Origin of the sequence: Micromonospora sp. CCTCC AA 2012012 (assembly GCF_040499845.1) — a bacterium.
Lineage (GTDB): Bacteria > Actinomycetota > Actinomycetes > Mycobacteriales > Micromonosporaceae > Micromonospora > Micromonospora mangrovi.
In genome coordinates, this window is sequence record NZ_CP159342.1 from 734287 (window position 1) to 790392 (window position 56106).

Consider the following 56106-nt stretch of genomic DNA (forward strand, 5'->3'; position numbering starts at 1 on the left):
CCCTGGGTGACCCGCACGCTCTGGATCCGGGCGTACGGCACGATCGACAACTGCCGGGTGAGCAGGCCGGAGCGGGCCGCGAAGACCCGGTCGTCGAGCCCGGCCCCGATCGCCGCCCGGCTCAGCGGGCGCAGCCAGCGGGCCCGGGGCGGTGGGGGAGTCAGCGGCAGCGCGCCCAGCCACACCCCCGGCAGCACCTCCGCGACGATCCGTTCGCCGGTCGACAGGTCACCGACCGGCAGCAGCCGGTCCGGCCGGTTCCGGTCGTCCGGTTCGCCGCCCGAATAGCCGGCCACCTCCAGCCGCAGCCGCAGCCAGCCCTTCATCCGCCACAGCAGCGGCCAGGTCACGCCCACCGTCTGCACCCGGTCCAGCGGCACGGTCTGCGCCCGGGTCTCCAGCAGCCCGTTGCGGACCCGGAGGATGTCGGCGTCCCGGTCGAGGCGGAACCCCCAGTCGTCGAGGACCCGGCGGACCGGTTGCAGCACGACCCCGGCCATCGCGGTCACCGTGCTGGCGACGGCGATGAACGACCAGGAGCCCTCGGAGAGGAACTGCGCCACCACGAACGCCACGCCGAACGGCAGCAGGAACGCCTGCGGGGTGAGCAGCTGGCTGACCAGCAGGTCGACGTTGCGTACGGTGTGCAGCCGGTGGCCGGTCGGCGGCGGCGCGGGCGGTTGGTCCGCGGTCGGCGGGGCGGCCTCCGGGGTGCCCGAGGTGCGACCGGCGACGACGAGCAGCCGCTCCCGCAGCGCGGTCGCCTCGGCCACCCCCAGGTACGCCAGCGGCGCCTCGGTACGACCCCCGCCGACCACCTCCAGCCGCAGCTCGGCCAGGCCGGTGAGCTGGGCGAGCAGCGGTCGTACCACCTCGACCGCCTGGAGCCGTTCCAGCGGGATCGCCCGGGTACGCCGCCAGAGCAGCCCCTCGTGCACCCGCAGCTCCCGGCCCACCACGTGGTAGCCGGTGTTGTACCAGCTGATCACCGCGAGCACGGTCGCGCCGAGGGCGAGCACCCCCACCAGGACGGCGAACCAGCCGAAGCCGACCCGGGACAGCGTCGACCAGGACAGGCCGGCGACCACCACGGCGAGGGACTTCGCGCCGTGCAGCGCGGGGCTCAACGGGTGCAGCCGCTGCCGGGGCTCCTCGACCGGCGGTGGGCCGGGCAGCCCCGGCCAACCCGTCGGGTGCCAGGCCGCCGGACCGGTGGCATCGGGCGGCCCCGGCCGACCGGTCGGGTGCCAGGGCGGCGCCGGACCGGTGGCACCGGGCGGAACGGGCCAGGCCGCTCCGGGCGGCGCCGGCCAGGCCGGAGGTGGGTGCGGGCCGGTGGCACCGGGCGGGACCGGCCAGGGCGCTTCCGGTGTCGCCGGCCACGGCGCCGGTGCGGGCTGGTCCGGCGGTGGGCCGGTGGGGCCGTCGCTCACAGGCCCTCCGCCCGGTCCTCACCGAGGGCGGTGAGGCGGTCCCGCAGCCGGGACGCCTCCGCCGGGCGCAGACCGGGCACCCGCGCGTCGCTGGCCGCCGCGGCCGTGTGCAGCTGCACGGTGGCCAGGTCGAAGGCGCGCTCCAGCGGCCCCGCGCTGACGTCGACGAACTGCATCCGGGAGTACGGGACGATGGAGAGCCGCCGCACCAGCAGCCCCTGCCGGACCAGCAGGTCGTCCTCGCGCTCGGCGTAGCCCCAGGCGTGGACCGCGCGGATGATGGTGACCGCCCGCCAGCCGGCCAGCAGCAGGACCAGTCCGAGCGCGGCACCGAAGCCCCACATTCCGCTGACCGCCCAGCCGACCGCGAGCCCGAGCAGGACGACGGCGAGCAGCACGCCCAGCCGGATCAGCTCCACCCAGATCAGGTCGGTGGAGATGCGCTGCCAGTGGACGGTGTCCGGCCACGGTTCCAGCGGGTGGGCGGGCGGCGGCCCGGGGTGGTCCTCGGCGGGCACCGGTCCGCTGCGCTCGTTCACCCTTCGAGGTTAGGCGATCCGGGCAGCGGTGCCACCTCGCGCAGGAAGCCGCGTGCGCCGAGGAAGTCGCCGAGGGATTCCCGGTGGTCGGGACAGGCCAGCCAGGTCTTGCGCCGGTCGGCGTCGTGCAGGCGGGGATTGTTCCAGCGCAGTGCCCAGACGGCGGGCGCGCGGCACCCGCGCGCCGAACAGATCGGCGCCTCGTCGGCAGGGGTGGAGGAGGTCATCCGGGCGAGTCTAGGCCGCGGAGAGAGGAGTTTGAGCGCCGGGCGACCACGGGGGGAGCCGCCCGGCGACGGGGTGAATCGTACACACGCCGGCCCCCTTCCTGTCCACCCGTGTTCTCCGCTTTTCTGCGCGGCGACGCGGCGTGTCCTGCGCGCGGCGACGCGCGGCGACCCGGCGTGGCGAAAATCGGCTTCTCACCACCTCGGCACTCAGCCGGGCATGACAGTCTTGACACGCACCACACCGCGACGATCGATCATGCTGTGGAGGACCGGTGGCCCAGCCGACCACGCCCGACGCCCCGACCCCGACCGAGGCCCCGCCGCCCGCCGTGACCACCCCCGCCGAGGACGCCACCCTGCTGGAGCGGGCGTTGTTCGAGATCAAACGGGTGATCGTCGGGCAGGACCGGATGGTCGAGCGGATGTTCGTGGCGCTGCTCGCCCGCGGGCACTGCCTGCTGGAGGGGGTGCCCGGCGTGGCGAAGACGCTCGCCGTGGAGACCCTCGCACGGGTGGTCGGTGGGTCCTTCGCCCGGGTGCAGTTCACCCCCGACCTGGTGCCCGCCGACATCATGGGCACCCGCATCTACCGGCAGTCGAGCGAGAAGTTCGACGTGGAGCTGGGCCCGGTCTTCGTCAATTTCCTGCTCGCCGACGAGATCAACCGCGCGCCGGCCAAGGTGCAGTCGGCGCTGCTGGAGGTGATGAGCGAGCGTCAGGTGTCGATCGGTGGGGAGACCCACCGGGTGCCGGACCCGTTCCTGGTGATGGCGACGCAGAACCCGATCGAGCAGGAGGGCGTCTATCCGCTGCCGGAGGCGCAGCGGGACCGCTTCCTGATGAAGATCGTGGTGGGCTACCCGACCGACGCCGAGGAGCGGGAGATCGTCTACCGGATGGGCGTCGCCGCGCCCGAGCCGGCGCCGGTGTTCAGCACCCCCGACCTGATCGCCCTCCAGCGCAAGGCCGACCAGGTCTTCGTGCACAACGCGCTGGTCGACTACGCGGTCCGGCTGGTGCTGGCCACCCGGGCCCCGGCCGAGCACGGCATGCCGGACGTCGCGCAGCTCATCCAGTACGGCGCGAGCCCGCGCGCCTCGCTCGGCCTGGTCCGGGCCACCCGGGCGTTGGCGCTGCTGCGCGGCCGGGACTACGCCCTGCCGCAGGACGTGCAGGACATCGCCCCGGACATCCTGCGTCACCGGCTGGTGCTCAGCTATGACGCGCTCGCCGACGACGTGCCGGCCGACCACATCGTGCACCGGGTGATGTCCACCATCCCGCTGCCCGCCGTCGCGCCCCGGCAGCAGGCCAGCCCCGTCCCGGCCGTACCCCCGGGCGGCGGTTGGCCCGGGCAGCGGCCGTGAGCCCACCGACCCGCCTGCCGGCCGCCGGTGAACGCTCCGGCGCCGCCCTGTCCCGGTTGCAGCTGCTGGTGACCCGCAAGCTCGACGGCCTGCTCCAGGGCGACTACGCCGGGCTGCTGCCCGGACCGGGCAGCGAGGCGGGGGAGTCCCGCGAGTACCGCCCCGGCGACGACGTCCGCCGGATGGACTGGCCGGTCACCGCCCGGACCACGATGCCGCACGTGCGGCGTACGGTGGCCGACCGGGAGCTGGAGACCTGGCTCGCGGTGGACCTCTCGGCCAGCCTCGACTTCGGCACCGGGCGGTGGCTCAAGCGGGACGTGGTGGTCGCCGCGGCGGCCGCCCTGACCCACCTGACCGTGCGCGGCGGCAACCGGATCGGCGCCGTCGTCGGCACCGGCCCTCCGGCGCCGGTACGCACCGGCCGGTGGCGCGCCGCCGCCCCGCCGCCCGGACCGGGCACCCTGCTGCGGCTGCCCGCCCGCTCCGGTCGCAAGGAGGCCCAGGGGCTGCTCCGGGCGATCGCCGAGGCGCAGATCCAGCCCGGGCGCAGCGACCTCGGCGCCCTGGTCGACCTGCTGAACCGGCCGCCGCGCCGACGGGGCGTGGCGGTGGTGATCTCCGACTTCCTCGCGCCGCCGCAGCAGTGGGGCCGGCCGCTGCGTAAGCTGCGGGTCCGGCACGACGTGCTGGCGATCGAGGTGGTCGACCCGCGTGAGCTGGAACTGCCCGACGTGGGGGTGCTGCCGGTGGTCGACCCGGAGACGGGGGAGCTGCACGAGGTGCAGACCGCCGACCCGCGGCTGCGCCGCCGGTACGCGGACGCGGCCGCCGCCCAGCGCGCCGCGATCTCCGCCGAGCTGCGCGCCGCCGGCGCCGGGCACCTGAGGCTGCGTACCGACCGAGACTGGCTGCTGGACATGGTGCGTTTCGTGGCCGCGCAGCGGCACGCCCGCACCCGAGGGACGACACGATGATCCGTTTTCTGCAACCGTGGTGGCTGCTGGCCGTGCTGCCGGTGCTCGCCCTCGCCGCCGCGTACGTCTGGCGGCAGCTGCACCGCCGGGCGTACGCCGTCCGGTTCAGCAACGTGGACCTGCTGCGGACCGTCGCGCCGAAGGGGTTGGGCTGGCGGCGGCACGCGGCGGCCACCGCCTTCCTGCTCTGCCTGCTGGTGCTCGCCACGGCGATGGCCCGCCCGGCGGTGGACACCAAGGAGCCGCTGGAGCGGGCCACCGTCATGCTCGCCATCGACGTGTCGCTCTCCATGCAGGCCGACGACGTGGCGCCGAACCGGCTGGAGGCGGCCCAGGAGGCGGCGAAGCAGTTCGTCGGTGAGCTGCCGGAGAGCTACAACCTGGGGCTGGTGTCGTTCGCGAAGTCGGCGAACGTGCTGGTGTCGCCGACCAAGGACCGGTCCGCGGTGACCACCGCGATCGACGGCCTGGTGCTGGCCGAGGCGACCGCCACCGGTGAGGCGGTCTTCACCTGCCTGGAGGCGATCCGGTCGGTGCCGGCGGACGGCGCGGCCGGCATCCCGCCGGCCCGGATCGTGCTGCTCTCCGACGGGTACCGCACGGCGGGGCGGTCGGTGGAGGAGGCGGCGGCGGCGGCCCAGGCGGCGAACGTGCCGGTTTCCACGATCGCGTTCGGCACCGACGCCGGGCAGGTGGACATCGGCGGCCAGCTCCAGCGGGTGCCGGTGGACCGGCTGGCGCTGGCGCAGCTCGCCGAGACCACCGAGGGGTTCTTCTACGAGGCGGCGTCGGTGAGCGAGCTGAAGCAGGTCTACCAGGACATGGGCAGCTCGATCGGGTTCCGCACCCAGCCGCGGGAGGTCACCCAGTGGTACGCGGGCATCGCGTTGCTGCTGGCGCTCTGCGCGGGCGGGCTGAGCCTGCTCTGGTCGTCCCGGCTGCTCTAGCGGCGGGGCGGGCCGGCGGTGTTCAGTGACCGCCGCCGGCCAGGACGAAGAGGACGGCCACCCAGACGGCGGCGAGGGTGAAGCCCAGCGGGGCGACGTAACGGCTCATGGGACAGGCTCCGGTGGCGGCGGGGACGGTCCACGTCGGCGTACGGGGACCGGGGGGTGGATCAGGACGCGCACACACGAAGTCGTGACCGGGATGCTCCCCGGCCGCCCGGTGTCGGGCGGCGCAGCACGGTCACCCCGGACTGGAGCCGAGGGTGCCACGGTGGGGGGAGCGGAGCTGGGTCAGCTCACCTGCTGAGTCGTGGCTCAGCGGGGCTGACGATCGGCCCGGCCACGACTGGGAGGATCGCTATCTCGCACAGCGATCACCTCCAGCGGTCGGCGGGGCCCGGAGCGCGGGCGAACTGCGGCCCGGCAAACGCGGATCATCGTACACCGGGGGTGCGGCGACGGCGCACTCGGCCGGTCGGCCCGGTCGGACCCCACCTGGCGGCTGATCATGCCCGCCCGGCGGCGGTCCGACGGCATGCCGGCGTTAGCGCTTACCTACCGGTAACGCCTAGGCTCGCCACCGACCGAGAGATCAGCTGAGCAGAGGGGGAACCCGTGGCCCGTACCGTGCTGGTGACCGGTGGCAACCGGGGGATCGGCCTGGCCGTCGCCCAGGCCTTCGCCAAGCAGGGCGACCGGGTGGCGGTCACCCACCGCAGCGGCGAGCCGCCCGCGGGACTCTTCGGCGTGAAGTGCGACGTCACCGACGCGGCCTCCGTCGATGCCGCCTTCAGCGCCGTCGAGGCCGAGCTGGGCCCGGTCGAGGTGCTGGTCGCCAACGCCGGCATCACCAACGACACGCTGCTGATGCGGATGTCCGAGGAGCAGTTCACCTCGGTGCTGGACACCAACCTGACCGGCGCGTTCCGCTGCGCCAAGCGCGCCTCCACCAAGATGCTCCGCGCCCGCTGGGGCCGCATGATCTTCATCTCCTCGGTGGTCGGCCTCTACGGCGGCGTCGGCCAGGTCAACTACGCGGCCAGCAAGGCCGGCCTGGTCGGCGTGGCCCGGTCGATCACCCGGGAGCTGGGTGGCCGCAACATCACCGCGAACGTGGTCGCCCCCGGCTTCATCGACACCGACATGACGGCCGAGCTGCCCGAGGAGCGCCGCGCCGAATACCGCAAGGCCATCCCGGCGGGCCGGTTCGCCGAGCCGGACGAGGTCGCGGCGGTGGTCACCTGGCTCGCCTCGGACGCGTCCGGATACATCACCGGCGCCGTCATCCCGGTCGACGGCGGCCTGGGCATGGGTCACTGAGAAAGACGGAGGTTCTGCAAATGTCCGGACTGCTCGCCGGTAAGCGGCTGCTGGTCACCGGCGTCATCACCGACGCCTCGATCGCCTTCTCGGTGGCGAAGCTCGCCCAGGAGAACGGCGCGCAGGTCGTGCTCACCGGCTACGGCCGGCTCTCCCTGGTCGAGCGGATCGCCAAGCGGCTGCCCGAGGCGGCCCCGGTGATCGAGCTCGACGTGACGAACCCGGAGCACCTCGCCGGCCTCGCCGACAAGGTGCGCGAGCACGTCGACGGCCTCGACGGGGTGGTCCACTCGATCGGCTTCGCCCCGCAGAGCTGCCTCGGCGGCGGGTTCCTCGACGCCCCCTGGGAGGACGTGGCGACCGCCGTCCAGGTCTCCACGTACTCCTACAAGTCCCTCGCGATGGCCGCGCTGCCGCTGATGTCCGCCGGCGGCGCGGTGGTCGGCCTGACCTTCGACGCCACCAAGGCCTGGCCGGTCTACGACTGGATGGGCGTGGCCAAGGCCGGGCTGGAGTCCGCCTCCCGCTACCTGGCGCTGCACCTGGGCAAGCAGGGCATCCGGAGCAACCTGGTCGCCGCCGGGCCGCTGCGCACCATCGCCGCGAAGTCGATCCCCGGCTTCGACCAGTTCGAGGACGCCTGGACCGAGCGGGCCCCGTTGGGCTGGAGCCTCACCGACCAGGAGCCGGCCGCCCGCGCCTGCCTGGCGTTGCTCTCCGACTGGTTCCCGGCCACCACCGGCGAGATCGTCCACGTCGACGGCGGCTACCACGCCATCGGCGCCTGAGCAGTCGAGCGGGGCCCCGGCGCAGCGCCGGGACCCCGCTCGCCGCACCGCACCCCGGGGGCGTCGCGCGCCCGTGATCCGCGGCGGGGAAGAATAGGCCCATGGCGTACGACGCGTTGGTGCTGGTCTCCTTCGGTGGTCCGGAACGGCCCGAAGATGTGATGCCCTTCCTCCAGAACGTGACCCGGGGGCGGGGCGTCCCGCCCGAGCGGCTGGCCGAGGTCGCCGAGCACTACCTGCACTTCGGCGGGGTCTCCCCGATCAACGAGCAGTGCCGGGAGCTGCTGGCCGCGATCCGGGCGGACTTCGCCGCCAACGGCGTGGACCTGCCGGTCTACTGGGGCAACCGCAACTGGGACCCGATGCTCGCCGACACCGTGGCGCAGATGCGCGACGACGGGGTGCGGCGGGCGCTCGCCTTCGTCACCAGCGCGTACGGCGGCTACTCCTCCTGCCGGCAGTACCAGGAGGACATCGCCAAGGCCCGGGCGGCGGTCGGCGCGGACGCCCCGGTGATCGAGAAGCTGCGCCAGTTCTGGGACCACCCCGGCTTCGTCGAGCCGCACGCCGACGCGGTCCGCGCGGCCCTCGCGCAGCTCGACCCGGCGCGACGGGACAGCACCCGACTGGTCTTCACCGCGCACTCCATCCCCACCTCGATGGCGGCCACCGCGGGTCCGCACGGCGGCCGGTACACCGCCCAGCTGGAGGAGACCGCCCGGTTGGTGCACGCCGCCGCCGCGCCCGACCTGCCGTACGACCTGGTCTGGCAGAGCCGCTCCGGCCCGCCGCAGGTGCCGTGGCTGGAGCCGGACATCAACGACCACCTGACCGCGCTGGCCGGGCAGGGCGTGACCGGTGTGGTGGTCAGCCCGATCGGCTTCGTCTCCGACCACCTGGAGGTGGTCTGGGACCTGGACACCGAGGCGCTGGAGACGGCCAAGCAGCTCGGCCTGGACTTCGTCCGGGCCGGCACCCCGGGCACCGATCCGCGTTTCGTGACCATGGTCCGCGAGCTGGTGACCGAGCGCACCACGCCGGACGGGGAGCGGCTGCGCCGCCGCTGCGGCGAGCTGCCGATGTGGGACACCTGCCCCACCCCGTGCTGCGTGCCGCCGGCCCGCCGGCCCTGAGCCCACCCCCGACACCCCCTGGGACCCCTGATGCGTGAACGCAAGCCGGTGCAGAGCTGGCTCACCGACATGGACGGCGTGCTGGTGCACGAGGGCCAGCCGGTGCCCGGCGCGCCGGAGTTCGTCAAGCGACTCCGCGCGTCCGGCAAGCCGTTCCTGGTGCTGACCAACAACTCGATCTACACCCCGCGCGACCTCCAGGCCCGGCTGGTCCGGATGGGGCTGGACGTGCCGGAGGAGGCGATCTGGTCGTCCGCGCTGGCCACCGCCAAGTTCCTCGACGACCAGCGGCCGGGCGGCACCGCGTACGTGATCGGGGAGGCCGGCCTGACCACCGCCCTGCACGCGGTGGGGTACGTGCTGACCGACTTCGACCCCGACTACGTGGTGCTGGGGGAGACCCGCACCTACAGCTTCGAGGCGATCACCAAGGCGGTCCGGCTGATCAACGACGGGGCCCGGTTCATCTGCACCAACCCCGACGTGACCGGCCCCTCGGTCGAGGGCGCGCTGCCGGCCGCCGGCTCGGTCGCCGCGATGATCTCCAAGGCGACCGGGGTGGAGCCGTACTTCGTCGGCAAGCCCAACCCGATGATGATGCGGTCGGCGTTGAACACCATCAACGCGCACTCGGAGACTACCGCCATGATCGGCGACCGGATGGACACCGACATCCTCTGCGGGCTGGAGGCCGGGTTGGAGACCATCCTGGTGCTGACCGGGATCAGCAGCCGCACCGAGGCGGAGCGCTACCCGTACCGGCCGTCGCGCATCGTCGACTCGGTGGCCGACCTGATCGACGAGGTCTGATCCGGGGCCGGGCCGGCACCCGCCGGCCCGGCCCGCTCAGGGGCGCAGCGGGGCGTTGCAGGCGGCGACCAGGGCCTGCCGGCAGGCGGTGGTCAGCGGCCGGAGCGCGGCGTCGCGCTGCTGCGCCTCGTAGTTGTTGATCGCGCCGCCGGGTGCGCTCTCCCCGGCGAGGGCGAGCACCCGGTCGAGCACGGCCGCGCGGGCGAAGAGCCGCCGGGCCCGGGGGTCGAAGCCCGGGGGCAGGTCGGTGGTGCCGTCCGGGCGGCGCAGCGCGGCGAGGGCGCCGGCCAGCTCCGGCCGCCACTGGGCCACGTCGAGGCGGGTGAGCGCGGCGGTCGTCTCGGCGAGCGCCACCGCCAGTTCGGCCTCCGCCTCGGCCGCGCCCGGCCCGGCCAGCGACGCCTTCGGGGCGTCCGGCGGCAGCGGGTAGACCCGCCAGAGCACCGTCTCCCAGGTCATCCCCGAGCCGGAGGTGTGGCTGCGCACCTCGGGGATCAGCCCGAGGCCGCTGGCGATCACGGCCTCCCCGCTGAGCAGCGCCGCGCCGGCGAAGTCACCGGGGCCGGGCAGCCCCCGCGGGTCGCCCGGCGCGGGCAGCACCAGCCGGATCTCGTCGGGGGAGAGCTTGGCCAGGGTGGGCAGCGCGTCCCGCAGCGGGACATCGGTCCAGGTGCCGGGGGCGTCCGCGACCAGGTGCTCCTCGTCGCCGGCGATGGAGTCGGCGACCTCGTCGAAGGACACCAGGCCGGCACGCCAGGCGCGTACCCAGGCAACAAAACGGCTGGACCGGCGCGGAGCCAGCGTGGCCGCGCCCGTTGCGGGGGAGGACATGCCGAAAGGGTACGTGCTCACCGCCGCCCCTGTCTCGACTGCCGCTCCGGTGGCGTGACCTGCCCCGAACTGCCCGCTTCGCCCCTTCCCGCCCGGCTGCTGCGGCGGCGCGTCGGCGGGCGGCGCGCCGGGTCGGCGGTTAGCGTGCTCGACATGGTGCGGCGATACGGCGATGACGTGCTGGCGGGGGACTGGCGGCGGCGGAAGGTGACTCCCGAGGTCGACGCCGAGCCGGACCTGGTCGTCGAGGACGCCGACTCGGGCTTCTGCGGCGCGGTGGTCGGCTTCGAGTCCGGCGCGGTGGTGCTGGAGGACCGGCACGGACAGCGCCGCAACTTCCCGTTGCTGCCGGCGGCGTTCCTGCTCGACGGCGAGCCGGTGACGCTGCGCCGGCCGGTGCGCTCCCCGGTGCCGGCGGCGCGTCGGCGGACCGCCTCCGGTTCGATCGCGGTCGACAACGTCACGGCGCGGGTCGCCAAGGCCAGCCGGATCTGGGTGGAGGGCATCCACGACGCCGCCCTGGTCGAACGGATCTGGGGCGACGACCTCCGCGTCGAGGGGGTGGTGGTGGAGCCGCTGGACGGCATCGACGCCCTGGACGCCGAGGTACGCGACTTCGGTCCCGGCCCGACCCGACGGCTCGGGGTGCTGGTCGACCACCTGGTGCCCGGCTCCAAGGAGAGCCGGATCGTGGCCCGGGTGACGTCGCCGTACGTGCTGGTCACCGGCCACCCGTACGTCGACGTGTGGCAGGCGGTCAAGCCGGCGGCGCTGGGCATCGCGGCGTGGCCGGTGGTGCCGCCCGGCCAGCCGTGGAAGGAGGGCGTCTGCGCGGCCCTCGGGGTGGCTGAGCCGGCGGCCATGTGGCGGCACATCCTGTCCCGGGTGGACAGCTTCGCCGACGTGGAGACGCCGCTGATCAACGCGATGGAGCGGTTGATCGACTTCGTCACCGAGCCGGCCTGACGCCGCGCACCCCGGTCAGGGCTCCTGGTCCGGGGTGCGGGTGAAGACGAACGTGGCGATGTCGAGGGCGACCGGCTGTCCCGCCTCGTCCCGCAGCACCGTGAGGGTCTCCCCGTGCTGGCTGCCGCTGCGCCCCAGCCAGCGGTCCCGGTCGACCCGGGTGAACCGGAGCACCGGCTGACCCACCGGGCCGGCCCAGAGGTCGCCGGAGGGGTCCGGGCGCAGCTCGTACTCGATGCCCATCCACCACCAGCGGCCGGTCAGCTCGGCCAGCTCGGCGGACGGGACCCCGGCCGGGACCCAGGGGCGCGGCGCGGTCGGCTCCGCCTCCAGCACCACGGTGAGGACCTGCCGGGCCAGCCCGACGATGTGGTGCCCGCCGCGCAGGCCGTACGAGTTGGCGAAGTCGACCACGGCGGTCCGGGTGGGACGGTGCACCACCAGCCCGGCGAGGTAGCCGGGCATCGAGCCGCCGTGGCCGAGGTACACCCGCTCGCCGACCCGGTAGAGCTCCACGCCGAGGCCGTGCCCGCCGGTCCAGGCGTCGACGTCGCTGATCACCACCGGCGCGCACATCTCGGTCACCGTCTCCCGGGCCAGCAGCGCCGGGGCCGGGTCGGCGAGGAAGGCCGCCCAGCGGCCGAGGTCCTCGACCGTGGACCAGAGCTGCCCGGCCGGTGCCATCGCCCCGGTGTCGGTACGCGGCTCCTCCCGCAGCGTGTCGTGCCAGGGGTGCACCACGTGGCCGCGGGCGTACGGCTCGGTGGCGTGGTACGTGGTCCGGTGCATGCCCAGCGGATCCAGCAGGCGCTCGCGGAGCAGGTCGTACCAGGGCGTGCCGGTGATCCGCTCCAGCACCCCGCCGAGCAACCCGTACGCCAGGTTGGAGTAGTGGTAGACGTGGTGCGGCGGGTAGGCGATCTTGTCCGGGGTCAGCCCGGCGAGCAGGGTGGCCAGGTCGGCGCCCTCGGTCCGCTCCCACCAGGAGCCGTCCGGTTCCCGTTGCAGGCCGCCGGCGTGGCCGAGCAGTTGGCGCAGGGTGAGCGCGCCGACCGGGGTGCCGGGCAGGTGCCGCTCCAGCGGGTCGTCGAGCGCGAGCCGCCCGGCGTCGCGCTGCTGCATCACCAGCACCGCCGTCATCGTCTTGCTGATCGAGCCGATCCGGTACTGCCGGTCGGCGTCCGGTCGGGGGTGTTCACCGGCCCCGGCGAGGTGGACCAGCTCTCCGTCCCGGACCACGCCGAGGGCGAGCGACGGGGTGCGTCCCTCGGCCTGGGCCCGGCCCACCAGCAGGTCTACCTGACGGATCGTCTCGGGCAGCAGGGGCACGGTGTTCTCCTGACGTCGGCGGGTCGGGGCGCCCGCCGAGCTTACTGATCATCGCGGGGCGGGGCGGCGTGCCACGACGTGTCACGATTGGTGCGTGGACGCCGTGCTGTGGGTCGTGTTGGGTGTCGTACTGGCCGTCGCCGAGATCTTCACGACGACGCTCTTCCTGATCATGTTCGCCGCCGGCGCCTTCGCGGCGGCGGGCGCCGCCGCGCTCGGTGCTCCCGTGCCACTTCAGGCGCTGGTCTTCACGGTGGTCTCCGCGCTCTCCGTGGCGGTGGTCCGGCCGGTGATCCGCCGGCACGGGCTCTCCGCGCTGGAGAGCGGGGAGCAGGCGTTCGGCGTCGAGGCGTTGGAGGGGGTCACCGCCCTGGTGCTGGAGCCGGTGGACACCGAGCGGGGCCTGGTCAAGATCGACGGTGAGTTGTGGAGCGCCCGCTCGTACGACGCGACGCAGAGCTTCGCGGCGGGTGAGCGGGTGCAGGTGATAAAGGTCCAGGGTGCCACTGCCCTGGTCTGGCAGGACGACATTTCCACCCCGGGCGAGCTGCCCGAAGGGACAAGGTGAACGGTATGGAGTTTGCAGCGGTCCTGTTGATCGCGATCGCGGTGATCGTGATGGTGACCCTGGTCAAGGCGGTACGGATCGTGCCGCAGCAGCGGCAGGACGTGGTGGAGCGGCTCGGCAAGTACAAGCGGACGCTGAACCCGGGCCTGAACCTGCTGGTCCCCTTCATCGACGCGGTCCGGACCAAGGTCGACATGCGAGAGCAGGTGGTCAGCTTCCCGCCGCAGCCGGTGATCACCTCGGACAACCTGGTGGTCTCGATCGACACCGTCCTCTACTTCAAGGTGGTCGACGCGGTCCGGGCCACCTACGAGATCTCGAACTTCCTCCAGGCGATCGAGCAGCTGACCGTGACCACGCTGCGGAACGTGATCGGTTCGCTCGACCTGGAGCGGGCGCTGACCAGCCGCGAGGAGATCAACCGGCACCTGTCGGGCGTGCTGGACGAGACCACCGGCCGCTGGGGCATCAAGGTCACCCGGGTGGAGATCAAGGCGATCGAGCCGCCGGCGAGCATCCGTGACTCGATGGAGAAGCAGATGCGCGCCGAGCGGGACCGCCGCGCGGCGATCCTGACCGCCGAGGGGCACAAGCAGTCGCAGATCCTCACCGCGGAGGGCGAGAAGCAGTCCGCGGTGCTGCGCGCCGACGGTGACCGGCAGGCCCGGATCCTCCAGGCCGAGGGTCAGGCCAAGGCGATCCGGACGGTCTTCGACGCGATCCACCAGGCCAACCCGAGCCAGAAGGTGCTCGCCTACCAGTACCTCCAGGCGCTGCCGCAGATCGCCAACGGCACCGCCAACAAGGTGTGGATCGTCCCGGCCGAGCTGACCAAGGCCCTGGAGGGGATGGGCGGCGCGCTGGGCGGGCTGGCCAACATGGTCGGCGACGTGCCGTCACCCGAGGCCGCGGACCACGCGAGCGCGGTCGAGCGGGAGGCCGCCGAGGCCGCCCGGGCGGCGGCGAGCGCCGCCCAGCAGATCCACGACGAGGTACGCGTCGCCGAGGCGCAGGCCACCGGGGGCACCGCCCCGCAGGGGCTGCCGGCGCCGGAGCCGGTCTCCCCGGGCAGCCTGCTCAACGACCCGGCGGACCGGCGCGAGCGGGGCTGACCCGGCCGCCGTCCGACCCCGGGCGGCAAATGCGAGAAACACTCATACGGCGTCCCGGCGCCTGCCACGATCGGTCTGAGGACGGGTGGTGAGCAGGAGTCGGGGCGCCGTACGCGTCCCGCGCCGCCCGTCGGCGGAGCGAGGTGACGCATGAAGGATCCGGCGAACCGCGTGTGGTCCAGGACCCCGGTACCCGGCGCGCACGATCCCGCCGGACCGCTCGGCACCCGGCGTACCGGGGGCGGGTTCCAGGTGCTGCCGTTCGTTGCCGATCCGGGGCCGGCCGCCCCGGCCACCAACGCCAGCTGGGCCTGGTCCGTACGCCGGTTCGCCCGCGCCGCGGTGTGGCTGCTGCCCGCGTACGCGATCCTCTACGGCGTGGTGGCGATGGCCAGCGACGGCGGGGTGGGCAACGACCCCTACCCGGCCGACGGCAGGCCGGTCTACCTGGTGGGGTGGGTGGCCGCGGTCTGGCTCGGCCTGCTCGCGCTGCTCGCCCTCACCGGCCTGCTCGCCGCGACCCGCTGTCGGCGGGTGGCCGCGGCCGGGCTGCTGGTGAGCCTCGCCGGCATGGTGCTGATGCTGCCCTTCGCCGGGCTCGCCGAGCAGACCCCGGTCTTCGGCACCACCGCGCGGAGCCTGGTCCTGGTCGGTGCCTTCTGCTACAGCGTGGGCTGGTTCCTCACCGGCTGGTCGGTCGCCCGGTCGGGGATGTTCAGCTACGGCGACGGGGTGATGCTCATGATCGCGTCCCCGCTGCTCGGCCTCGGCGGCGCGCTGATCGGCTCCCTGCAGACCTTCGGGGCGATCTTCGTGCTGATCGCCGGGATCGGCATCGGCTACCGCTCCGGCCGCCTGGTCCCGGCCACCATCGCCCGCGACGCCGCCACCGCCAGCGTCGCCGCCACACCCCCCACCCCACCCGGCCCCCTCCCCACCTGACCCCACCCCGGGCCCCCCACCCCCCCCGCCCCGCGCCCGTCAGGCCCGGTGATCATGAGGTTTGCGTCAGCCAATGGGCCGGATCTGACCAAAACGTCATGATCACCGCGGCGGGGACGCGGGGGACGCGGGGGGAGGGGTGGGGAGGGAAGGCTGGGGAGTTGCCGTGAGGTTACTGACAGTTGCCTGACGGGGTGGTCGGTTGGCGGCTTTCGCGGTAATCCTGGGGTGCATGCCGTCATCCCGGTCGCCGCTGTCGCGGCTCTTCACCGTGCTGCTCGCGGGCCTGCTCGCCGGGCTCGTCCTCGCCGTCGCGGCGCTCCCCGGCAACCTGATCGGCGGCCAACTCACCAAGGCCGCGCTCGGGGCGTACGCGGAGCTGCCCGACGCGCTGCGCACCCCCGCCCAGCCGCAGCGGTCCTACCTCTACGCGAACGACGGCAAGACCCTGATCACCACGTTCTACGACGTCAACCGCACCGACGTTCCCCTCGCGGAGATCGCCCCGGTGATGCGGCAGGCGATCGTGGCCGCCGAGGACCGGCGCTTCTACTCGCACGGCGGCGCCGACCTGCGGGGCATCGCCCGCGCCCTGGTCGCCAACGTCCGGGGCGGCGGCACCGAGCAGGGCGGCTCCACGCTGACCATGCAGTACGTCCGCAACGTGCTCAAGACCGACCCCACCCGCACCGCCGAGGAACGGCAGGCCGCCACCGAGCAGACCGTCGGGCGGAAGCTCCAGGAGATCCGGTACGCGACCGCGCTGGAGAAGAGCCTCAGCAAGGACGAGATCCTCAACCGCTACCTCAACATCGCCTACTTCGGCTCCGGCGCGTACGGCGTCGCCGCCGCGAGCCAGCGCTACTTCGGCAAGGCGCCCGCCGACCTGACCCTGGGCGAGGCGGCCCTGCTCGCCGGCCTGGTCCAGTCGCCCGACGAGTACAGCCCGATCGACGGGAACGCCCAGCAGGCGCTCCAGCGCCGGGCGTACGTGCTCGACGCGATGGCCGCGACCGGCGCGATCAGCCCGGCGCAGGCCGCCGCGGCCAAGGCGGAGAAGCTGACCCTGCACCCCACCGCCCAGCCCAACGGCTGCACCGCGGTCGCTCAGGGGCACGACGACTGGGGCTTCTTCTGCGACTACCTGCGGCAGTGGTGGCTGACCCAGCCGGCCTTCGGCGGCACCGCCGAGGAGCGCGAGCAGGCGCTGCGCCGGGGCGGCTACACCGTGGTCACCACCCTCGACCCGAAGATCCAGGAGACCGCGCAGCAGCAGGCCACCGCCGTCTACGGGTACGACAACAAGCGGGCGCTGCCGATCGCGGCGGTCCAGCCGGGCACCGGCCGGGTGCTCGCCATGGCGGTCAACCGGCACTACAGCCTCGCCGCCAACCCGGCCGGGGAGGCCAACCACCCGAACACCGTCAATCCGCTGATCTCCGGCGGGGCCAGCGTCGACGGCTACCAGGCCGGCTCCACGTTCAAGCTGTTCACCATGCTCGCCGCGTTGGAGGCCGGGAAGACCCTGTCGACCGGTTTCGACGCCCCCGAGAAGCTGCCCACCCGATACGCCTCCGACGCCGAGGGCAACTGCGACGGCACGTGGTGCCCGGCCAACGCCAACCCGGAGTGGATGGACGGGTACCGGATGATGTGGGACGGCTTCGGCCGCTCCGTGAACACGTACTTCGTCTGGCTGGCCGAGCAGGTCGGCGAGGACAAGGTGGTGGAGATGGCGCAGCGCCTCGGGATCACCTTCCGGGCCGACGCCGACGCCGCCTTCGCGAAGAACGACGCGAAGAACTGGGGCGCGTTCACCCTCGGCGTCGCCGCCACCACCCCGCTCGACCTGGCCAACGCGTACGCCACGGTGGCCGCCGAGGGGACGTACTGCACCCCGCAGCCGGTGGTCTCGGTGACCGCGGCGAACGGCGAGAAGGTGGCCGTCGGGCAGCCGTCCTGCAAGAAGGTGCTGGAGCCCGACGTGGCCCGGGCCGCCACCGACGCGGCCCGCTGCCCGGTCGGCCAGCAGTCGGCGTACGGGCAGTGCAACGGCGGCACGGCGACCTCGGTCGACCGGATCGTGGGTCGGCCGGTGGCCGGCAAGACGGGCAGCTCGGAGCAGAACGCCACCGAGACCTTCGTCGGGTTCACCCCGCAGGTCGCGGTCGCCGGCATCGCCGCCGACCCGGACGACTCGACCGACCTGGTCGGCTCGGCGGTGCAGACGAAGGTGATCGACGCGGTGGCCCGGGTGATCCGTACCGCGGTCAGCGGCCAGCCGGTGCGGGACTTCACCGCGCCCAGCCGGGAGTTGGCCGGCGACCCGCAGCGCCCGAAGCCCGAGCCGGCCCCGACGCCGAAGCCGACCCCGTCGCCGTCGCCCAGCGACAACCTGCCGTCGGACCTGCTCCGCTGGCTCCAGAACCGCCGCGGTTGAGCCGACGCGGGGACCCCTGCCCGGCGGGGGTCCCCGCTCACCGCTACGGCCGGCGGTACGGGCCGACGCGGAACATGCCGGTCATGTCGTCGTGCACCGCGTAGCCGAAGCGGCGGTAGAGGCCGACCGAGTCCCCGGCGGCGAAGAGGCCGACGAAGGTGCGGGTGCCGGCGCGACCGGCGATCCACTCCTCCAGCCGGCCCAGGATCGCCGCGCCGACGCCGCGCCGCTGCCGCTCCGGCAGCACCGCCAGGTCCTGCAGGTAGTAGTAGATCGCCCCGTCCCCGATCAGCCGGCCGAGCCCGATCACCCGGTCGCCCTCGACGGCCACCACGCCGTGCAGCGAGGCGGCCAGCGACGCCGGGATCGCCGCCGGGTCGTACGCGTCGGTCCAGCCGACGGCGGTGGTGACGGTGACGAACTCGTCGACCGTGGGCAGCCGGTCCACCAGGCGGTACTCCATGATCGGCAATTTAGCCGACCAGCGGCGTCACCAGCCGGTCCAACGCCGCGGCCACCTCGTCCGGGTCCCGGTCGCCGTCGACCACCACGAACGTCCCGAAGTCCGCCAGCGCCCGGTAGGCGGCGTCCAGCGCCCGCAGGTGCGCCAGCTCCTCGGTGTCGATGCCCCGGGCCGTCACCCGGGCCTGCGCCACCTCGGGGGTGGTCGCGAGGAAGCAGACCACCGTCGGTCGCGGGAAGACCGCGTACGCCCGGCGGACCGTCCGCCGGCCCCGGTCACCGCGCGCCGTCATGATCACGTCCTGGCACCAGGTCCACCGGTCCAGCACCGCCGTCCGGCCGGTCACCCGGCTGACCAGCACCGTGCGGGCCATCGCCGCCGCCCGCACCGTCGCCTCCAGCGCCGCATACCCGGTACGACCGAACAGCGCCCGCCCGTCCGGCCGGCCCAGCGCGCGGGCCAGCCGGTTCCACAGTGGCCGGCCGCCGGCGTTCTCGAAGTACCGCGCCGGCACGCCCCGCGCCGTCAACCGGCGGGCGAGGGCACGCGCCTGGGTGCTCTTGCCGGAGCCGTCGACGCCGACCAGGGCGATCAGCACGGGACGGGCCACGAACCGGACGCTAGTCGCCCGGGGCAAGCCGACCCGGCTCGCCGCCTAGCCGATCGCGGCGAACTGCCCCGGCTGCCGGCCCGCCCCGGTGCCGCCCCGGTAGGCCTGGGCGATGGACATCCAGCGGTCGGCCTCCACCCCCGTCGCGGTCAGCGCCAGGTCGTCGCGGTGCCGGCGGCGCGTCACCAGCAGGCAGAAGTCGACCATCGGGCCGGACACCCGCTGCGCGGCGTCGGCCGGGCCGTACGTCCACACCGCCCCGGACGGCATGGTCAGCTCGAACCGGAACGGGACGCCGGGCGGGGTGAGCCCGCGCACCGCGTACCCGTAGTCGTGGTTCGTCATCGCGAACGCCGCGACGTGCCGCAGCCGGTCGGTGTGGACGCGGCGCAGGCCGAGCCCGTCGGCGAGGTCCTGGCCGTGCGCGAAGAGTTCCATCAGGGCCGCCGAGGCGAGCATGGCCACCGGCATCGGGCGCGCCAGCCAGGGCACGAGCAGGCCCGGCGCGGCGTCGGCGAGCGCCTGCTGCGACCGGGAGCGCTCGGCCCGCCACCGCTGCAGCAGGGTCTCCGGTGGCTCGTCCACGAACTCGGCGAGCATCTTGTCGATGACGGTGTCGAAGTCCGGGCCGAGCCGCGTGACCGTCTCCAGGAACCGGTCCGGGGCGGTGGTCGCCAGCCGGCCGAGCCGGAAGACCGACGTCAGGTGGGCGTACTGGTGCCGGACGCGCCAGCCGGGCGCGGGTGTCGGGCGGTCCCATCCGGCGGCGGCCGGCTCGGTGAGGAGACCGTCGAACCGGTCGCCCTCGGCGATCAGATCCGCGACGACGGACGCGTGCTCGGCCATCCGGGGCTCCCTTCGCGGGTGGCGCGTTGCCTGGTCGTCTCCGAGCATGGGTGCCGCCGGGGCCGAAGTCTTCTCCGACAATGCCGGCACCTGGGCACACCGAAAGGTGGGTGCCCCGGCGCCGGTCAGCCGGTCCGGTCGCGGGTCAGTTCGTAGAAGGTGATGGCGGCGGCGGTGGCGACGTTGAGCGAGTCGACGTTGTTGTGCATGGGGATGGCGACGCGGACGTCGCTGGCGCGCAGCGCGGCCGGGGTGAGGCCGGGGCCCTCCGCGCCGAGGAGCAGGGCGGGGCGTTCCCGCTGGGCCGGGGTGAGGTCCCGCAGGGCCACCGCGTCCGTCGCCGGGGTCATCGCCAGCAGGGTGAAACCGGCGTCACGGACGGTGACGAGTGGTTCGGGCCAGGTGTCGGTCTTGGCGTACGGGATGGCGAAGACCTCGCCCATGCTGACCCGGACGGCCCGGCGGTAGAGCGGATCGGCGCAGTTGGGTGAGAGGACGATGGCGTCGATGCCGAGGGCGGCGGCGCTGCGGAACAGGGCACCGAGGTTGGTGTGCGTGTTCAGGCCCTCGAGGACGGCCAGGGTGCGGGCCCCGGCGAGCAGGTCGTCGAGGGTGGGCAGCGGGCGGCGGTGGAACGAGGCGAGGACGCCGCGGTGGACGTGGAAGCCGGTGATCGACTCCAGTACCGCCTGGGTCGCGGCGTACACGGGTGCGTCGGCGGGCAGGCCGGTGAGCTGGTCGGCGCGCTTCTCGTCGACCAGCGCCGAGCGCATCGCGTAGCCGGCGCGCAGCGCCCGCTGGATGACGAGTTCGCCCTCGGCGATGAAGAGGCCGTTGGGCGGCTCCCAGCGGGTACGCAGTTCGAGGTCGGTCAGGGCCCGGTAGTCGCCGATGTGCGGGTCGTCGGGGCTGGTGATGGCGATGGTCGGCACACCGGACATTGTGCCGACCGGTGGCCGGGCCCCCCGCTGCCGGTACGCGGACGGTGACCTTCGCACCGGAGGTGACGCAGGGTAGCGTGTCGGCCGTGTTCCCTACCGTCCGTGAGGTCCTCGCGCTCGACCCGGTCCGCCACGGCGCGCCCCGCCTGGTTGCCGGGGAGGGCGGGCTGGACCAGCCGGTCCGCTGGGTGCACGTGACCGAGGTGCCGGACATCGCCCCCCTCCTCGGCGGGCGGGAGCTGGTGCTCACCACCGGCATCGGGCTGCCCGCCGACGACGCCGGCCTGCGCGCCTTCATCGGCGACCTGGCCGACGTCGGCGTCTCCGGCCTGGTGGTGGAGCTGGGCCGCCGCTACGTCAGCGGGGTGCCCCGGGTGATGGCGGCGGCCGCCGAGCGACGCGGCCTGCCCCTGGTCGAGCTGCGGCGGGCCACCCCGTTCGTCCGGATCACCGAGGCGGTGCACGCGCTGATCGTGGACGCCCAGCTCACCGAGCTGCGCGCCACCGAGGAGATCCACCAGCGGTTCACCGAACTCTCCGTCGAGGGCGCCGGCCCGACCGAGGTGGTACGCCACGCCGCCGAGTTGGCCGGCTGCCCGGTGGTGCTGGAGAACCTGTCCCGGCAGGTGCTCGCGTACGACCCGGCGGGGGAGAGCGCGGAGCTGCTGCTGGACGGCTGGGAGCAGCACTCCCGGCGGATCCGGCCGGCCGGGCGGACCGCGTACGACCCGGACAGCGGCTGGCTGGTGACCACCGTCGGCGCGCGCGGCCAGGACTGGGGGCGGCTGCTGCTGCGCTGGCCGACCGGCACCCCGCCGACCCGGCTGACCATCCTGATCGAGCGGGCCGCCTCCACGCTGGCGCTGGGCCGGCTCATCCGGCGCGACGCCGAGGGGCTGGAACGGCAGATCCACCGCACCCTGCTCACCGCCCTGCTCGACCACTCCCGGCCGGTCGACGAGGTGGCGCTGCGGGCGAAGGCGCTCGGCGTGGTGCTGGACCGCCGGCACCTGGTCGGCGTGGTGGTCCGGCACCGGGCGGACGACCCGGCCGGGGACGCGCCCGCCGAGACCGGCCCGGAGGCCGGTCCGGCCCGGCTGCGCGACCTCGCCGAGGCGGTCGGCCAGGCGCTGCGCGAGGCCAGGCTGACCGGCCTCACCAGCGCCGTCGACGACCAGGCGGTGGGGGCGCTGCTGGCGCTCCCCGACCCGACCGGCGAGGAGAAGGCGCTGGCCGCGTTCGCCGCCGCGTTGCACCGGGTACGCCTCGACGCCGTCCCGCCCCGCGCCGGGCGGTCGGGCGGCGCCGAGCCGGCGGCGGTGATCGTGGCCGCCGGTTCCGGGGTGGGCAGCCTGCGGGAGGCCGGGCGGTCGCTGGCCGAGGCGCGCCAGATCGCCGAGGCGGCTCGTCGGGACCGCCGTGACCTGCCGATCTTCCGGCTGCCGCACGTCGGGCTGGCCGGCCTGCTGCACCTGCTGCGGGACGAGCCCCGGTTGCAGACCTTCGTCGAGCGGGAACTGGGCGCCCTGCTCGCCCACGACGCGCAACACCCCCGGGAGCAGCTGCTCGGCACCCTGCGGGCGTACCTGGAGCAGGGCCGTAACAAGTCCGCGGCGGCCGTCGCCGCCCACCTCTCCCGCCCGGCCTTCTACGAACGCCTGGCGCGTATCGCCCGCATCCTCGACGCCGACCTCGACTCGGTCGAGACCTGCCTCTCCCTCCACGTCGCCCTGCTCGCCCTGGACGCCGTCCGCACCCCCTGACCGCCGTTGATCAAGAAGTTTGCGTCAGGAACGGGCTCCGGACTGACGCAAACTTCTTGATCAACGCGCCTCAGGGCGGGGAGGGCGCAGAAAGGGGGTCAGGTGAGGGCGGTGAGGGTTTTGGCGTAGGGGGCGGGGATGTGGTTGGGGCCGCCGGGGGTGAAGACGTCGGAGGTGGCGGCGGCGGACCAGGCGGTGTCGGGGACGGCGTCGACCAGGGCGCGGACCACGGGGGCGTCGCGCCACTGGGGCTGCTCGGCGAGGAGGCTCAGGGCGACCACCGACTCCTCGACCTCGCCCACGCACTCGAAGGGCTTGTGGCCGTCGACGCCGAGCAGCTCCCGGTAGCCGGGAATCTGGGCGGGGTCGGCGAGCAGGTCACCGCCGAAGATGTGGGTGACCCGCTCCCGGGACATGAACGGCGCCATGGCCAGGAAGACGAAGCGGCACTTCGGGCAGTTGCGGCACCAGCGCTCGCTCGCGTCACGCAGCTTGAACGCCGCGTTGCAGCTGGTCACCACGTCGTCGTAACGGTCGATCGCGGCGAAGAGCCGGGCGATGTGCAGCTCGGAGAGCGACCGCAGCAGCGAGAAGTACGGCTCGGTGAGGCCGGCGTGCTCGGCCAGCGCCGCCCGCAGCAGCCCCTCCGCCTCGACGCCCTTGGACCACTGGTGGTTGATCTCGTGACCGTTCCAGATCAGGTTCGGGTCCGAGGCGGAGCGCTCGTTCGACATCACCACCGGGCCCAGCCCGTGCAGCACGGCGGTGGCGACCGCGATCAGCGAGTTGATCGCGGTGACCGGGATGTGCCCGTTCAGCGCGCCGGCGGCGTTGAGGTCGAACAGCACCGGGTCGATCCGCCGGCGCGCGGCCAGCGGCACCAGGTCGGACGCCTCGTTGACCGAGACGATGACGTGGTTGGGGTTGACCGAGAAGGGCACCGGGTCGAAGCCGGCCCGGCGCAGCGCCTCCAGGCTGACGATCGAGTCCTTGCCGCCGCCGACCGTCGACAGCGGGCGACGCTCCGAGGTGTCCAGCGGCGCGGCCGGCTCCGGCGAACCGGCCGGCACCTCGGGGCGGAGTTCGAGCACGTGCGGCAGCTGGTTGCGGTACGCGTACTCGGCGAGGCCCTTGGTGTAGACGGCGGTGACCAGCTTGACGGCGCCCGCGCCCAGCGGCGTCGGCAGCACCAGCCGGTGCGGCGCGGCGGCCTTGTAGTAGCTGACCCCGGCGACGACGTGCAGCAGTTCGAGGACCCGGTTCAGGGTGGCTACCGTCTCGTCCGAGGGTGGCTCGGCCGGCAGCGGCAGCGTGATCACCTCGGTGAACCGTTGCTCGCCGTCCGGCCCGGTCAGGGCGTAGTCGAACAACGCCTCGCCGGTCGCGAAGTCGATCGAGTAGGACGGGAAGGTGAAGGCGTCCATCCGCCGGAGCTGCTCGTTGGGCACACGCCATACTAGGCCCTGGTTCGTCCGCCGTGTCCGGCTGCGTCGGACCCCACCCGCCGATCGCCGTCGAAACCCCCGAGGAGAGCCTGTGCGCCTGTCTGACCTGCGCGGACGTACCGTCGCCGTCTGGGGGGCCGGCCGGGAGGGCCGGGCGGCGGTGACCGCGATCGCCGCGCACGGCCCGGCCGACCTGGTCGCCGTGGACGACAGCGCGAACTTCCTCACCCTGCCCTGGGAGGGGCCGCTCGCCGCGGCGGCGCCGCTGGTCACCGGGGAGGAGGGCTTCGCCCGGCTGGCCGCCGCCGACGTGGTGGTCCGCTCGCCCGGCGTGCCGAGCACCCACCCGTGGATGGTGCAGCTACGGCACCGGGGCGTGACCGTCACCCAGGGCAGCGCCCTCTGGATGGCCGACCACGCGGACCGCACCGTCGGGGTGACCGGCAGCAAGGGCAAGAGCACCACGTCCAGCCTGATCAGCCACCTGCTGGCGGCGATGGACCGGCCCAACGTCTTCGGCGGCAACATCGGCGTGCCCTTGCTCGACCTGCCCGAGGCTGAGCTGTACGTGCTGGAACTCTCCAGCTACCAGTGCGCCGACCTGGCCGACTCGCCCCGGGTCGCCGTGGTCACCGCGCTCTTCCCCGAGCACCTCGACGCGCACGGCGGCGAACGCGAGTACTACCGGGACAAGCTGAACCTGCTCGACCACGGCCCGCACACCGTGGTCGTCAACGGGGCCGACCCGCGCCTGGCCCAGGAGCTGGGCGACCGCGCGGTGGTCCGCGCCGGTCGGCCGGAGACCACCCACGTCGCCACCGGCCCGGACGGCACACCCTGGTTCCACCTGCGCGACCAGCCGCTCTTCCCGCGCGCCGTGCTGCCGCTGGTCGGCCGGCACAACGAGGGCAACCTCTGCGTGGCGCTGGCCGTGCTCGACGCGCTGGGCGTCGAGGTGGTGGCCCGCAAGGACACCCTGGCCGTGGCGGTCGCCGGGTTCCAGGGGCTGGCCCACCGGCTCACCGAGATCCCCGACCCGTCCGGCCTCACCTTCGTCGACGACACCCTCGCCACCAGCCCGTACGCGGCGATGCACGCGATCGACGCGTACGAGGGGCGGCCGTTGACGGTGATCGTCGGCGGCACCGACCGGGGCCTGGACTACACCCCGCTGGCCGAGCACCTGGCCGAGCGGGAGATCACCGTGATCGGCATCCCGGACAGTGGTCCGCGCATCGTCGAGGCCCTCGCCGGGCTGCCCCGGGTACGGACCGAACTCGCCGACGACCTGGTCGCCGCGGTGGGGTTGTCCCGCAAGCTCACCCCGGCCGGCGGGGTGGTGCTGCTCTCCCCGGCCGCCCCCAGCTACGGCCGGTTCCGCAACTTCGAGCACCGCTCGGAGGTGTTCGCGCAGGCGGTCGCCGACACCGCGCGCTGACCCCGCTCAGTCCAGCGCCGCGTGCAGGGCGCGCAGCGACCGGATCGCCGAGCGGATCTCCTGGAGGTACCGCCCCGGGGTGAGGGTGGGCTCCGGCAGCCGGGCCAGCGTGGCCAGCGCCGGGTCGACCCCCACCGTCTCGATCCCACAGCCGTACGGCAGGGCCAGGGTGCGCAGCGCGTCGCAGTGCTGGAACGGCACGTAGATCGGCGCGGTCACCATCAGTACCGGGTCGCCGACGCTCAGCCGGACGTGCTCCGCCCAGAACCGCTGGGTGTCGGCGGTGTGCGCCCGACGCCGCTCCGGTTCGCTGGACGGGGCGGCGAGGACCCGTACCGGTGGCCCGCCGGTCGGCCGGTAGGTCCGGGACGACCAGGCCCGGTGCGGATGGTCGGCGTCCACGCCGACCTGCTCGGTGGGCCGGTCCACCCCGAACGCGGCCCGCACCCCGGCGTCCAGGACGTCGACCTCGGTGGCGCAGCCGGTGACCCCGACGGCGGCCAGGATGTCGTGCTCGGCGGGGGAGAGCGGCCGGAAACTGCCCAGCACGGCGACCTCGCCGTCGACCCCGGTGCCGGTCCGCACCAGGTGCGCGGCGTACGCGGTGCGTCGCAGGCAGGCGTGCGCGAGCCCGCCGAGCACCAGCAGGTGGGCGCAGCGGGGTCGGGTCGACGGGGTGGCCCGGACCAGCCCCAGTGCCTCGGCGCAGGCGAGGACCAGCCCGGCGGTGGCCGGGTCGACGGCGGGCTCCCGGGCGTCGGGGCGTTCCCGCCCGTCCCGGAAGTCCCAGTGCCGGGCGGAGAAGTCGTCCAGCCCGGCCAGCACCGCCGCCAGGTCACCGGCCGGCCAGTCGCCGCCGAAGTGCCCGACCAGGCTGCGCAGCGGGGGAGACCCCACCCAGGCCCGGATGCCGGCCGTGAGTTCCGTACCGCCGGTGCCGGTCGGCAGCGCCACCTCGACTCTCCGCACCGGCGGATGCTACCGCCGTCACCCGGGTGGTCCCCGGACGCCGGAGCGGTCCTGCGGAATGAGTGGTTGACCGGGCTGTCGGCGGACGGAATCGTGGGCAGGAGTCACGCTTCGCCCCGAAAACCGTATCGAGCGGGTTGACGCGGTGTCAGGCGGGCGCGGCGACTGCGCTACAGAGTGACAGTTGTCCCTGCCGCCGCGCGGTGGGAGCGTGCGAGGACGCCGACCGCCGCTGAAGGGTGCCCCACGATGACCTCCGACGACCTGCTGGCCCGGCACCGGGCCGTGCTCCCGTCCTGGATGCCGCTCTACTACGACGAGCCGATCGAGCTGGTCTCCGGCTCGGGTCGCCGGGTCACCGACGCGCAGGGCCGCACCTATCTGGACTTCTTCGGCGGCGTGCTGACCAACATGATCGGCTACGACATCCCGGAGATCCGGGAGGCGGTCGAGCGGCAGGTGGCCACCGGCATCGTGCACAGCTCCACGCTCTATCTGATCCGCCAGCAGGTCGAGCTGGCCGAGAAGGTCGCCCGGGTCTCCGGCATCCCCGACGCCCGGGTCTTCTTCACCAACTCCGGCACCGAGGCGAACGAGGCGGCGCTGCTGGTCGCCACCAACCATCGCCGCTCGCACCAGATCCTCGCCGTGCGCAACAGCTACCACGGCCGGTCGTACGCGGCGATGGGCGTCACCGGCAACCGGAGCTGGTCGGCCAGCGCGCTCAACCCGCTCCAGGTGGCCTGGCTGCACTCCGGCGAGCGGCTGCGTGGCCTGCTGTCCCGGCTGGGCCCCGACGAGCAGGTCGACGCGGCGGTGGAGGATCTGCGCGAGGTGCTCGCCACCCAGACCGCCGGGGACGTGGCGTGCCTGATCGCCGAGCCGATCCAGGGCGTCGGCGGCTTCGTGCACCCGCCGGACGGTCTCTTCGCCGCCTGGAAGAAGGTGCTCGACGAGTCCGGCATCCTCTTCGTCGCCGACGAGGTGCAGACCGGCTGGGGGCGCACCGGTGAGCACTTCTGGGGCTACCAGGCGCACGGCGTCACGCCGGACCTGCTCACCTTCGCCAAGGGCATCGGCAACGGCTTCGCCCTCGCGGGCGTGGTCGGCCGGGCCGACGTGCTGGAGTCGGTGCCGGCGATCAGCTTCTCCACCTTCGGCGGCAACCCGGTCTCCACGGCCGCCGGCAACGCCGTCCTGGACTACCTGCTCGACCACGACCTCCAGGCCAACGCGGCGCGCGTCGGCGCGATCCTCGCCGACGGCCTGCGGTCCGCCGTCGGCGACCTCGACTGCGTCGCCGAGGTACGCGGCAAGGGGCTGATGCTCGGCGTCGAGTTCGTCCGGCCCGGCACGACCGAGGCCGACCCGGCGATGACCGTCCGGGTCTTCGAGGCGTGCAAGGCCGGCGGGCTGCTCGCCGGCAAGGGCGGCCTCTACGGCAACGTGCTGCGGATGGGTCCGCCGCTGACGCTGACCGAGGAGGAGGCGCGCGAGGGGCTCGCCATCCTGGTCGACGCGATCCGGTGCAGCGCGGAGGTCGCGGCATGAGCGGGAGCATCGGGCACTTCGTCGACGGCAAGCGGATCGGGGGCAGCTCCGAGCGGCGCGCCGACGTCTTCGACCCGGCCACCGGTCGGCGTACCGGTGCGGTGGAGCTGGCCTGCGCCGCGGACGTGGCGCGGGCGGTCGAGGCCGCCGAGCGGGCCGCGCGGAGCTGGCGGGACGCCTCTCTTTCCAAGCGGACGGCGGTGCTCTTCGCGCTCCGCGAGCTGGTCCACGCCCGCCGCGACCGGCTGGCCGAGCTGATCACCGCCGAGCACGGCAAGGTGCTCGCGGACGCGGCGGGCGAGGTGCAGCGCGGCCTGGAGGTGATCGAGTACGCCTGCGGCATCCCCTCGGCGCTGCGCGGCGGCTTCTCGGAGAACGTCTCCACCGAGGTCGACTCCTACAGCCTGCGTCAGCCGCTCGGGGTGGTGGCGGTGATCTCGCCGTTCAACTTCCCGGTGATGGTGCCGCTGTGGTTCGTGCCGGTCGCCATCGCCTGCGGCAACGCGGTGGTGCTGAAGCCGAGCGAGAAGACCCCGAGCGCGGCGCTGCTGCTGGCCGAGTGGTTCGCCGAGGCGGGCCTGCCCGACGGGGTGTTCAACGTGGTCAACGGCGACAAGGAGGCGGTGGACGCGCTGCTGGACCACCCCGGGGTGAAGGCGGTCTCGTTCGTCGGCTCCACCCCGGTCGCCCGCTATGTGCACCAGCGCGGGTCGATGGCGGGCAAGCGGGTGCAGGCGCTCGGCGGGGCGAAGAACCACATGGTGGTGCTCCCCGACGCCGACCTGGACCTGGCGGCCGACGCGGCGGTCAACGCCGGCTTCGGTTCGGCGGGGGAGCGGTGCATGGCGATCTCCGCCCTGGTGGCGGTGGAACCGGTCGCCGACGCCCTGGTGGCGAGGATCGCCGAGCGGATGGCCGGGTTGCGCACCGGTGACGGTCGGCGGGGCTGCGACATGGGCCCGCTGGTGACCGCCGCGCACGCGGCGAAGGTCCGCTCCTACGTGGAGTCCGGGGTCGCGGCCGGCGCGGTGCCGGTGGTGGACGGGCGGGACACCGTCCCGGACGGCGCGGCGGAGGGCTTCTGGCTGGGCCCGACGCTCTTCGACCACGTCACCCCGCAGATGTCGATCTACACGGACGAGATCTTCGGCCCGGTGCTCAGCGTGCTGCGGGTCGGCTCGTACGACGAGGCGGTCGAGCTGGTCAACGCCAACCCGTACGGCAACGGCACGGCGATCTTCACCAACGACGGTCGCGCCGCCCGGCGCTACCAGCACGAGGTGGAGGTCGGCATGGTCGGGATCAACGTGCCGATCCCGGTGCCGATGGCGTACTACTCCTTCGGCGGCTGGAAGGCGTCGCTCTTCGGCGACCTGCACGCGCACGGCGCCGACGGGGTCGCCTTCTTCACCCGGGGCAAGGTGGTCACCAGCCGCTGGCCCGACCCGAGCGGCGGTGGGGTCAACCTCGGCTTCCCCACCCAGACCTGAGCAGCCGCAGCACTCCCGCCCCGGCCAGGTACGCCACCAGCGCCGGGGCGGGCAGCCCCAGCGGTTCCGGGGCGGCCTTGCGGGTCAGGCTGTTCAGCAGCAGCCCCGCCACCACGCCCGCGTAGCCGGCCACGACAGCCCCGGTGCGCAGGGGCATCCGTCCGCCGTGCCGGGCCGCCGCCGGGTCACCGGGCGCGGCGGACCGCCGGCTGCGCGCTTCGATCGGGCCGAAGACGGCGACCAGCGCCGCCAGCACCACGGCGAGCGCGGCCAGCCAGGGGACCCGCCACGCCCACCACGCCGCCGAGCCGACCCGGGGGGTGGGCAGCACGCCGAGCGCGTCGAGCAGCCCGACCAGCAGCACGGCGGCGGTCAGGTGCCAGAGGAAGACGGTCAGCACCACCGCGTTGACCGCGATCACCGCCTGCCACGGGGCGCGGCGGCGCAGCCAGCGGGTGGCCGGGTCGCGCAGCAGCAGGACCAGCCCGAGCTGGGTGGTGGCCGCCGCGAGCAGCGCCAGGCTCGGCGGCGCGGCGTTGTCCAGCCGCTCGCCGGGCACGTTCAACATCACCACCGGGTACGGCCCGGGCACCGTCAGCAGGATCAGCGTGAGCAGCCCGCCGGCCAGCAGCACCAGCGCGGCCCGGCGGGACGTGGGCAGTCGGCGGCGGCGCGGCAGGTCCGGGGAGCGGGCGTCGTACCAGGCGAAGCCGACCTGGTGCACGGCCAGCCAGCCGAAGAGGTAGTTCCCGGTCGCCAGGCCGGCCGGCCCGAGCAGCCGGCCCAGGTCGCCGAGCGCCACCAGACCGACCAGCACCAGCGGCACGACCAGGCCGTAGCGGCGGTGCAGGGCGTACATCGGTGGGGTCAGCGGCACCACCACCAGGTAGGCGACGAGGAACCAGAGCGGGATGGTGGCGAACCAGACCACGGTGCGGACCTCGGTGGCGGCGGCACCGCGGGATGACGCCACGGCGGCGCCCACCGCCAGCACCACCAGCAGTGCGGTGGTGGGGCGGACCAGCCGCGCGCTCCGGTCGACCAGCCAGTCGGTGGCGCCGCCGCCCCGGGCGCGGTGGGTGGCCAGTGCGGCGGCGTTGGCGTACCCGCCGACCAGGAAGAAGACCGGCATCACCTGGGCCACCCAGGTCAGCGGCCAGACCCAGGGCAGGTCGCCCAGGGCGGAGTGCCCGGTGGGTCGGCCGGTCGGGTCGTGACCGATGACGGTGATGCCCCAGTGACCGATCACGACCATGGTGATGGCGAGCGCCCGGAGCAGGTCGACGTACCGCTCCCGGGTGGCCGGAGTGCGCTCGGCGAGCTGCCGCAGGCGGCGCATGGGCCCAGGCTATGTCAGCCCCGGTTGGCCGGTGCTGATAACGGTTCGGCCGTCGGGTCTTGTGATCCGCGTCCCGCTGTCGTAGAAATTCTTCAACAACTTTGCGTGAGCTGAAGACAAGCGACAGCACCGTGCCTCGACCCGACGGCCGCCACCCCCAGCGGACGCCCGTACCCGAACCGAGGAGATGTGATGAACAGGCGTGACATCCTGCGGCGCAGCGCTGCCGCCGGCCTGCTGGCCACCCCCGCCGCCGGCCTGCTCGCCGGCTGCGCGACCTCCGGCGGCGACGACGACAAGGGCGACGCCGGCACCTACCAGGGCACCAAGAGCGCGCAGAACCCGCTGGGCGTCAAGGAGGACGCCCCGCTGGAGGTGGTGATCTTCAACGGCGGCTTCGGCGAGGAGTACGCCAAGGCCCACGAGGCGATGTACCGGGAGGCCCACCCGAAGGCGAAGATCAACCACTCCGCCACCCAGGAGATCAACAAGACGCTCCAGCCCCGCTTCGTCGACGGCACCCCGCCCGACGTGGTGAACAACTCCGGCGCCGGCCAGATCGACCCCGGTGGCCTGGTCGCCCAGAACGCCCTCGCCGACCTCGGCGAGCTGCTCGCCGCGCCGAGCCTCGACATCCCCGGCAAGAGCGTCAAGGACACCCTGCTCCCCGGCGCCGTCGAGGTCGGCTCCTACGACGGCCGGTTCCTGGTGATGAACTACACCTACACCGTCTACGGCATCTGGCACTCCACCAAACTCTTCACCGAGCGCAACTGGCAGTACGCCAAGACCTGGGACGAGCACATCGCCCTCTGCAAGCAGATCAAGGCCGCCGGCATCGCCCCCTGGACGTACGCGGGCCAGCACCCGCGCTACATGAGCTGGCCGCTGATCTCCACCGCGATCAAGTTCGGCGGCCCGTCGGTCGCCACCGCGATCGACAACCTGGAGCCCAACGCCTGGAAGTCCGACGCGATGAAGGCCGCCGCCGACGCCTGGTACCAGATCGTCAAGGACAAGTTCATCCTCGACGGATCGCCCGGCCTGGACCACAAGCAGTCGCAGACCGCCTGGTGCCAGGGCAAGGCCGCCTTCATCTCCTGCGGCTCCTGGCTGGAGAGCGAGCAGAAGGACGTCACCCCGGCCGGGTTCGACATGACCGTCGCCCCGACGCCCAGCCTGAGCAGCGGCGACAAGCTGCCGTTCGAGGCGATCCGCGGCACCGCCGGTGAGCCGTTCATCGTCCCGGCCAAGGCGAAGAACGTCGCCGGCGGCCGGGAATACCTGCGTACGATGCTCTCCCGCAAGGGCGCCCAGGACTTCACCAGGAAGGTCGCCAGCCTCACCGTGGTGGCCGGCGCCACCGACGGCGTCGAGCTGCCGTTCGGGCTGTCCACCGTGGTCAAGGCGCTGGAGGCCTCCGGCGCGAACGGCTTCAACTGGGTCTACAACAACTACTACCGCAAGCTGGAGCGCAACCTCGTCGACGCCGCCTGCGGCGAGTTCTTCAGCGGCCGGTCCACCCCGGCGCAGTTCCTCGACCAGTGCCAGAAGGGCGCCGACTCGATCGCCCAGGACAGCTCGATCAAGAAGTACAAGCGGGCCGCGTGACGTCCCCGGTGGGGGCGGGACACACCCGCCTCCACCGGCCGAGCCGGAGAGGGGTCGCGCGGATGCGACACGGCAGATTCCCGCTGATCGTCAGCTTCCTGCTGCCACCGCTGGTGCTGTACGGCGTCTTCGTGCTCTCGCCGTACCTCCAGGCCTTCCAGATCTCGACCACCGACTGGCTGGGCTACTCGGCGCAGGCCGACCCGGTCGGCCTGGCCAACTTCCGCACCCTGCTGCACGACGGGTACGTCTGGAACGCGCTGACCAACAACGCGATCCTGCTGGCCGTGGTGCCGGTGCTGACCATCGTGCTCGGCCTCTTCTTCGCCACCATGCTCACCATGGGCGGACGCAAGGGCCGGGCCGGGGTCACCGGCGTGCGCGGCAGCGCGGTCTACCGGCTGGTCTACTTCTTCCCGCAGGTGCTCTCGGTGGTGATCATCGCGCTGCTGTGGAAGGAGATCTACCACCCGACCACCGGCCTGCTCAACGGCGCGCTGCGGTCGGTCGGCCTGCCCACGCCGGCCTGGCTCGGCGATCCGCGGTTCGCCTTCTGGTGCGTGCTGGCGGTGATGGTCTGGAGCAACGTCGGCTTCTACGTGGTGCTCTTCGGCGCCGCCATGCAGGCCATCCCGCGCGACATCTACGAGGCGGTGCTGCTCGACGGCGCCTCCCGCGCGGTGATGCTGCGCCGGATCACCATCCCGCTGCTCTGGGACACCGTCCAGGTGGCCTGGATCTATCTGGCCATCGCCGCGCTGGACGGGTTCATCCTGGTCCAGTTGATGACCAACGGCGGCCCGAACTTCTCCTCCGACGTGATCGGCATGCGGATGTACGACACCGCCTTCGGCAGCGAGACCAAGTTCGGGTACGCCTCGGCGATCGGCGTGGTGATGTTCTTCCTGACCCTCTCGGTGGCGGTGCTGGCACTACGGGCCGCCCGGCGCGAACGGATCGAGTACTCTTGACCACCGTCGACTCCGGCGCCCCGCCGGTCCGGGCGACCGCGCCCGAGCGCACCACCGACCGGCCGCCGCGCCGGGAGCTGGGCGTGGCGAACGCGTTCTCGCACGGCTTCCTGCTGCTCTGGGCGGCGATGACGCTGCTGCCGCTGGCCTGGCTCTTCCTCAGCTCGCTCAAGGACAACGGCGAGATCCTGGCCGACCCGTGGGGGCTGCCGGGGCGGCTGCGCCTGGACAACTGGGCGCGGGCCTGGACGACGGCGCACATCGGCCGGTACTTCCTCAACAGCGCGGTGGTCGTGGCCGGCTCGCTGACCCTGACCATGCTGCTCGGCGCCACGGCCGCGTACGTCTTCGCCCGGTACGACTTCCGGGGCCGGCAGGTGCTCTACTATCTCTTCGTCGGCGGCATGATGTTCCCGGTCTTCCTCGCCCTGGTGCCGCTCTTCTTCGTGGTGCGCAACGCCGGCCTCTTCGGCACCTGGACCGGTCTGATCCTGGTCTACACCGCCTACTCGCTGCCGTTCACGGTCTTCTTCCTGACCGCGTTCTTCCGGACCCTGCCGACGGCCGTGGCGGAGGCCGCGCTGATCGACGGCTGCGGCCACTTCCGGCTCTTCTTCCGGGTGATGCTGCCGATGGCGCGACCGGGACTGATCAGTGTCGGGATTTTCAACTTCCTCAGCCACTGGAACCAGTTCCTGCTGCCGCAGGTGCTGATGCAGGGCGACGAGTCGAAGTGGATGCTCGCCCAGGGGCTGAACGCGCTCGCCGTCAACCAGGGCTACGCCGGCGACTACGCGCAACTCTTCGCCGGCCTCGCCATCGCCGTGCTCCCGGTGCTGGTGGTCTACGTCGCCTTCCAGCGCCAGATCCAGGCGGGGCTGACCGCCGGCCAGCTCAAGTGAAGGGCCGCCCACCAGGAGTTACGGGGCAGCGGGACCGGCGGGGGCTCCTCTATGGTGGGCCGGCACATTCACCGGAACGACGGGGATCTCATGTTTGAGCTTGTCTACGAACTGCTGCTGATGCTCGGCGGCATCGCGATGATCGTCACGGGTCTGGCCATCCGGGAGCAGGGCACCGGCTCCCGGATCCTGAACGCCGTCATCGGCCTCGCCTTCTTCTGCTACGGCTTCTATCTCATGTTCCTCGCTCCGGTGGGCACCCGGTACCGGATCTTCTTCTACGCGTTCATCCTGCCGATCCTGCTCATCGTGCGGGCGGTCAAGGCGCGCAAGGAGGCGAAGGAGGCCAGAGAGGCGGCGGCCGTGCACCACCAGGTCGTCCCCGGTCAGGTCTACCCGGCCGCCCCGGGCCAGCCCGCGCAGGGCTGGCCGGCTCCCGGCCAGGCCGCGCCGCAAGGCCACCCCGGCGAGGCCCCGCAGGGCCAGTACCCGCCGCAGGGCGGCTATGGCCCGGCGCCGCAGGGCCAGTACGGCCAGGTGCCGCAGGGGCAGCCGGGCCACCCGACGGCCTGAGCGCATCACCTCCGGCGACGGCCGGTCGACCCGGGTCGGCCGGCCGTCGTTCCGCTTGACCGGTAGGAAATCTCCTACCTATTGTGGCGGCATGAGTGTCACCCACGTGCGACTGGTCTCCGTGCCGGTCCGGGACCAGGACCGGGCCCGCGACTTCTATGTCGACACGCTCGGCTTCGACCTGGTCCGGGACAACCCGATGGGGCCCGGCGGCCGCTGGGTCCAGGTCGCGCCCAAGGGGGCCGCGACGGCGCTGACCCTGGTCACCTGGTTCCCCACCATGCCGCCCGGCTCGCTCAAGGGCCTGGTCCTGGAGACCGACGACCTCGACGGCGATGTCGCCCGGCTGCGCGCGCGAGGCGTGGTGTTCGCCGAGGACGGCATCCTGACCGCGCCGTGGGGGCGTTACGTGACCTTCGACGACCCGGACGGCAACGGCATCGTGCTCCAGGCCACCCGTGTCTGACGTCTTCGCCGCGCTGGCCAGCCCCACCCGCCGCGAGCTGCTGCGCCTGCTGCGGGAACGGGGCGGGCAACCCGTCGCGCAGCTCGCCGCGCACTTCGACATGCGCCGCCCCAGCCTCTCGGAGCACCTCAAGGTGCTCAAGGACGCCGGCCTGGTGACCGAGGAGCCGATCGGCCGGCAGCGGCTCTACTCCCTGCGGCCCGAGCCGCTGCGGGAGGTCGCCGACTGGCTCGGCCCGTACGAGCGGTTCTGGCGGGCCCGCCTGGCCGACCTGCGGGACGTGCTGGACGGGCTGCCGGATGAGTGAGCCGACCAGCATCGCGGTCGACCAGTTCCTGGCCCACCCGCCGGCCCGGGTGTGGCGGGCGCTGACCGATCCGGACCTGATCGCCCGCTGGCTGATGCCGAACGACTTCGCCCCCGTCCCCGGCCACCGGTTCACCTTCCGTACCGAGCCCCGTCCGGGCCAGGGGTTCGACGGCGTCGTGCACTGCGAGGTGCTGGAGGTGGACCCGCCGCGCCGGCTGCGGTGGGCCTGGCGCGGCGGGCGGCTGGACACGGTGGTGAGCTGGACGCTCGTGCCGGAGGGGCGAGGCACCCGCCTCTTCCTGGAGCACTCCGGCTTCGACCCTGACGACCCGGTGCAGCGCCGCACGTTCACGCTGCTCGACGGCGGCTGGCGCACCCACGTCTGGCGCCGTCTCAACCGGACGCTCACCGACCTCGGCTAGGGAGCGTCCCTCGGATCAAGGCGGCTCGTTGACGAAGCGTCCACGATGCCATGAGCCGGCCGACCATTGCCTCGGCCAGCCGGCCCCCGGCCTTCGGCAAGCAGCGCCACCGGCAGCGCAGTGTCGCCGAACGCCGCATCGACCGCCGCACGCAATGGCGTGGCCTGGCCGTGCGCGCCGACAAAGCTCGCTGTGCACTACCGGGGCCGCGCTCACTCATGCAGGATTCCTGCCCTGGGCCAGGCCATGATCCGGAAGGGCCGCTTCCTGGGCGTCGTTCCTGCCCCAGTTGCCGAGTGCGACGATCGCCTCGCGCAGGGCGAACCCGCGCTCGGTCAGCGCATAGGCCCGGGTGTTGTGTCGAAGGGGCAGGCGGGCCAGCACGCCGGCCGCTTCGAGCTCGCGCAGGCGTGTCGCGAGCATGTTCGTCGGCACGCCGAGGTCGCGTTGCAGGTCGCCGTAGCGTTGTGGCCCGTCGAGCAGCCGTTCCACGATGAGCAGGGCCCACCGTGCTCCGACGATGTCGAGGGCCGCGGCGAGGTCGCTCACGCGGTCGGATCGGCGTCCGTCTTCATCCAGAACGGTGAGTAGTGGTAGCCGTCGGGGTCATCGAATTGACGCTGGTACATGAAGGGGTAGTCGTCCGTGTCACCGATCCGCCCGCCCGCGGCGCCGGCGCGGTCGATGAGTTCGTCGACCGCCTCGCGGCTGTCCAGGTCGAACGAGACCGTGACCTTGGAGGGCGTCTGAGGTCCGCCGATCAGCTCTTCGACTCCGCCGACGCTCGCGTACATCTCGCGGCTGCCGAGCATGACGTACTGCTCGGGGGCGATCGCGAAGCACGACACGTTGTGGTCGGACATCTCGGCGTTGAGGGTCCAGCCGAGGGCGGTGTAGAAGGCGGTTGCGCGCTCGACGCTCTCGACCGGGCAGGTGATGAAGAGGCTCATGCGGGCCATACTTGCAAAATGCAAGTGACCCGTCAAGGGTCACGCGTCCCGCACGAGGGTCGGCTGCTGCCTGCGTCTGACATGACGGTCGGCTACCGCGCGCGGCATCAGCGTCGGCCTGCACCGCGGACGCCGTGTCGCGGCGACCGGTCCGGCAGGTACGGCTCGATCCGAGCCCACATGTGATCAGAGATCCATCGACGAACCGGCACGCTTCGTCAACGGGCCACCGTGGACCGGGAGCGCTCCCTAGCCGAGGGCCGAGCCGGGGACCAGGAGCGCGTGCAGCGCGGCCGGGTCGGTGACCTCGGGCAGCTCCCGGGCGGCGAGCCAGGCCGCCGCGGCGGCGCCGTCACCGGCGGTGCGCAGCGGCGCGTCCGGCCAGCGCCGGGCCAGCTCCGCGCGGACCGCGTCACCGAGCGGGGTGTCCCCGGTGAGCAGCCCGCCGCCGAGCACCACCGGGTCGATCGCGCCGACCGGCCGGATCCGGCTCGCGCTCTCCGCGAGCCGGGCGGCGGCCTCGGCGACCAGGGCCACCCCGGTCGGTTCGCCGGCGCGGGCCGCCGCCACCACCAGCGGGGCGAGCCGGGCCAGCTCCACCGGCGCTCGCCCGGTCACCGACTGGACCACCGCGTCGGCGGTGGCGCGCGGCCGGGGTGCCACCTCGGGGGAGCCGGTCAGCTCGGCGAGCACCCGGGTCGCCAGGTCGCCCGGGGGCTGGGCGCGGTCCAGGTCGGCCAGCAGCCGGCGGACCGCCTCCCGACCGAGCCAGAACCCCGAGCCGGCGTCGCCGAGCAGCCAGCCGTGCCCGTCGGCGACCCGGTCCAGTCGCAGGTCGCGCACCTGGGCGGCGATCGCGCCGGTGCCGGCGATCAGCACGGTGCCGTCCGGGGCGGCGGTGCCCGAGGCGTACGCGACCAGGGCGTCGCCGTGCACCGTGTACGGGCAGCGCAGGCCGGCGGCGGACCAGGCGCCGTCGAAGGCGGCCCGGGCCTGCGGATCGGCGAGCAGCCGACCGGCCCCGGCCAGCCCGATGGTGCCGGCCCGGACCCGGGTCGGGTCGACATGCGCGAGGGTGGCGCGCAGCGCGGCGAGCAGCTCGGCCGCGGCCCGGTCGGCGCCGTGGCTGGTCGGGTTGCCGCCGCCGCCCCGTCCCTCGCCCCGTCGCGCGCCGGTCAGGTCGTACGCGACCGCGCGGGTGGACGTACCCCCGACGTCGAGACCGACCACGACGGTGCCGGACATCCGCTCTGCCTCCCGGTGGCTCGCGCTGGCGGCTTCATGCTGGTCGGCCGGGCCGTCGAAGGCAAGATCCGGGCCCGGTCGAGGGCCTGTGCGGCAGGTAACAGTTTGAAAACTTCGCCCACGCCCTTGACACGGAGGGGCCTTCAGTAAGAACTTTTACCACTAACAGTTAACACTCTTTTCCGAAAGGCCTCCCATGGTTGAACACGAGGTGGACACCGCCGCGGGGACCGCGGTGGTCGACGCCGACGGGCTCGACCGCCGGGGCGCCGACGGGGTGCTGGCCCGGGTCCGGGCCGGCGCGGGGGAGCTGACCGGCGCGCTGCGCCGGGTCGCCGAACAGGTGCTCAGCGACCCGGAGGCGGCGGCCCGGGCCACCATCGTGGAGCTCGCCGAGCGCAGCGGCACCTCCCCGGCGACCATCACCCGGTTCTGCCGGGCCATGGGCTTCGAGGGGTACGCCGACCTGCGGCTGGGCATCGCCTCGGAGACCGGCCGGGCACGCTCCGCCGGCTGGACCGTCGACATCGGACGGGAGATCCAGCCGAGCGACCCGCTCTCCCGGGTGCTCGACCAGATCATGGCCGCCGACACCCGGGCCATGCACGACACCGCCACCCTGCTCGACCTCGCCGAGGTCGAACGGGCCGCCGTCGCCATCGCCGGGGCCAACCGGGTGAACATCTTCGGCGCCAGCGGCAGCGCGCTGGTCGGCGAGGAGATGCAGTTCAGCCTGCACCGCATCGGGGTGGCCGCCTGGGCGTGGAACGACGTGCACGAGGGGCTGGCCAGCGCCGCCCTGCTGCGTACCGGCGACGTGGCGCTGGGCATCTCGCACACCGGGCAGACCCGGGAGACCATCGAGATGCTCGCCGAGGCCGGCAGCCGGGGCGCGACCACCATCGCGCTGACCGGCTTCCCCCGCTCGCCGCTGGCCGAGCTGGCCGACATCGTCCTGCTCACCGCCAGCCAGGCCACCACCTTCCGGCCCGACGCGCTCTCCGCCCGCCACCCCCAGCTGGTCGTGCTCGACCTGCTCTACATCGCGGTGGCCCAGCGCACCCACGACCGCGCCCACGCGGCCTTCCGGCGTACCGCCCAGGCCGTCGACGGGCACAAGGCCGCGAAGGGAGCCCATTCATGATCAGTGCGCAGCGGTACGCCGACGCCGTCCGCCCCGTGCTCGACCGGCTGGTCGACAGCCAGGCCGAGGCGCTGCACCGGGCGGCCGACCTGATCGCCACCGGGCTGCGCTCCGGCGGGGTGCTCCAGGCGTTCGGCGCCGGCCACTCCGAGGCGTTCGCCGCCGAACTGGTGGCCCGGGCCGGCGGCCTGGTCCCCACCAACCGGCTCGCCCTGCACGACCTCGTGCTGCACGGCGACGCGTCCCGCGACGTGCTGGCCGACCCCAAGCTGGAACGCGACCCCGCGATCGCCCACCAGCTCTACGCGCTCGCCGCCCCGCAACCGGGGGACGTCTTCGTGGTCGCCTCCCAGTCCGGCATCAACGGCTCGGTCGTCGAGCTGGCGACGCTGGTGCGGCGGCGGGGTCACCCGTTGATCGCGGTCACCTCGGTCGAGCACACCGCCCGGGTCGCCCCGCGCCACCCGTCCGGGCACCGGCTCGCCGACCTCGCCGACGTCGTGCTGGACAACGGCGCGCCGTACGGCGACGCACTGCTGCCGCTCGAGGGCGGCGGCGCGGTCTGTGCGGTCTCCTCGGTCACCGCGGCGCTGCTGGCGCAGCTGCTGACCGCCGAGGTCGTACGACGGTTCCACCAGGCCGGGGAGGTACCCCCTATCTACCTCTCCGCCAACGTCCCCGGAGGGGACGAGCACAACCTCGCCCTCGAGTCGCGGTACGCCGGGCGTCTCCGGCGTACCGCCTGACCCGACACCACAAGGAGAGACAAGATGTCGGTTAACCCCAACCTCGGTGACCTCGACCGGCGGACCCTGCTGCGGCGCGCCGCCGCGGCGGGCCTGCTGGCCGTCCCGGCCGCCGGTCTGCTCAGCGCCTGCGCCGGCAGCGAGCCGAGCAAGTCCGACGACGCCGGTGCCGCGAAGAGCAAGGACAACCCGTTCGGCGTCAAGGACGGCAGCGCCGTCAAGGTGGTGATCTTCAACGGCGGCCTCGGTGACCAGTGGGCCAAGGAGGACAAGGCGGTCTTCAACGCCAAGCACGCCAACGTCACGGTCAACATGAGCTCCACCCAGAAGATCAAGACCGAAGAGCAGCCGAAGATGGCGACCCAGCCCAGCGACGTGGTGATGAACTCGGGCGCCGACATGATGGACATCAGCACCCTGGTCAACGAGGGCGCCATCGAGCCGCTGGACGACCTGCTCACCGCGCCGGCCTGGGACGGCGACGGCACGGTCGGCGACTCGCTGCTGCCGGGCACCGTCGTCGACGGCACCTTCCAGGGCAAGTTCTACGTGGTCAACGTGGCGTACACGGTCTGGGGCAACTGGTACAACGGCGCGCTGTTCAGCAAGGAGGGCTGGACGCCGCCGACCACCTTCGACGAGTTCTTCGCCCTCGCGCCGAAGATCAAGGCCAAGGGCATCGCCCCGTACGTGCACGACGCGGTGCACGGCTACTACCCGCGCTGGGCGCTGCAGGCGACCATCTGGAAGTCCGCAGGCAAGCAGGCCATCATCGACATCGACAACCTCAAGGAGAACGCCTGGAAGGCCGACGGCGTCCTGCCGGCGCTGCAGGCGTGGGAGAAGCTGGTCAAGGACAAGCTGCTCCTGCCGGGCAACCTCAACCACACCCAGTCGCAGCAGGCCTGGCTCGACGGCAAGGCGGCGTTCATCCAGGTCGGCACCTGGCTGAAGAACGAGATGTCGTCGACCATCCCGCCGGGCTTCGAGATGAAGCTGTCGGACTACTGGGGCCTGGGCCCGAGCGACAAGGCGCCGAAGGACGTCTTCGCCGGTGCCGGCGAGGGCATCGTGGTGCCGAGCAAGGCGCCGAACAAGGCCGCCGCCAAGGAGTTCCTGCGGGCCGTGCTCTCCAAGGCCGGCTCGGCCAAGTTCGCCGAGCTGACCAAGTCGCTCGCCTCCACCAAGGGCTCCGGCGACAAGGTCCAGGACACCTCGCTGACCACCGCCAACGACCTGATGAAGAACGCCCCCAAGGACCTCATCAAGGTCAAGCTCTGGGACTTCTACGCCGACCTGGACAAGGAGAGCCAGAACCTCTCCGAGGAGCTGATGGCCGGCCGGCTCACCGCCCAGCAGTTCGTCGACAAGATGCAGGCGGCGGCCGACAAGGTCGCCAAGGACTCGTCGATCAAGAAGCAGACCCGCACCGCCTGATCCGAACGGAAGAGTGAGTGGAATGCGGCACGGTGTTGCGCGCTTCGTCACGGGGTTCCTGGCCCTGCCCGTCGCGCTGTACCTCTTCTATGTGGTGTGGCCCTTCGCCCAGGCGGCCGGATACTCGCTGACCAGCTGGGGAGGCTACTCCGACAAGCAGCAGTTCGTCGGGCTGGACAACTACGTCCGGCTCTTCTCCGACGAGCTGATCAGGAAGGCCTTCTGGCACAACGTCTTCTTCCTGGTCACCGTGCCGCTGTTCACCATCGCGCTGGCCCTGTTCCTCGCGTTCCTGCTCAACGTGGGCGGACGCGAGGACAGGGCCGGCATCCGCGGGGTGTTCGGATCGAGCATCTACAAGGTCATCTTCTTCTTCCCGCAGGTGCTGTCGCTGGTCGTCATCGCGGTGATGTGGCAGCAGATCTACCGTTCCGACTCGCAGGGTCTGGTCAACGGCCTGCTCATCAAGATCGGGCTGGTCGACCCGGCGAACCCGATCGCCTTCACCGCCGACCCGGAACCCTTCCTCGGCGTGCCGGCCGTGCTGTGGTGGCTGCTGCTGATCGCGGTCTGGAGCGGCGCCGGCTTCTACATGGTGCTCTTCTCGGCGGCCATGCAGTCGATCCCCAAGGACATCTACGAGGCGGCCATCCTCGACGGGGCGGGGCGGTTCCACACGTTCTTCCGGATCACCCTGCCGCTGTTGCGGGAGACCATCTCGGTGGCCTGGGTCTATCTCGGCTTCATCGCGCTCGACATGTACGCCCTGGTCTTCGTCATGACGCCCAGCCAGGGCGGCCCCAACCACGCCAGCGAGATCTTCGCCTCGGTGCTCAACTTCACCGCGTTCCAGAAGGGCCAGTTCGGCTACGCCTGCGCGATGGGCGTCTCCCTGGCGATCTTCACGATCCTGCTGGCCGCGGTGCAGCTGAGGATCACCCGTCGTGACCGGATCGAGTACTGAGGAGGCCTGGACGATGAGCACGGTGACCCATGGTGACCGGACCCGGCCGGGCCCGGTTCCCCCGACCGACCCCACCCGGCCGCGGCCCGCGCCGTCGCGCGTCGCGGCGGTCGGCTCGCGGATCTTCAACGGCTTCTCCCACGCGTTCCTGGTGGTCTGGGCCGTGATGGTGATCTATCCGCTGGTGTGGGTGGTGATGTCGGCGTTCAAGGACGACTCGCAGGTCATCCGCGAGCCGCTGTCGCTGATCCCGCACCGACTGCACTGGGACAACTTCTCCCGGGCCTGGGGGGAGGGGCACCTGGGGGCGTTCTTCCTGAACACCGTCCTGGTGCTGGCCGGCAGCGTCCTGCTGACCATGCTGCTCGGGTCGATGGCCGCGTACGTGCTGGCCCGGTACGAGTTCCCCGGCAACCGGTTGATCTACTACATGTTCCTCTCCGGGCTGACCCTGCCGATCTATCTGGCCGCGGTGCCGCTGTTCAAGGGCGTCTACAACATGGGCGTGGTCTTCCCGCTGCTCGGCCCGAACAAGCACCTGATGCTGATCATGGTCTACGTGGCGTGGTCGCTGTCGTTCACGATCTTCTTCATGCACTCGTTCTTCCGGACGCTGCCCGACTCGATCGCCGAGGCGGCCATGGTCGACGGGGCCTCGCACAGCCGGCTCTTCTTCAGCGTCATGCTGCCGATGGCCCGGCCCGGCCTGATCAGCATCGGCATCTTCAACGTGCTGGGCCAGTGGAACCAGTGGTACCTGCCGACCCTGCTGATGCAGTCGGTGGCCGGCGAGCCGAAGCACCAGGTGATCTCCCAGGGGCTGATCGAGCTGTCGGTCAACCAGGGCTACCGCTCCGACTGGTCCGGCCTCTTCGCCGGCGTCACCATGGCGATGCTCCCCGTCCTGATCGTCTACGTGATCTTCCAACGCCAGGTCCAGTCCGGCCTCACCGCCGGCGTCAGCAAGTAACCGTTACCTCTCAGTGCACTCTGGTGAGTGCATGGTTGGTAGTCCCGCCTTGCGGTGGGACGGTCCCGGTCTGACCGGCGGGTGCCGTGCCGGGTTGACGCTTCACAGCCACCGGCCCGCCGGGGCGGGTCTTCTGGTCGGCTCCACGTCCGGCCACCGGGCCACTCCCGGCGGTGTCTGGCTGGGCCGCGAGGCCGGCCAGGTTACGTGCGGCGTTGGCGTCCCGGTCCATGACTAGGCCGCATGCCCCGCACTGGTAATCACGCTCGTGCAGGGCCAGTTTGGTTTTCACTGTGCCGCAGGCTGAGCAGGTTTTCGAGGACGGGTACCAGCGGTCGGCGACGATGAGCCGGCCCCCGTTCCACGAGGTCTTGTAGGTGAGTAGCCGGCGGATTTCGGCGAATCCAGCGTCGGCGATGTGTCGGGCCAGCCGACGGTTGCGCAGCATTCCGGTGACGTTGAGGTATTCCACGACGATGGTGCCATGTTCGCGGGTGAGGCGGGTGGTGAGCTTGTGCAGGCCGTCGCGGCGCAGGTTCGCCACCCGTGCGTGTGTCCGACCGAGCCGGGCCGAGGCGCGTTGCCATCGGTTCGAGGGGCGTTGCCCGGTTCGCCGGTCCGGCCCGGTCTTACGGGTCAGCGCCCGGCCGAGCCTGCGTAGGCGGCGTTGGGCGTCGCCGAGGTGACGTGGGTTGGGCACCAGCTCGCCGGTGGACAAGACGGCCAGGTGTGTGATGCCGACGTCTACGCCCACGGTTGAAGTGGGGTGGGTGGGTCTGCGGTCGGCGCGGTCGATGTCGACGGTGAACGCGACGTGCCAGCGGCCGCCGTCGCGGCGGACCGTGGCGGACATGATTCGGGCGGTGCCGTTGTCGACACGCCGGGCGAGCTTGCGGGCGGACTCGTGCAGCTTCAACCGGCCGAGTCGGGGCAGCACCACATGCTTACGGTCAGGCTCGACGCGGATCGGGCCGGTGGTGAACCGCACGGATGGTGTGGTGCGGCGGCGGGACTTGAAACGGGGGAACCCGACCGGCCGGCCCTTGCGTTTACCGGTCCGAGAGTCGGTCCAGTTCTTCAGAGCGCGGGCGAGAGCGTCAAGGCCGGTGTTGAATGCCTCCTTCGAACACTGCGCCCACCACGGCGCCACATCTGCCTTCGCCGCGTTCCATGCCCGTCGCAGCCCCGCCAGCGTCCACGGCATCGCCGGGGTCAATAGCTCGTCGGGGACGCCGTAGGTGCGTTCGGCGGTCCGCTGACTCATGACCGCCTTCACCCGCGCCAACGCCCAATTGTGCGCCACCCGGGCCGCTCCGGCGTGCGCCAGCACCGCACGCTCCTGCGCCGCAGTCAGATCCAGGGCGAACCGGTACGCCTGAACCGTCTTCACCCCGGGGCGCCCTCGGTGACCACTTCCACCGCCCGCCGGGCACGCCTCCCGGCACCGCGACTCCCGTACAGACGGGCGCACAACGACGTCAGAATCTCCGTCACGTCGCCGACCAGCTCGTCATCCACCCCAGCCGGGTCGACCACCAGCAGGCGACGGCCCTGAGCGGACAGCGCGGCCTCGACGTACTCAGCACCGAAACGCGCGAACCGGTCACGGTGCTCCACCACGATCGTCGTCACAGTCGGGTCACGCAGCAGTGTCAGGAACTCCTTGCACCGCCCGTCCACCGTCGACCCAACCTCGATGACCACCCGCGACACCGTGAGGCTCCGCCCGGTCGCCCACGTGACGACCCGGGCGACCTGCCGATCCAGCTCGGCCTTCTGATCTGCGGACGACACCCGGGCGTAAACCACGGTGGTGCCCTCGGAGGCAGGCTCGACAGCGGACGGCTCGACCAGGATCAGCCGGCCGACCCGACGGGCGGGAACGGGCAGCTTGCCCTCCCGAAACCACCGGTACGCCGTCACGTGATGCACACCCTCACGAGCCGCCCACTCCTTCAAGTTCACCCCTGCATCATACTGCATACTCGACACGCATCAATGTGGCACCCCCACGCTCACACCCCACCCCCCTCACCCGCCCTCAGGTGGGTGAGGGGGGTGGAGTGTCGGAGGGGCGAGGCAGAATCGCGTCCGTGCTGGTGGTGGGGGTGGTGGCGGACGAGCGGGGTGGAGGTGTGCTCCAGCACCTCGACGCCGCCGGGCGGGCGGTCGGGGCGGCCGAGCCGGTGACCGACCTCGCCGCCGCGGTGGGCGCGCGGGAGGCCGCCGAACGACCGCGCTGGGTGCTCGGCTCCGCGGCGGCGCTCTATCCCGCGCTGCTGCGTGCCGGGGTCCGGCTCGACCGCTGCCACGACGTGGAGCTGACCGAGGGGCTGCTGCTCGGCCACGCCGGCCGGTGGGGTGAGCCGCGCTCGCTCGCCGCGGCGTGGGCGCGGCTGACCGGCGGCCCGGTGCCGCCGGACCCGGCGCCCCGCCCGCCGGAGCCGCCCGGCCACGGGCAGGGCGCGCTCTTCGACGGGCTGCCCGGCCCGCCGGGCCCGGGCGTCGAGACCCTGACCCGGGTGTACGCCGACCAGCTCGCCCGGATCGCGGCGACCACCCGCCCCGGCCGGTTCCGGCTGCTGGTCGCCGCCGAGTCGGCCGGCGCGCTGATCGCCACCGAGATGGGGGCGGCCGGGCTGCCCTGGCGGGTCGACGTGCACGACGCCGTCCTGGCCGAGCTGCTGGGCGAGCCGTCCCCGGTGGGCGGCCCACCCCGCCGGCTGGCCGAGCTGGCGGCCCGGATCGCCGCGGCGTTCGGGGTCCGGCAGCTGCACGCCGACTCGCCGGCCGAGCTGCTGCGGGCGTTCGCCCGGGCCGGGGTGGAGCTGCCCAACACCCGGGCCTGGGTGCTGCGCGGGGTGGAGCATCCGGCGGTGCCGCTGGTCCTGGAATACAAGGAGCTTTACCGGATCTGGACGGCGCACGGCTGGGCCTGGCGGGACGCCTGGGTCTCCGACGGGCGCTTCCACCCGGAGTACGTCCCCGGTGGCGTGGTCTCCGGTCGCTGGGCGACCCGGGGCGGGGGCGCGTTGCAGATCCCCAAGGTGATCCGCCGGGCGGTGGTGGCCGATCCGGGCTGGCGTTTCGTGGTGGCCGACGCGGGTCAGCTCGAACCGCGGGTGCTCGCCGCGGTCTCCGGGGACGCTCGGCTCGCCGCGGCCGGTGGCGCCGGCGACCTCTACGCCGCCCTGGCCCGGGACGCCTTCGCCGGTGACCGGGCCCGGGCCAAGGTGGCCCTGCTCGGCGCGATGTACGGGCAGACCGGGGGCGCGGCGGTGCCCGCCCTGGCGGTGCTCAAGCGCAGCTACCCGACCGCGTTCGGCCATGTGGAGGCGGCGGCCCGTACGGGTGAGGCGGGTGGGCTGGTGCGCTCCTGGCTGGGGCGTACCTGCCCGCCGGCCGGGGTGGTGGTGACCGACGGGGACGACCCGGAGCCGCCCGGCGGGGCCGACCCGCAGAGCCCCCGGGCCCGGGCCGCGCGCTCCCGTGGCCGGTTCACCCGCAACTTCGTCATCCAGGCCACCGCCGCCGAGTGGGCGGCCGCCCTGCTGGCGACGCTCCGGGCGGCCCTGGTGGGCAGCGGCGCGGAGCTGGTCTTCTTCCAGCACGACGAGGTGGTCGTGCACTGTCCGGCCGGGCAGGCCGACGCGGTGGCCGAGGCGGTGGGGGCCGCCGGGGAGCGGGCCACCGCGCTGCTGTTCGGGGACACCCCGGTGCGGTTCCCGCTGGATGTCTCCATCGTCGACTGCTACGCCGACGCCACCTGACCGGCCAATTTTCCCTTTTGCCCCGCTACCGGATCCCGATCGTGCTCGTTGGGCCCGTTGTGCGTACGACGGGACGGGCCGGGCACGCCGGGGCCGTCCCCCCGGACGAGGGGGAGCAGCTGAACCGGATCGCAGGGATGATCATCGCCGCGGGTGGGGGACGCCGGATCGGTGGACCCGAGGCGCTGCTGCACCAGGGGGAGAAACCCCTGGTGAGCCGGATGATCGACACGATGACCGAGGCGGGCTGCGAGGAGGTCGTGGTCGTGTTGGGCGCGGCGGCCGAGCAGGTCCGCCAGACGACGGACCTGACCCCCGCCACCGTGGTGATCAATCGGGCGTGGGGGACCGGGGTCGGCTCCTCGATCCGCGCCGGGCTGGCCGCGCTGACCGACGAGGGCATCGAGGCGGTCGTGGTGGTGCCGGTGGACATGCCCGGGCTGACCGTCGCCGCCGTCCGGCGGGTGACCGCGCTGCCGTACCCGGACGTGCTGGTCTGCGCCACCTACGGCGGGCTGCGCGGCTACCCGATGCTCTTCGGCCGGCGGCACTGGCCCGGCATCGCCACCCTGGCCAGCGCGGACGTCGGCGCCCGGCCCTACCTGCTGGCGCACAAGGACCAGATCGTCGACATCGCCTGCGACTCGGTCGCCGACGGCAGCCGGGTCGACACCCCGGAGCTGATGGCCCTCTACGGCCTCAGCGTCCCCGAGCAGCGGGTCGGCGTCTGACGTCGACCGCGTCAGTCCAGGTCGAACAGCGCGGCGGCGCTCTCCCAGCAGACCGCCCGCAGCCAGTCGTCACCCAGCTCCAGCCGGGCCAGCCCGGCCAACTGCTCGGCGTACGGGTAGGGAATGTTCGGGAAGTCGCTGCCCAGCAGCACCCGGCCGGCCAGCCCCAGCTCGCGCAGCCGGGGCAGCTCCCCGGCCGGGAAGGGCGTGACCCGGTCGAAGAACGGGGTGAACGCCATCGTGGTGTCCAGCCGCACCCGCTCGTACGACGACGCCAGGTCGAGGAACGCGGCGTAGTCCGGTGCGCCCAGGTGCGCCACGATCGCGGCGAGCCGGGGATGCCGGGCCAGCAACGCGGCGAACGGCTCCGGCCCGGTGTGCGCGGTCCCCACCGGGGCGTGCCCGGCGTGCACCACCACCGGCGTTCCCGCGTCGGCCAGCAGCCCCCAGACGTCGTCCAGCGCCGGGTCGGTGGGCAGGAACCCGCCCACCTGAAGGTGCACCTTGAACACCCGGGCCCCGGCCGCCAGCGCGTCTCGGACGTAGCGGCCCGCGGTCGGCTCCGGGAAGAACGTCGCCGACGGCAGGCAGCCCGGCGTCCGGGCGGCGAAGTCCAGCGTCCAGCGGTTCAACGACTCCGCCATGCCCGGCCGGTGCGGGTACGCCAGCGCGCTGAACGCCCGGACGCCGAGCCGGCGCAGGTGCGCCACCCGCGCGGGCTCGTCCCACCGGTACCGGATCGGCCACTCCCGGCCGACCAGCGGCCCCGCCGCGTCGAAGTACGCCCACACCCGGCGGAGCAGCCGCGGCGGCAGGAAGTGGGTGTGCACGTCGACGAGCCCGGGCAGGCCGAGCCGCTGCCAGAACTCCGGCACCGCCGCGTCCTCGACCGGCGGGCGGGAATCCGGGGCCGGGACGCCGGCAGAGTCCGTCACACCTCGATGTTGAACCGGTGCAGCACCGACGGGGCGACCAGCCCCACCGCCGCCAGCACGGCCAGCACGGTCAGCGCGGTCCGCAGCACGATCACCTCGGCCTTGCTGCCGGTACGCAGCGCGATGCTGTTGGGCAGGCCGACCATCGTCCACATCCGGCGTTTGATCGGGATGGGCCAGAGGATCGGCACCCCGGCCCGGGTGATCATGTCGCCGAGGATGTGCACGAAACAGCCCACACCGACGGCCAGCCCGATCAGTGGGTAGCCCCGGTCGCCCGGGAGGTTGGCGAAGGTGAACCAGGCGGCGGCGGCCGAGGCGAGGGTGACGATCACCCAGCCGGCCCGCTCGGCCCACTCGTCGAACAGGCCCCGCAGCGCCAGGCCGATCATGAAGAAGAGGATGCTCACCACGGCCCACTTGCCGTAGTGGGCGCAGAGCGCCGTGGTGCCCCAGCCGACCAGCCCGGTGAACGGCAGGGTGTGGGTCAGCGTGCGGTGCCCGTTGTTGCGTCGCGGGTCCTTGCTGAGCTTGGTGGCGTAGTAGACGCCCAGCGAGATCTTCTCCATCACCTCGGCGACGAAGAGGCTGAACACGCCGAAGGTCCGGGCCACGGTGGCCCCGCCCTGGTTGCGGGTCACCTTGCCGGAGAGGTCGAGGTCGGGGAAGAGCGCCCCACCGGCGCAGACCGCGGTGCCGACCGCGAGCGCCAGCGGTGTCTGGTGGTAGTCGGCGAACTGGTCCAGCGCCCAGGAGCCGGTCAGCCACACCGCCGCGCCGGACAGCGCGTGGGACGGTCCCATCATGTCGGCTCGCCCTCCCCAGAGATCTTGATCGCCAAAACTACGCCACTGTAGTCAGCCGCCCGACGACAGGGCATCACCCGGACGGTCCACTGGGGAGGGGCGCAGTGACCGGGCCGGAGGCGCTGCCGGATCACCAGGAATTATGTCCCGTCCGCTGGCGGACCGGGCTGCTCTGTCGGGCATGGGACGCCGCGCCGGTCAGCCCGCCGAGTGGGTGGGACGGCCCGGCCGGAAGCTCTGCCGGATCAGCGCGAGCTGGGCCGTGGCGGCGCCCCAGTCGTACTCCGGGGTGCTCCAGCCCAGCGTCCAGCCGCCGACGCCGGCCGGGAGGACCCGCAGCGCGTGCAGCTGCTCCCCGTACGGCGCCCGCCAGCGGCACTCCCATTCGGCGCCGCCGGCGACCGCGGCGAGGCGGACCTCCTGGTAGTCGGGGAGCCGGTTGGCGGCGATGAGGGAGCGACGGGCCGAGCGGAGCTGCGCGGCGAGGTCGGTGCCGCTGCCGGCGTACGGCTCGACGCTGAGGATGCGCCGGCTCGCCGGGTCCTGGAAGCAGGCGGTGTTCCCCTCCCGGGCGTACCACCAGCCGGCCGGCACGGCGAGGCGGAACCCGCCGGCGTCGGTGTGCCAGATCCAGCCCGCCGGGAGGGTGAGGTCGTCCTCGGCGGGGGAGGGCCCGGCGGCCACCGGTTCGCCCACCGGGTGCGGGCGGATGCAGGCGAACGGGGGCGGCGCCACGTTCCGCCCGTCGGGGGGCGGTTCGGGCCGGCCCTGCCCCGGTCCGTCGCCGGGCGGATAACCGGGCGGTGGTTCGCCGTACGCCTCGCCCGGTGCGCCGCGCGGCCGTTCGTGCTCCTCGTGCAGGAGCACGGCGGTGCCCGCCCCGGCCGCCGCGGCGAGCACGAGCGCCACTGCCGCGAGCCCCCACCGCCGCGCCGCCGCCGGGGCCGACGGCGGGGCGGCGGGCGCTGACCCGGTGACGGGAGTGAGCAGCACCGTCCGGTCCCGGTCCCACTCCGGCGCCGTCGAGCCGGGGTCGGACGGTGAGGTGCCGGAGCGGGCGGCCCGGCTCCACGCCTCGGCGGTCGCCGCCGGTGACGGGGTGCCCCGGTCGGTCTCCTCGGGCGGCGCGACCGGCGGACCACCGGTGCTGTCCCAGGTCGGCGCGGTCGGGGTGGTCGGTCGGTGCGCCCCGTCGGGCGTCGGGCCGGTGGCGGCGGCGACGGCCAGCAGTCGGGCCACGTCGTCGGGCGCGAGCCGGTTGCGGGGGTCGCGGCGCAGCAGCCCGGCCAGCACCGGCTCCAACGGTCCGGCGTGCGGCGACGGGTCGGGCGGCTGACTGGCCAGCGCGGCGAGGGTGGCCATCGCGGTGCTGCGGGCGTACGGGGAGCGGCCCTCGACGGCGGCGTGCAGGGTGGCGCCGAGCGACCAGAGGTCCGCCTCGGCGGTGGAGACGCCCTCGGCGGCGCGCTCCGGTGCGACGTACTGCGGGGAGCCGAGCACCAGCCCGGGGCGGGTCATCACCCCGTCCCCACCGTCGAAGACGGCCAGCCCGAAGTCGGTCAGCAGCACCCGGCCGTCCCTGGCCAGCAGCACGTTCGCCGGCTTCACGTCCCGGTGCAGCACCCCGGCGGCGTGCGCCGCCCGGAGCGCGGCCAGCACCGCCAGCCCGATACCGGCCGCCCGGCGCGGGTCGACCGGGCCGTCCGCCTCGATGACCTCCTGCAACGACCGGGAGGGGACGTACTCCATGATCAGCCACGGGTCGTCGTCGACCTGCACCACGTCGTAGACGCGGACCACGTTGGGATGGTTCAGCCGGGCGGCGGTGCGGGCCTCCCGCATCGTCCGGGCGCGCAGCTCGTCGCGCTCGTGGGGGGCGAGCCAGTTCGGCGCCACCACCTGCTTCACCGCCACCTCGCGGTGCAGCGTCTCGTCGCGGGCCCGCCACACCCGGCCCATCCCGCCCCGGCCGACCAGCTCCAGCAGGCGGTACCGGTCGGCGATCACTACCTGCTGCACCGTTCTCCTCACCGCTGGTCGCCGTCCACAATAGCCAATCGATCGGACGGGACCTATCGGTTGTCGGGCGGCATCGAATCAGCAGGCGGCCCCCTGGCTGGTCAGCAGATTTCCGTCCGGGATGTCGATCCGGGGTCGCGTGCCGGCCAGGAGGGCGGCCGCCCGCCGGGCCTGGAAGGTGCCGTGGTCCCGCCCGGCGGTGGCATAGTTGGCCGCGGTCCGGGCGGCGATGGTGGCCCAGCCGTACCGTTCGGCGACCATGGTGCGGGCCCGACGGGCCACCCGGCGGGCGAACACCTCGTCGGCCAGGAGCCGGTCGACCGCACCGGCCAGCGCGTCCGGGTCGCTGTGCGGGAAGGTCACGCCGGTGACGCCGGGCTCGACGATCTCCGCCAGGCCGCCGGTGCTCGCCACCGCCAGCGGCGCCCCGGCGGCCGCCGCCTCCAGGGCGATCATCCCGAACGGCTCGTAGAGGCTGGGGATGACGGTGGCGTCGGTGGCGGCGAGGACGGCGGGCAGCCGGGTGGCGTCCAGGAAACCGGCGAAGCGGACCGTGTCGCCCAGGTGCAGCCGCCGCGCCTGCGCCGCCAGTTCCTCCCGGTACGGCCCGTCGCCGGCGATCACCACCCGCAGCCCCGGGTGCCGCTCCCGCAGGTACGGCACCGCGTGCACCAGGTGCTGCACGCCCTTCTCGTAGACCAGCCGTCCGGCGTACCCGATCAGCGGGCCGTCCGCGGCGAAGCGGGCGCGGGCGGCGGCGACCGCCTGGGGGCGGGCGTGCCAGGCCCGGTCGTCGACCCCGTTGGGCACCACGTCGATCCGTCCCGCCGGCACGTCGAACAGCCGCGTCACCTGGTCGGCCATGTAGCCGGAGCAGGCGATCACCCGACCGGAGGCGTTGCTGAGCCAGTGTTCGACGCCGTGGATGGTCCGGTTCATCTCCTCCGGCAGCCAGCCCTGGTGCCGGCCCGCCTCGGTGGCGTGGATGGTGGTGACCAGCGGCAGGTCGAGGTGCTCGGCGAGGGTGACCGCGGTGTGCGCGACCAGCCAGTCGTGGGCGTGGATGACGTCGTAGGAGCCGGACTCGGCGGCGCGCAGGGCGGTGCGGGTCAGCGTGTGGTTGAACGCCATGGTCCAGGCGAGCAGGGAGCCGGTGGCGAGCGGGAAGGCGACCGGGTCCTCGGGGGCGCGCAGGACCCGGACGCCCTCGGCGTACTCCTCCAGGGGCGCGCCGTCGGCGTGCCGGGTGACGACGGTGACCTCGTGCCCGGCGGCGGCCAGGGCGACGGAGAGGGCGTGCACGTGCCGGCCGAGCCCACCGACGAGCACGGGTGGGTACTCCCAGGAGAGGATCAGCACCCGCTGGTGCCGGGCGGGGTGGATGTCGATCACGTCGGCGTCAGGTGACATGCGTCCCCCTTGGAGTTGTTCCGCGGCGCGCGACGGCCGGCACCGCACCGGCGCCCGCCGTCCGACCGGGTCGGGCCCCATCCTGCCGACCGGTGGCTAACCGGCGGAGACGCCGCCGTTGCCGGGATGTAACGGGTTACCGGCGGCCGTGCCGGACCCGCAGCAGCTCGGCGACCGACCACGCCTGGAAGGGACAGCCGGTCGCGGCGTGCGGGGCGAGCCCGTCGGCCGTCTCACTCACCGAGCCTAGGCCATATTCCCCCAAATGGCCCTCAAGTCCGACCAAAAGGTCGTCGGGGGCTAGTCCGGCCCGCCGGTACGCGTCGACGAACGGCCCGATCAGCCACGGCCAGACCGTCCCCTGGTGGTAGCCGCTGTCCCGCTCCGCCGGACCGCCCCGGTGCCGGCCGACGAAGCCGGGGGAGTCGGGGGCGAGGCTGCGCGGCCCCAGCGGGGTGCACAGCCCGGCGGTGATCCGGCGCAGCGTCGCCTCGTCCGGCTCCAGCGGGGCGTACGGCAGCGACCAGGCGAGCAGCTGGTTGGGGCGGAGCAGGTCGTCGTCGTGGTGCGGGGCGCCGCCCAACGGGTAGGCCGGCGCGGGCCCGTCCACCACGTCGTGCAGCCAGCCCACCCCGGGCGCCGGGAAGCGGTCCCGGAACGCCGTCGACGCCTTCGCGTGCAGTCCCCACAGGGCGGTGGCGTCCCGGCCGGCCAGCTCGGTCAGCTCGGCGAGCCCGGCCAGCCCGTTCACCCAGAGCGCGTTCACCTCCACCGGCTTGCCGGTACGCGGCGTCACCGGCACCCCGTACACCCGGGCGTCCATCCAGGTCAGCGCCGTGCCCGGGGTGCCGCCCTGGGTGAGCAGCCCGTCGGCCGGGTCGACGCCGATGCCGTACCGGGTGCCGGCGACGTGTGCGTCGACCACGGCGTGCAGCGCCGGCAGCAGCTCGTCGCCGAGGTCGGTGTCCCCGGTGACGGTGACGTGCCGGCTCACCGCGTGCAGGAACCACAGCGTCGCGTCGACCGTGTTGTACTCCACCCGGCCGGTGTCGGCGGTGTTCGCCAGCATCCCCTCCGAGAGCGTCGCCGCGTACGCCCGCAGCAGCTCGCGTCCCTCGTCGGTGCGGTTGGTGCAGAGGAAGAGCCCCTCGTAGGAGGTCATGGTGTCCCGCGACCAGGCGCCGAACCAGGGGTAGCCGGCCACCACGTCCGGCCCGGCCGCCGTCCGCACCACGAACGCGTCGGCCGCCAGCGCCAGGGTCGCCGCAACCGCGTCGGCCGGCTTCGCCGCCGCCACCACCTCCCGGTGCCGCCGCCGGGCCGCCTCGACCAGCGCGGTCGCCGGCGCCGGCTCGTCGGCCAGGTCGTCCGCCCAGGCCAGCACCGACACCGTGTCGCCGGGGGCGTCGAGTACGCCGGAGAAGCGGCCCGCGTACCAGAGGTCCTCGTCCGGGTTCAGGCCGCGCGCCGCCTCCTCCCGGTGCCGCACCCCCAGCCACCACTGTCCCTCCGGCGTCCAGTCCGGCCCGGCCAGCCGGAACGCCCCCTCCACCACCGCGCCGCCGTCGGCCGCCTCCAGCCGAGGCGTCGGCCCGTCGGCCCGCCGCTCGGCGTGCGCGTCCCGCCAGGTGCAGGCGGCGGAGAGGTCCAGCCGGACCGGGCCGCCCGACACCAGCCGGTGCACCACCGCCACGCAGGACCGGCCGTACGCCATGGCGATCTCCCGCTCGATCACCACGTCGCCGATCCGCCAGCGCCACCGGGGCACCCCGTCGACCAGGTCGAAGCGCTCCAGCAGCTCGAAGCCGCGCGGGTCGACGACCCCGGAGGACCACTCGTGCGCGCCGAGCCGGACCCGGGCGCCCGAGGGGAGGACGACCGTCGGGTCCAGGCTGGCCAGCCCCAGGTGGCGGACCGCCGGCGTCTGGCCGGCCACCACCAGCAGTCCGTGGTACCGGCGGGTGCGCAGGCCGCTCACCGTACCCATGGCGTAGCCGCCGCGACCGTCGGTGACCAGCCACTCCCGGCTCGCGGAGGCGGCCGGATCGCCGCAGACCTGGGGGCCGAAACGAATGTCGATCAACTTTCCTCCACCCGCGGCGAGGTGTAACACGCCACGACGACAATGGCCGCTGTGGTGATGTACCCCGGCGGCGTCGAAGATGTGCAGGTGTTCACTGACCGGTCATCCTCCGATGCCCCCGACCCCGAGCGGATCCGTCTCGCCCAGGCAGATGCCGGCGAGCAGGACTGGCGCGCATGGGGTCCCTATCTGTCCGAGCGGGCGTGGGGGACGGTACGGGAGGACTACAGCGAACACGGCACGGCGTGGGACTACTTCCCCCACGATCACGCGCGGTCCCGAGCCTACCGGTGGAACGAGGACGGCATGGCGGGCGTCTGCGACGACCGGCAGACGTTCTGCTTCGCCCTGGCGCTGTGGAACGGGAAGGACCCGATCCTCAAGGAGCGGATGTTCGGCCTCGGCGGCGACGGCGGCAACCACGGCGAGGACGCCAAGGACTACTGGTGGTACGAGGACTCCACCCCCACCCACTCCTTCATGCGCTGGCGCTACCACTACCCGCAGGCCGCGTTCCCCTACGACGAGCTGGTCGCCGTCAACGCGCTGCGCGGCCGGGACGACACCGAGTACGAGCTGGTCGACACCGGGATCTTCGACGACGACCGGTACTGGGCGGTGACCGTCGACTACGCCAAGGCCACCCCGACGGACCTGTGCGTCCTGATCACCGTCGTCAACCGGGCCGACGAGGCGGCGACCCTGCACGTGCTGCCGCACCTGTGGTTCCGCAACACCTGGGCGTGGGGGCTGCCCGGCGGGGACCGGGTGCCGAGGCTGGTCGGCGAGGGCGGCCGGCTGGTCGGCGAGCACCGGGTGCTCGGGCAGATCCTGCTGGAGGGCGACGGCGCGCCGACCCCGCTGCTCTGCGACAACGACACCAACGCCGAGCGGCTGTGGGGGCTGCCCGGCCGGTCGGCGTACCCGAAGGACGGCATCAACGACCACGTCGTGGCCGGCGCGGCCACCGTCAATCCGGACCGGGAGGGCACCAAGGGCGCCCTGCACTACGTGCTGGACGTGCCGGCCGGCGGCCGGCGGCAGATCCGGCTGCG

Annotated in this window: 54 protein-coding genes (2 of these 54 cut by a window edge); 31 read left to right on the forward strand and 23 right to left on the reverse strand. The window is 73.3% G+C overall.

Annotated elements, in window-relative coordinates; all coding sequences use genetic code 11:
• From ABUL08_RS03415 to ABUL08_RS03425, 3 genes are all read right to left on the reverse strand, one after another.
• A protein-coding gene (locus tag ABUL08_RS03415) for a PH domain-containing protein (RefSeq protein WP_350938471.1) crosses the window boundary here: on the reverse strand, nt 1–1175 show its 5' portion. 166 nt of this gene lie to the left of the window's left edge; 1175 of the gene's 1341 nt are visible here — the first part of the coding sequence; its start codon is at nt 1173–1175; its stop codon lies beyond the left edge, outside the window.
• A 254-nt stretch (nt 1176–1429) separates the two neighbouring features.
• Nucleotides 1430–1972: a PH domain-containing protein gene (locus ABUL08_RS03420; protein WP_350934413.1), complete on the reverse strand. Its 543-nt coding sequence runs from the start codon at nt 1970–1972 to the stop codon at nt 1430–1432.
• Nucleotides 1969–2199: a hypothetical protein gene (locus ABUL08_RS03425; protein ID WP_350934415.1), complete on the reverse strand. Its 231-nt coding sequence runs from the start codon at nt 2197–2199 to the stop codon at nt 1969–1971. Before ABUL08_RS03425 ends, ABUL08_RS03420 begins: the two co-directional genes overlap by 4 nt.
• A gap of 275 nt (nt 2200–2474) precedes the next feature.
• On the opposite strand from ABUL08_RS03425, the gene ABUL08_RS03430 reads away from it, so the two are divergent.
• The 3 genes from ABUL08_RS03430 to ABUL08_RS03440 are packed head-to-tail and all read left to right on the forward strand — an operon-like array spanning nt 2475 to nt 5493.
• A complete protein-coding gene (locus ABUL08_RS03430) occupies nt 2475–3569 on the forward strand; it encodes an AAA family ATPase (RefSeq protein ID WP_350934417.1) in 1095 nt (364 codons plus the stop codon).
• On the forward strand, nt 3548–4546 hold the full coding sequence (locus ABUL08_RS03435) for a DUF58 domain-containing protein (RefSeq protein ID WP_350934419.1): 999 nt from the start codon (nt 3548–3550) through the stop codon (nt 4544–4546). Before ABUL08_RS03430 ends, ABUL08_RS03435 begins: the two co-directional genes overlap by 22 nt.
• Nucleotides 4543–5493 (forward strand): VWA domain-containing protein, encoded by a 951-nt coding sequence (locus tag ABUL08_RS03440; protein ID WP_350934421.1) that lies wholly within the window; start codon nt 4543–4545, stop codon nt 5491–5493. Before ABUL08_RS03435 ends, ABUL08_RS03440 begins: the two co-directional genes overlap by 4 nt.
• A gap of 22 nt (nt 5494–5515) precedes the next feature.
• On the opposite strand, the gene ABUL08_RS03445 is transcribed toward ABUL08_RS03440, so the two are convergent.
• Nucleotides 5516–5680, reverse strand: a complete 165-nt coding sequence (locus ABUL08_RS03445) for a hypothetical protein (protein WP_350934422.1) — start codon at nt 5678–5680, stop codon at nt 5516–5518.
• 428 nt (nt 5681–6108) lie between these two features.
• Between ABUL08_RS03445 and ABUL08_RS03450 the strand changes: the two genes are divergently transcribed.
• From ABUL08_RS03450 to ABUL08_RS03465, 4 genes are all read left to right on the forward strand, one after another.
• On the forward strand, nt 6109–6813 hold the full coding sequence (locus tag ABUL08_RS03450; protein ID WP_350934424.1) for a beta-ketoacyl-ACP reductase: 705 nt from the start codon (nt 6109–6111) through the stop codon (nt 6811–6813).
• A gap of 20 nt (nt 6814–6833) precedes the next feature.
• Nucleotides 6834–7601 carry an enoyl-ACP reductase FabI gene (fabI, locus tag ABUL08_RS03455; protein WP_350934427.1) on the forward strand — a complete coding sequence of 256 codons (768 nt, stop codon included), beginning with the start codon at nt 6834–6836 and terminating at the stop codon, nt 7599–7601.
• 101 nt (nt 7602–7702) lie between these two features.
• Nucleotides 7703–8734, forward strand: coding sequence for a ferrochelatase (locus ABUL08_RS03460; protein WP_350934429.1), 1032 nt, complete (start codon nt 7703–7705; stop codon nt 8732–8734).
• A gap of 30 nt (nt 8735–8764) precedes the next feature.
• On the forward strand, nt 8765–9544 hold the full coding sequence (locus ABUL08_RS03465; RefSeq protein WP_350934431.1) for an HAD-IIA family hydrolase: 780 nt from the start codon (nt 8765–8767) through the stop codon (nt 9542–9544).
• A gap of 36 nt (nt 9545–9580) precedes the next feature.
• Here the strand turns inward: ABUL08_RS03465 and ABUL08_RS03470 are convergent, their stop codons facing one another.
• The gene (locus tag ABUL08_RS03470; protein WP_350934433.1) at nt 9581–10375 is read right to left on the reverse strand and encodes a hypothetical protein; all 795 of its coding nucleotides are present in this window, start codon (nt 10373–10375) and stop codon (nt 9581–9583) included.
• 153 nt (nt 10376–10528) lie between these two features.
• On the opposite strand from ABUL08_RS03470, the gene ABUL08_RS03475 reads away from it, so the two are divergent.
• Nucleotides 10529–11341, forward strand: coding sequence for a DUF3097 domain-containing protein (locus ABUL08_RS03475; RefSeq protein ID WP_350934435.1), 813 nt, complete (start codon nt 10529–10531; stop codon nt 11339–11341).
• 15 nt (nt 11342–11356) lie between these two features.
• On the opposite strand, the gene ABUL08_RS03480 is transcribed toward ABUL08_RS03475, so the two are convergent.
• On the reverse strand, nt 11357–12670 hold the full coding sequence (locus ABUL08_RS03480) for a serine hydrolase domain-containing protein (RefSeq protein ID WP_350934437.1): 1314 nt from the start codon (nt 12668–12670) through the stop codon (nt 11357–11359).
• A gap of 94 nt (nt 12671–12764) precedes the next feature.
• Between ABUL08_RS03480 and ABUL08_RS03485 the strand changes: the two genes are divergently transcribed.
• The 4 genes from ABUL08_RS03485 to ABUL08_RS03500 all read left to right on the forward strand — a co-directional run bounded on the left by ABUL08_RS03485 (nt 12765) and on the right by ABUL08_RS03500 (nt 17732).
• Nucleotides 12765–13238: an NfeD family protein gene (locus ABUL08_RS03485; RefSeq protein ID WP_350934438.1), complete on the forward strand. Its 474-nt coding sequence runs from the start codon at nt 12765–12767 to the stop codon at nt 13236–13238.
• A 5-nt stretch (nt 13239–13243) separates the two neighbouring features.
• The gene (locus ABUL08_RS03490; protein WP_350934441.1) at nt 13244–14350 is read left to right on the forward strand and encodes an SPFH domain-containing protein; all 1107 of its coding nucleotides are present in this window, start codon (nt 13244–13246) and stop codon (nt 14348–14350) included.
• 150 nt (nt 14351–14500) lie between these two features.
• Nucleotides 14501–15292 (forward strand): hypothetical protein, encoded by a 792-nt coding sequence (locus ABUL08_RS03495; protein WP_350934443.1) that lies wholly within the window; start codon nt 14501–14503, stop codon nt 15290–15292.
• Nucleotides 15293–15524: 232 nt separating this feature from the next.
• Entirely contained in the window at nt 15525–17732 is a 2208-nt protein-coding gene (locus ABUL08_RS03500; RefSeq protein WP_350934444.1) for a transglycosylase domain-containing protein, read from the forward strand.
• Between the two features lie 43 nt (nt 17733–17775).
• Here the strand turns inward: ABUL08_RS03500 and ABUL08_RS03505 are convergent, their stop codons facing one another.
• The 4 genes from ABUL08_RS03505 to ABUL08_RS03520 all read right to left on the reverse strand — a co-directional run bounded on the left by ABUL08_RS03505 (nt 17776) and on the right by ABUL08_RS03520 (nt 20583).
• Nucleotides 17776–18195 (reverse strand): GNAT family N-acetyltransferase, encoded by a 420-nt coding sequence (locus ABUL08_RS03505; protein WP_350934446.1) that lies wholly within the window; start codon nt 18193–18195, stop codon nt 17776–17778.
• 10 nt (nt 18196–18205) lie between these two features.
• On the reverse strand, nt 18206–18805 hold the full coding sequence (locus ABUL08_RS03510) for a dTMP kinase (protein WP_350934449.1): 600 nt from the start codon (nt 18803–18805) through the stop codon (nt 18206–18208).
• Nucleotides 18806–18850: 45 nt separating this feature from the next.
• Nucleotides 18851–19651, reverse strand: a complete 801-nt coding sequence (locus tag ABUL08_RS03515; RefSeq protein WP_350934450.1) for a TIGR03084 family metal-binding protein — start codon at nt 19649–19651, stop codon at nt 18851–18853.
• Nucleotides 19652–19776: 125 nt separating this feature from the next.
• The gene (locus ABUL08_RS03520; RefSeq protein ID WP_350934453.1) at nt 19777–20583 is read right to left on the reverse strand and encodes a TrmH family RNA methyltransferase; all 807 of its coding nucleotides are present in this window, start codon (nt 20581–20583) and stop codon (nt 19777–19779) included.
• A gap of 95 nt (nt 20584–20678) precedes the next feature.
• Here ABUL08_RS03520 and ABUL08_RS03525 point away from each other — a divergent pair, with 95 nt between their 5' ends.
• Nucleotides 20679–22355, forward strand: coding sequence for a PucR family transcriptional regulator (locus ABUL08_RS03525; protein ID WP_449288899.1), 1677 nt, complete (start codon nt 20679–20681; stop codon nt 22353–22355).
• A gap of 98 nt (nt 22356–22453) precedes the next feature.
• Here the strand turns inward: ABUL08_RS03525 and ABUL08_RS03530 are convergent, their stop codons facing one another.
• A complete protein-coding gene (locus ABUL08_RS03530) occupies nt 22454–23803 on the reverse strand; it encodes a hypothetical protein (protein ID WP_350934457.1) in 1350 nt (449 codons plus the stop codon).
• Between the two features lie 88 nt (nt 23804–23891).
• Between ABUL08_RS03530 and murD the strand changes: the two genes are divergently transcribed.
• Nucleotides 23892–25238, forward strand: a complete 1347-nt coding sequence (murD, locus tag ABUL08_RS03535; RefSeq protein WP_350934460.1) for a UDP-N-acetylmuramoyl-L-alanine--D-glutamate ligase — start codon at nt 23892–23894, stop codon at nt 25236–25238.
• Between the two features lie 6 nt (nt 25239–25244).
• Here murD and ABUL08_RS03540 read toward each other — a convergent pair whose 3' ends face one another.
• Nucleotides 25245–26207 (reverse strand): hypothetical protein, encoded by a 963-nt coding sequence (locus tag ABUL08_RS03540; protein WP_350934462.1) that lies wholly within the window; start codon nt 26205–26207, stop codon nt 25245–25247.
• 249 nt (nt 26208–26456) lie between these two features.
• Here ABUL08_RS03540 and ABUL08_RS03545 point away from each other — a divergent pair, with 249 nt between their 5' ends.
• Nucleotides 26457–27758, forward strand: a complete 1302-nt coding sequence (locus ABUL08_RS03545) for an aspartate aminotransferase family protein (protein ID WP_350934464.1) — start codon at nt 26457–26459, stop codon at nt 27756–27758.
• The gene (locus tag ABUL08_RS03550) at nt 27755–29248 is read left to right on the forward strand and encodes a CoA-acylating methylmalonate-semialdehyde dehydrogenase (RefSeq protein ID WP_350934466.1); all 1494 of its coding nucleotides are present in this window, start codon (nt 27755–27757) and stop codon (nt 29246–29248) included. The genes ABUL08_RS03545 and ABUL08_RS03550 overlap by 4 nt, the downstream gene beginning before the upstream one ends.
• Here ABUL08_RS03550 and ABUL08_RS03555 read toward each other — a convergent pair.
• Nucleotides 29220–30587 (reverse strand): acyltransferase family protein, encoded by a 1368-nt coding sequence (locus tag ABUL08_RS03555; protein WP_350934468.1) that lies wholly within the window; start codon nt 30585–30587, stop codon nt 29220–29222. The genes ABUL08_RS03550 and ABUL08_RS03555 overlap by 29 nt on opposite strands.
• A gap of 192 nt (nt 30588–30779) precedes the next feature.
• Here ABUL08_RS03555 and ngcE (ABUL08_RS03560) point away from each other — a divergent pair, with 192 nt between their 5' ends.
• The 7 genes from ngcE (ABUL08_RS03560) to ABUL08_RS03590 all read left to right on the forward strand — a co-directional run bounded on the left by ngcE (ABUL08_RS03560) (nt 30780) and on the right by ABUL08_RS03590 (nt 35841).
• The gene (gene ngcE, locus ABUL08_RS03560) at nt 30780–32198 is read left to right on the forward strand and encodes an N-acetylglucosamine/diacetylchitobiose ABC transporter substrate-binding protein (RefSeq protein WP_350934471.1); all 1419 of its coding nucleotides are present in this window, start codon (nt 30780–30782) and stop codon (nt 32196–32198) included.
• A 62-nt stretch (nt 32199–32260) separates the two neighbouring features.
• Nucleotides 32261–33169, forward strand: a complete 909-nt coding sequence (locus ABUL08_RS03565) for a carbohydrate ABC transporter permease (RefSeq protein ID WP_350934473.1) — start codon at nt 32261–32263, stop codon at nt 33167–33169.
• On the forward strand, nt 33166–34071 hold the full coding sequence (locus ABUL08_RS03570) for a carbohydrate ABC transporter permease (RefSeq protein WP_350934475.1): 906 nt from the start codon (nt 33166–33168) through the stop codon (nt 34069–34071). The genes ABUL08_RS03565 and ABUL08_RS03570 overlap by 4 nt, the downstream gene beginning before the upstream one ends.
• A 90-nt stretch (nt 34072–34161) precedes the next feature.
• A complete protein-coding gene (locus tag ABUL08_RS03575) occupies nt 34162–34644 on the forward strand; it encodes a hypothetical protein (RefSeq protein ID WP_350934477.1) in 483 nt (160 codons plus the stop codon).
• Between the two features lie 91 nt (nt 34645–34735).
• On the forward strand, nt 34736–35110 hold the full coding sequence (locus ABUL08_RS03580; protein WP_350934479.1) for a VOC family protein: 375 nt from the start codon (nt 34736–34738) through the stop codon (nt 35108–35110).
• Nucleotides 35103–35417, forward strand: coding sequence for an ArsR/SmtB family transcription factor (locus ABUL08_RS03585; protein WP_350934481.1), 315 nt, complete (start codon nt 35103–35105; stop codon nt 35415–35417). Before ABUL08_RS03580 ends, ABUL08_RS03585 begins: the two co-directional genes overlap by 8 nt.
• Nucleotides 35410–35841 carry an SRPBCC family protein gene (locus tag ABUL08_RS03590; protein WP_350934483.1) on the forward strand — a complete coding sequence of 144 codons (432 nt, stop codon included), beginning with the start codon at nt 35410–35412 and terminating at the stop codon, nt 35839–35841. Before ABUL08_RS03585 ends, ABUL08_RS03590 begins: the two co-directional genes overlap by 8 nt.
• Nucleotides 35842–36057: 216 nt before the next feature.
• On the opposite strand, the gene ABUL08_RS03595 is transcribed toward ABUL08_RS03590, so the two are convergent.
• The 3 genes from ABUL08_RS03595 to ABUL08_RS03605 form a co-directional block, all read right to left on the reverse strand.
• On the reverse strand, nt 36058–36390 hold the full coding sequence (locus tag ABUL08_RS03595; protein ID WP_350934485.1) for a winged helix-turn-helix transcriptional regulator: 333 nt from the start codon (nt 36388–36390) through the stop codon (nt 36058–36060).
• A complete protein-coding gene (locus ABUL08_RS03600; protein WP_350934487.1) occupies nt 36387–36791 on the reverse strand; it encodes a VOC family protein in 405 nt (134 codons plus the stop codon). Before ABUL08_RS03600 ends, ABUL08_RS03595 begins: the two co-directional genes overlap by 4 nt.
• Nucleotides 36792–37040: 249 nt before the next feature.
• The gene (locus tag ABUL08_RS03605; RefSeq protein ID WP_350934489.1) at nt 37041–38036 is read right to left on the reverse strand and encodes an N-acetylglucosamine kinase; all 996 of its coding nucleotides are present in this window, start codon (nt 38034–38036) and stop codon (nt 37041–37043) included.
• A gap of 196 nt (nt 38037–38232) precedes the next feature.
• Here ABUL08_RS03605 and ABUL08_RS03610 point away from each other — a divergent pair, with 196 nt between their 5' ends.
• Genes ABUL08_RS03610 through ABUL08_RS03630 form a run of 5 tightly spaced genes read left to right on the forward strand, consistent with a single transcriptional unit; the run spans nt 38233 to nt 43297 of the window.
• Nucleotides 38233–39180 carry a MurR/RpiR family transcriptional regulator gene (locus ABUL08_RS03610; RefSeq protein ID WP_350934491.1) on the forward strand — a complete coding sequence of 316 codons (948 nt, stop codon included), beginning with the start codon at nt 38233–38235 and terminating at the stop codon, nt 39178–39180.
• Nucleotides 39177–39926 carry an SIS domain-containing protein gene (locus ABUL08_RS03615; protein WP_350934492.1) on the forward strand — a complete coding sequence of 250 codons (750 nt, stop codon included), beginning with the start codon at nt 39177–39179 and terminating at the stop codon, nt 39924–39926. Before ABUL08_RS03610 ends, ABUL08_RS03615 begins: the two co-directional genes overlap by 4 nt.
• Nucleotides 39927–39950: 24 nt before the next feature.
• Nucleotides 39951–41363: an N-acetylglucosamine/diacetylchitobiose ABC transporter substrate-binding protein gene (gene ngcE, locus ABUL08_RS03620; RefSeq protein ID WP_350934494.1), complete on the forward strand. Its 1413-nt coding sequence runs from the start codon at nt 39951–39953 to the stop codon at nt 41361–41363.
• A gap of 22 nt (nt 41364–41385) precedes the next feature.
• Nucleotides 41386–42327 carry a carbohydrate ABC transporter permease gene (locus ABUL08_RS03625; protein ID WP_350934496.1) on the forward strand — a complete coding sequence of 314 codons (942 nt, stop codon included), beginning with the start codon at nt 41386–41388 and terminating at the stop codon, nt 42325–42327.
• Nucleotides 42328–42340: 13 nt separating this feature from the next.
• Entirely contained in the window at nt 42341–43297 is a 957-nt protein-coding gene (locus ABUL08_RS03630; protein ID WP_350934498.1) for a carbohydrate ABC transporter permease, read from the forward strand.
• Nucleotides 43298–43307: 10 nt separating this feature from the next.
• Here ABUL08_RS03630 and tnpB read toward each other — a convergent pair whose 3' ends face one another.
• A complete protein-coding gene (gene tnpB / locus ABUL08_RS03635; protein WP_350934500.1) occupies nt 43308–44687 on the reverse strand; it encodes an IS607 family element RNA-guided endonuclease TnpB in 1380 nt (459 codons plus the stop codon).
• On the reverse strand, nt 44684–45262 hold the full coding sequence (locus ABUL08_RS03640) for an IS607 family transposase (RefSeq protein ID WP_350934502.1): 579 nt from the start codon (nt 45260–45262) through the stop codon (nt 44684–44686). Before ABUL08_RS03640 ends, tnpB begins: the two co-directional genes overlap by 4 nt.
• Before the next feature lie 98 nt (nt 45263–45360).
• Here ABUL08_RS03640 and ABUL08_RS03645 point away from each other — a divergent pair, with 98 nt between their 5' ends.
• Together ABUL08_RS03645 and ABUL08_RS03650 are read left to right on the forward strand one after the other, a co-directional pair.
• Complete coding sequence (locus tag ABUL08_RS03645; RefSeq protein WP_350934503.1) at nt 45361–47067, forward strand: bifunctional 3'-5' exonuclease/DNA polymerase; 1707 nt, start codon at nt 45361–45363, stop codon at nt 47065–47067.
• A 137-nt stretch (nt 47068–47204) separates the two neighbouring features.
• Nucleotides 47205–47798: a nucleotidyltransferase family protein gene (locus tag ABUL08_RS03650; protein WP_350934505.1), complete on the forward strand. Its 594-nt coding sequence runs from the start codon at nt 47205–47207 to the stop codon at nt 47796–47798.
• A gap of 11 nt (nt 47799–47809) precedes the next feature.
• On the opposite strand, the gene ABUL08_RS03655 is transcribed toward ABUL08_RS03650, so the two are convergent.
• The 5 genes from ABUL08_RS03655 to ABUL08_RS03675 form a co-directional block, all read right to left on the reverse strand.
• Complete coding sequence (locus ABUL08_RS03655) at nt 47810–48733, reverse strand: amidohydrolase family protein (protein WP_350934506.1); 924 nt, start codon at nt 48731–48733, stop codon at nt 47810–47812.
• Nucleotides 48730–49539: a metal-dependent hydrolase gene (locus tag ABUL08_RS03660; RefSeq protein WP_350934508.1), complete on the reverse strand. Its 810-nt coding sequence runs from the start codon at nt 49537–49539 to the stop codon at nt 48730–48732. The genes ABUL08_RS03655 and ABUL08_RS03660 overlap by 4 nt, the downstream gene beginning before the upstream one ends.
• Before the next feature lie 198 nt (nt 49540–49737).
• Nucleotides 49738–51558, reverse strand: a complete 1821-nt coding sequence (locus tag ABUL08_RS03665; protein WP_350934510.1) for a serine/threonine-protein kinase — start codon at nt 51556–51558, stop codon at nt 49738–49740.
• 78 nt (nt 51559–51636) lie between these two features.
• Complete coding sequence (locus ABUL08_RS03670; RefSeq protein ID WP_350934512.1) at nt 51637–52968, reverse strand: glycosyltransferase family 4 protein; 1332 nt, start codon at nt 52966–52968, stop codon at nt 51637–51639.
• Between the two features lie 136 nt (nt 52969–53104).
• Nucleotides 53105–55051 (reverse strand): amylo-alpha-1,6-glucosidase, encoded by a 1947-nt coding sequence (locus ABUL08_RS03675; RefSeq protein ID WP_350934514.1) that lies wholly within the window; start codon nt 55049–55051, stop codon nt 53105–53107.
• A 42-nt stretch (nt 55052–55093) separates the two neighbouring features.
• On the opposite strand from ABUL08_RS03675, the gene ABUL08_RS03680 reads away from it, so the two are divergent.
• Nucleotides 55094–56106 carry the start of an MGH1-like glycoside hydrolase domain-containing protein gene (locus tag ABUL08_RS03680; protein WP_350934516.1) on the forward strand. The gene runs 1690 nt beyond the window's last position, so the window shows 1013 of its 2703 coding nt (coding positions 1–1013); it begins with the start codon at nt 55094–55096; its stop codon lies beyond the right edge, outside the window.

What these genes read in the sequence shown, in the direction of transcription:
- ABUL08_RS03425 (WP_350934415.1), bottom strand. Translation starts at nt 2,199, where the DNA reads ATGACCTCCTCCACCCCTGCCGACGAGGCGCCGATCTGTTCGGCGCGC.
- ABUL08_RS03440 (WP_350934421.1), top strand. Translation starts at nt 4,543, where the DNA reads ATGATCCGTTTTCTGCAACCGTGGTGGCTGCTGGCCGTGCTGCCGGTG.
- fabI (WP_350934427.1), top strand. Translation starts at nt 6,834, where the DNA reads ATGTCCGGACTGCTCGCCGGTAAGCGGCTGCTGGTCACCGGCGTCATC.
- ABUL08_RS03460 (WP_350934429.1), top strand. Translation starts at nt 7,703, where the DNA reads ATGGCGTACGACGCGTTGGTGCTGGTCTCCTTCGGTGGTCCGGAACGG.
- ABUL08_RS03465 (WP_350934431.1), top strand. Translation starts at nt 8,765, where the DNA reads ATGCGTGAACGCAAGCCGGTGCAGAGCTGGCTCACCGACATGGACGGC.
- ABUL08_RS03470 (WP_350934433.1), bottom strand. Translation starts at nt 10,375, where the DNA reads ATGTCCTCCCCCGCAACGGGCGCGGCCACGCTGGCTCCGCGCCGGTCC.
- ABUL08_RS03475 (WP_350934435.1), top strand. Translation starts at nt 10,529, where the DNA reads ATGGTGCGGCGATACGGCGATGACGTGCTGGCGGGGGACTGGCGGCGG.
- ABUL08_RS03490 (WP_350934441.1), top strand. Translation starts at nt 13,244, where the DNA reads ATGGAGTTTGCAGCGGTCCTGTTGATCGCGATCGCGGTGATCGTGATG.
- ABUL08_RS03495 (WP_350934443.1), top strand. Translation starts at nt 14,501, where the DNA reads ATGAAGGATCCGGCGAACCGCGTGTGGTCCAGGACCCCGGTACCCGGC.
- ABUL08_RS03500 (WP_350934444.1), top strand. Translation starts at nt 15,525, where the DNA reads ATGCCGTCATCCCGGTCGCCGCTGTCGCGGCTCTTCACCGTGCTGCTC.
- ABUL08_RS03505 (WP_350934446.1), bottom strand. Translation starts at nt 18,195, where the DNA reads ATGGAGTACCGCCTGGTGGACCGGCTGCCCACGGTCGACGAGTTCGTC.
- ABUL08_RS03515 (WP_350934450.1), bottom strand. Translation starts at nt 19,651, where the DNA reads ATGGCCGAGCACGCGTCCGTCGTCGCGGATCTGATCGCCGAGGGCGAC.
- ABUL08_RS03545 (WP_350934464.1), top strand. Translation starts at nt 26,457, where the DNA reads ATGACCTCCGACGACCTGCTGGCCCGGCACCGGGCCGTGCTCCCGTCC.
- ABUL08_RS03550 (WP_350934466.1), top strand. Translation starts at nt 27,755, where the DNA reads ATGAGCGGGAGCATCGGGCACTTCGTCGACGGCAAGCGGATCGGGGGC.
- ABUL08_RS03555 (WP_350934468.1), bottom strand. Translation starts at nt 30,587, where the DNA reads ATGCGCCGCCTGCGGCAGCTCGCCGAGCGCACTCCGGCCACCCGGGAG.
- ngcE (WP_350934471.1), top strand. Translation starts at nt 30,780, where the DNA reads ATGAACAGGCGTGACATCCTGCGGCGCAGCGCTGCCGCCGGCCTGCTG.
- ABUL08_RS03565 (WP_350934473.1), top strand. Translation starts at nt 32,261, where the DNA reads ATGCGACACGGCAGATTCCCGCTGATCGTCAGCTTCCTGCTGCCACCG.
- ABUL08_RS03575 (WP_350934477.1), top strand. Translation starts at nt 34,162, where the DNA reads ATGTTTGAGCTTGTCTACGAACTGCTGCTGATGCTCGGCGGCATCGCG.
- ABUL08_RS03580 (WP_350934479.1), top strand. Translation starts at nt 34,736, where the DNA reads ATGAGTGTCACCCACGTGCGACTGGTCTCCGTGCCGGTCCGGGACCAG.
- ABUL08_RS03590 (WP_350934483.1), top strand. Translation starts at nt 35,410, where the DNA reads ATGAGTGAGCCGACCAGCATCGCGGTCGACCAGTTCCTGGCCCACCCG.
- ABUL08_RS03600 (WP_350934487.1), bottom strand. Translation starts at nt 36,791, where the DNA reads ATGAGCCTCTTCATCACCTGCCCGGTCGAGAGCGTCGAGCGCGCAACC.
- ABUL08_RS03605 (WP_350934489.1), bottom strand. Translation starts at nt 38,036, where the DNA reads ATGTCCGGCACCGTCGTGGTCGGTCTCGACGTCGGGGGTACGTCCACC.
- ABUL08_RS03610 (WP_350934491.1), top strand. Translation starts at nt 38,233, where the DNA reads ATGGTTGAACACGAGGTGGACACCGCCGCGGGGACCGCGGTGGTCGAC.
- ABUL08_RS03615 (WP_350934492.1), top strand. Translation starts at nt 39,177, where the DNA reads ATGATCAGTGCGCAGCGGTACGCCGACGCCGTCCGCCCCGTGCTCGAC.
- ngcE (WP_350934494.1), top strand. Translation starts at nt 39,951, where the DNA reads ATGTCGGTTAACCCCAACCTCGGTGACCTCGACCGGCGGACCCTGCTG.
- ABUL08_RS03625 (WP_350934496.1), top strand. Translation starts at nt 41,386, where the DNA reads ATGCGGCACGGTGTTGCGCGCTTCGTCACGGGGTTCCTGGCCCTGCCC.
- ABUL08_RS03630 (WP_350934498.1), top strand. Translation starts at nt 42,341, where the DNA reads ATGAGCACGGTGACCCATGGTGACCGGACCCGGCCGGGCCCGGTTCCC.
- ABUL08_RS03650 (WP_350934505.1), top strand. Translation starts at nt 47,205, where the DNA reads ATGATCATCGCCGCGGGTGGGGGACGCCGGATCGGTGGACCCGAGGCG.
- ABUL08_RS03660 (WP_350934508.1), bottom strand. Translation starts at nt 49,539, where the DNA reads ATGATGGGACCGTCCCACGCGCTGTCCGGCGCGGCGGTGTGGCTGACC.
- ABUL08_RS03670 (WP_350934512.1), bottom strand. Translation starts at nt 52,968, where the DNA reads ATGTCACCTGACGCCGACGTGATCGACATCCACCCCGCCCGGCACCAG.